The sequence below is a fragment of the Paenibacillus sp. JT22N1 genome, assembly GCF_059692155.1.
Genome location: NZ_JCAUAW010000009.1, coordinates 115,344 through 173,014, shown reverse-complemented (window position 1 = coordinate 173,014; position 57,671 = coordinate 115,344). Strand labels below are relative to the sequence as shown.

The window sequence follows — 57,671 nt, the reverse complement described above, 5'->3', positions numbered from 1 at the left end:
ACCAACTTTCCATATGTGCCTACGGTCAAGGTGGTCACGACAACTCGCCGCTTCCAATTGCTTTCGAACGATATGGATGTGAACGCGGGGCAGTATCTGGAAGGCAAGTCGATGGATGAGCTGGGCCAAGAGGTATTCGAGTTGGCGCTCCAAATTGCCTCTGGTCAGCGAAGCGTCGGCGAGAAGGCGGGCCATGCCCAAGTACAAATTTGGCGCAACTGGCAGCAGAACGATGCGAGTCAGCTGGAGACGCTGCTTCACACTCCTGTACCGACAGGAGATCCGATAGAAATTAAAGATGATGCTATAACGATGGTTAACCCGATCCAATTTTCCTTTACTCGACATCGCAATCGGCAATCTAGTGACAATATCGGCTTGATCGTGCCGACCAGTCTTTGTGCCGGACAGGTAGCGGGCATGATCACAAGGCGCCTGAACGAGCAAGGAGCAGGGCAGCCTGAGCTCTCGCGTTTTGTCACATTGGCGCACACGGAAGGCTGCGGCACCTCGGGGGGGCCAGCCGAATCGCTGTTCGCCCGCACGATGATCGGCTATATTACGCATCCGATGGTGGAGCATTGTTTGCTGCTAGAGCATGGCTGCGAGAAAACACATAACGACTACATGCGCCATCAGATGGATGTGATGGGCGTCGATGCGAGCCGTCTTGGTTATGCCAGCATCCAGCTTGATGGCGGAATTGCCAAGGTGAGCGAGAAGGTTGAGGCCTGGTTCGCCAATCGATTGGTTGCGGCCGATACTGCGGAGAAGGTGACTGTCGGCTTGGAAGGACTGCGCATCGGGATCGTAAGCGTTGGTGCTATTAACAAAAATGCCGGCGAGCAGTTGGGGGTACTGACCAAAATAATTGTCGGAGCTGGTGGCTTGGTCGTCATTCCCGAGAACAGCGGATTGCTTGCCGAGGATGCGTTCAGTCAGCATCTATTTAGCACGTCTCAAGTTCGGCCGTCAATTGCCTATGGGGAACACGTCCACCGAAACGGCTTCCACATTATGGAGACTCCAACAACGCATGGGGTAGAGACGATCACAGGACTCGCCGCCACAGGTGTGGAATTAATAATCGCGCTGATCGGTGATCGTCCGATGCAGGCGCATCCTTTCGTCCCAATGCTGCAAGTGACGTCGGATCAGGACGTGCTGCATAACCATAAGCAAGATGTCGATTTGGTACTCGAGGGCAATCCGAGCATATGGGTGAATCATATTCTTGAGCGAAGCAAAGAAATTTTGGAACATTCTTATGTACCGCGTCTCTATCAGAAAGGAAATATCGATTTTCAAATGACACGAGGATTTTTGGGTGTGTCGTTATAATGCAGACAAAATCAGAAAGCGAGGAACACTCCATGACGAACGCATTATTATCCCAACGGCCGCTTGGCAGTACTGGCCTACTCATATCACCGCTATGTATTGGAGCCGCTCCGCTCGGGGATATGCCGGAGACCTTTCAATATAGCACGTCGGAAGAACAGGCATTGGTGACGTTGCGCACCGCCTTCGAAAGCCCAATCAACTTTCTGGATACGGCTGCAGCATACGGTGAAGGCGAGAGCGAACGGCGAATCGGTAAGGCTATTCATGCTAATGGTGGTCTTCCCGCAGGTTACGTGTTGGCAACCAAAGCCGATCGCGACTTTATGACCGGAGACTTCAGCGGCGAACAGATCAAACGTTCCATCGAAGGAAGCCTCGAACGCTTAGGACTTGATCGTCTGCAATACGTTTACATCCACGATCCTGAACATACCACCTTCGAAAATGTGATGGGATCCGGCGGACCGTTAGAAGTACTGCAAAAGTTTCAAAAGCAGGGAGTCATCGATCACATCGGAATATCCGGCGGACCGATCGATATGCTCATTCGTTATGTCGAAACGGGAGCGTTCAGTGCGGTTGAAACCCATAATCGATATACGCTGCTCAATCGGGCTGCCGAACCTTTGCTTGATGTCGCGAGTCGTATGGGCGTGGCGGTTATTAACGCCGCTCCTTATGGCAGTGGCATATTGGCCAAAGGACCAGAAGCATACGCACGTTATGCCTATAGCGAAGCTCCGCCACTCGTATTGGAGAGAGCGCGTATGTTCGCCAAGGTTTGCCTGGAATACGATGTTCCGCTTGCCGCCGCAGCACTTCAATTTTCGCTTCGCGATTCGCGGATCGCTAGTACGGTCGTTGGCATGAGTAAACCGGAACGGGTAGCCCAGACGTTGGAGCTCGCGAATTACCCGATTGCCCCTGAGCTATGGCCGGCGCTTGATGCCTTTGGCTATGATACGGAAGATCCCGAAGAGAATCGATTTGCTTAGTGGGTGGGGGTAGATCATGGTCATCGAGATCGATTCGTGACCGAGCTGCCTTGGTGATTCATTAAATTGGAACAATAATCTCGTCCCTAAGAGAAAGTCTTTGGGGCGGGATTTTTTAGTTGCTATAAAAAGATGATTTATACTGGAATTAACTTGGACGCAGTCGTAACCGGACAGTCCACAAAAAACCAATAATGCAAGAGCTTTTGCTTACCCGATTATTTCCCTGCCAGTTATCATTCGAAGCTGGGGATAAGTCGCGGTGGCTGCAAAGCTTGCAGCGTGGCGCTTCATAAAAAGTGTGAAAGAATAAGCCTTTCAAAGTACAGTGCTTTATGTTAGTATCAACATGTCTGACAACCTGATATCTAATTTTGAAAGGGGTGCATTTTATGAAAATATCGTTATTCATTACCTGCTTAAGTGACGCTTTATACCCGAAAGTCGGAGAGGCGATATCTCGAATTTTGAGCGATCGCGGCATTTTGCTGCATTTCCCGACCATTCAAACTTGCTGCGGGCAGCCCGCTTACAACAGCGGCTACTGGGAGGAAGCAAGGACAACGGCAAAAACAATTCTTGCTGCTTTTGAAGATAGCGACTTCGTCATCTCGGCCTCAGGATCTTGTACGTATATGATTCATCACTATGCGGATCTTTTCAAGGATGATCCGGAAATGCGGGACAAAGCCTTGCAATTACAGAACAAAACATATGAGTTCACGCAGTTTCTCGTAGGTGTACTTGGTATCACTGATCTTGGAGCGAGGTTTCCGCATAAAGTTACGTATCATCCCTCCTGCCACGGCAGCAGGCTTCTTGGTGTGAAGGAAGAACCGCTGGCTTTGCTGCGGCAGGTAAAGGAGTTAGAGCTGGTGCCTCTTCCTTTTGCAGAGGATTGCTGTGGATTTGGAGGAACTTTTGCTGTGAAAATGTCGGATATATCCGGGGCCATGGTGAATGAAAAAGTCGATCATGTGAAGGAAACGGAAGCGGAGGTGCTTGTCGGCCTGGATATGGCCTGTCTGATGAACATTGCCGGCAATCTGCGATTCCGAAATGAACCAGTCAAGGTTATGCATCTGGCTGAACTGTTATATGAAGGGGTGAAAAGGGCATGAGTCAAAAAGAAGCTGAAGGGAAGACGGTCAAGGAGCGGGCAGATCAGGCACTGAACGACGAGTTCCTTCGCAAAGCGGTTATGTTTACGACAGAACGGCTGCGGAACGGTAAACTTAAAGCCGCGGAAGAACACGGGAACTGGGAGGAATGGCGTGAAAGAGGCAGGCAAATTCGGCTGCATACCATCGCCTACCTGGATTATTACTTACATACGTTTGTTGAAAATGCTCGAGAGAACGGTGTCCATGTTCATTTTGCCGAGACGGCCGATGATGCTGTGAAGCTATCCTTGACCATCGCCAAAGAGAAAGCGGCCCGGACCGTCGTTAAGTCCAAATCCATGGTTACAGAGGAGCTGCATTTGAATCAGGCGCTTGCCTCTATTGGCGTTGAGGCCATTGAAACGGATTTAGGCGAATATATTATTCAATTGGCCGACGAAACGCCCTCCCATATCATCATTCCAGCGATTCACAAAAACCGGTATCAGATTGCTGACTTATTATCCAAGGAAGCAGGGGAGACCTTACCGCCCGATACGACGATATTGGCAGGATTTGTCCGCAGAAAGCTGCGGGAAAAATTTCTGGAGGCGGATATTGGCATCACGGGCTGCAACTTTGCTATTGCGGAAAGCGGGTCTATTGTTCTGTTTGAAAATGAAGGCAACGCACGAATGGTTTCCACCGTGCCCAAGACACAAATTACACTCATGGGCATGGAGCGGATTATACCAAGTTGGATGGATTTGGAGGTAATGGCGACACTGTTGCCGCGTTCGGCTACCGGCCAAAAGCTGACCGTCTACATGTCCGGAATTACAGGTCCGCGGCGTGGGTCTGATGCAGATGGTCCGGAGGAGATGCATATTATTATCGTCGACAACGGGCGTTCTTTGCAGCTTGGCGATCCGGAATTTCAGGAGCTGCTCAATTGCATCCGCTGCGGGGCCTGCCTGAATGCATGCCCCGTTTATCGTCATATTGGCGGTCACGCCTATGGGGGCACCTACAGCGGACCGATTGGGGCGGTGTTAACCCCTGCGCTCCAGAAGAACACAGCGGATTGGGACGACATTGCCAACGCTTCCAGCCTATGCGGCGCTTGTTACGAAGCTTGTCCTGTGAAAATACCGCTCCACGATATGCTTGTCTCACTACGTCGTCGCAAAGTGGAGCAGGGGCATGGCGACAAACTTGAACAAGCCGGGATGAGGGGCTTTGCAGCCATCATGGGAAGCGGGAAGAGATTTAATACCGTATTGAAACTGGCACGTATCGGCCAGAAGCTGGTCGTTCGCGATCAAGGTATTCGACTGCGCGTAGGGCCATTAAAAGGATGGAATACGTATCGAGTTGCGCCTAGTTTGCCTAAGGCTTCTTTCCGAGACAGCTGGGGTACGCTTGAACATCAAATACGTCAAGAATTTAAAGGAATAGACCCGGCTTTGCACAGTCGTATGCAAGATGCGTTGACGAAGAGAAAAAACCAAGGAGGACATCAAGGATGAGTGAGCGCAGTCAAGCATGGCTGGCACAATTGGACTCTCAGTCAGTTAAGGAACAAGAGCGGTTTATGAACGGCATTGCCAGTAAGCTGGGGCGAGCAAGAGTCGTAGAGAAGCCCGTGCATCCCTATCGGGGAGCACCAGATTTTTGGCATAAATTCGAATGGACGTTGGAAGAAAGAATTGAGCAGTTTACGACTAATTTTCAAGCGGCAGGAGGCTATGTTGTTAGGCTTGCTTCGATGGAGAAAGCGAAATTAGCGATAATTGATATCGTGCAATCATTAGGCGTTAACCGGATTATCCATCAGGATCAGCCTGAGCTGCATGCCCTTCATCTTAGCGATGTGTTATCGGAAGCGCAGATTTCCGCGTGGAATACGGACAGTCGGGAAAGCTGGAAAGCCGCAGCTGCCGCGGCCGACCTTGGCATCGTTCTTGCAGATGCAGCAGCGGCTTACACCGGATCGCTAACTGTGTTATCATCAAAGGAAAAGGGAAGATCGGTTAGTCTGCTTCCTACATCTTTGATCGTGATTCTTCCTGTGGAACGGCTGAAGACCCGACTAGGGGAGATTCTGATTCAATTCGATCAATCGGCAAGGAAGGATCTTCCCGCTGGCATTCACTTTATTTCAGGTCCTAGCCGCTCGGCGGATATTGAGAACGATTTAACCATAGGCGTTCATGGCCCTGGTATCGTGCATGTGCTAATCATCGGGTAAAAGAGGTTATAGCATGGAAGTCAATAAGCTGCTCAAACGCAATCATTATGACGAAATGGCTGATCAAATCAAGCAAATGATTCTGCAGGGACAACTCCAAACAGGCGATAAACTCCCGTCTACGAAAGAACTGTCCGAGCGATTTGGAGTTGGACGTTCCACGGCGCGTGAAGCACTCAGCGCGTTAAAAGCCATGGGACTTATCGAAATCCGGCAGGGAGGCGGCTGCAGAGTGATCAGCCAAGTGCCTACCGAGGTCTTATTGCCGGAGATGGCTTCCTTGCGGATGAATCGAACGACGCTGCTTGAATTAATGGAAGTCAGACAATCCCTAGAGGTGTCGATTGCCGCGATTGCCGCCAAGAATAGAACAGAGCAGGATTTGCATCAGCTTCATCTCGTTCTGAACGAAATGGTAAGCGCTGTAGGTAATGATATTGAAGGCGAGAGAACGGATGTATCCTTCCATGTGATGCTGGTTCAAGCCACTCATAATGCCATTATGGAACGAACCTGTCAATCCATCATGAAGCCGATGGAATCGATGATCCGGGATATTCGCCGAGCTGAATTGTACGCCAATCAGGATGTGGCCATTCAGCTTTTGAAAGAACATACACGGATTTACGAGGCTATTCGCAGGGGGGATCAAGAGCAGGCATCTCAAGCGATGAGATCGCATTTGGAGCATGTGGAAAGCATCTTGGTCAAATATATTTGACACTTAGTACTGTGAGGGATAGGGTTTTGGTGCAACTATTGAAACTAAAAAAAGATAGCCGTCTTATTGTTGGTTAACTATGCTGTCAAACCAAACAATTTTTTGATTAATTCAACTGCAGAGAGGACAGACGAATGATTGCATTCGACCTGTCCTTTCCTTATCATGTGCATGACTTCGATTCCCGCGATAGTTTTTTCGGCAGTTTTGAAAGACTTGAATCCCAACATTGGTTTTATGATTTTCTTTATGAATCGATGATCTTGTTCAATAATATTGTTGAGATATTTCTGTTGCCGAAGTAATGTTTCTTGTTTCATAACTTTCTCGTCCTTCAATTGCTGGACTGCGGCAGGGTACGCTGGGTTTTTATCGACAGTGATCACGCGTGGCGATTGATTGTGTGGTGAAGTCAACATCTTTTTGAAAAATCGTTTGGCCGCAGGAGCATCTCGATTTTCAGATAACATGAAATCAATCGTATTTCCGTTTGAATCCACCGCTCTGTAAAGATTTCCATTGTCCATTGACTTTAATGTAGGTCTCATCCGTCCGAAAGGAATCATTAGTCGGCTTTAAATAGGGACGAATTCGCTTACCTAGTTCCGGCCCAAACTGATGAACCCATCGCATGATCGTTGTATGAGCGATATGTAAGCCCCGTTCTTCCATCATTTCTACTAAATCACGATAACTTAGACTATACTTCAAATACCATCTTACCGTTAGCAAGATAACCTCCGATTCATACTGCTTCCACTTAAATAAATCTAATCCCGTTTCCAAAGTAAATGTCCCACTCTCATGGCTTAATTTCAATGATATTATCATGAATTAGAGCTTTGCACCACAATCCTTTTTTTTAGCAAACGATCAGTCTGGATCAATGGTGCGGAGATTCCGGTTGACGGCGGATATTTTATTGGCTCTATATAAAAAGTAGAGCTTTTCTTATTTTTTACAGTAGCCATTTACGCAGGCTTGACTTCATAATAGAGTGGGAACGTATGTAAACACTAAAAATAATTCAAATGTATGAACATTTTATCAATGAGATCATTTTTTATATTCTATAATGAATTGCACCTTGTTGATATAGAGCTTCCTAGAAGAGGGTGGACCTAGATGAATATTATTCGTTTGTACAAATCAAGAAAATATTTGCTTAAGCTGCTGCTTTCTATCACGGTTCTCATGGTTGTGTTTTTATCCGTCAGCACGACGCTTCTGTATTACAATTCCGATAAAACGATGCTTCAAATGCAGCAACAAGCGGATTTAAAGGTGCTGTCGCAAATAAAATATAATATCGACTATATGCACGAAACAGTAAAAAATATTGCGGTCTCCACGTATTTCGACCCTGATGTCGTCTATTTATCGAATATCGATGTGATGGACAAGGGCGAGCTTGCGCAAAAATTAAACAGGCTGGAGAAAACGGTAACGAACTCATCCTTTTTGCAAAATATAACGATCTACAACGCCAAAACAGGCTGCTATTATTCAACCTTGAGCAGTTTGAATTGCCAGGATGACGGTATGAATGGTGTCATAGACCAGTATATCCATTCACAGAAACATATACCCATTCTCACCTTTGTTCCTCTGTCTTATGATAAAACGACATTTCCAGCACTATCTATGTTTATTTATGACAGCATGTCAGGGAGTAAACTGATCGTCACGATCAAGCCGTCCTGGCTGTTTGATAACTTAACGAATATGAATAAGACGTCAGATGAATTGCACGGCTCTATTTTTGTTACAGATCAATCAGGCATCCCGCTCATGGCACAGCAGCAGGGCAATGTTATTGCTACTGATGCGATAGCATCCATTATCCGTCAGAAAGTGAGCTCCGGCGTATCACAGGACTATCTCGTGTATGGATCAGGCGGGAATAAGTCGATTCTGAGCTTTATGTCATCCAGCAAAAGCGACTGGGTCATTGCAAGCGTTCAGCCCTATGAGGTTGTGTGGAGCAAGTTAAGCAAAATGCGGGCGATTTCCTTAGTGATCATCATTGGATTTTTAATCCTTTCCATTGCGGGCTCGCTGCTGATTGCCTATCGCCTGTATCGTCCGATTGAACATTTGTTAAATCAAGTGACGGGAATCCGCCGTAAAGGGTCGGACGACAGGTCCGATTTGGATGAATTGAAATTCATTTCCACCGCTTACCAAGATGCTATGCATCAATTAGTCAAGCATGAATCGGAAGAGCATACGAACAGGAGTGCACATAAGACTTTCGCTTTGAGGAGACTTATATCCGATGCGAGCCTGCCTACCCCAGAAGAAATTGAACAAGTCGATTGGGATATTGATTTTAACCAAGGTGTACGTGTATGTGTGCTGTTGATCGATGATTTTGTTGAATTTGAATCGAAAACGAGCGATGCCGAGAAGAGACTGTACAAGTTTGCGATCGCCAATATCACCAAGGAGCTTGTGTCTAAAAGCGTTAGCTGTGAAGTTGTCTCTATGCGCAATGATCACTTTGTCTTACTCGTTGGTGAGTCGCTAGAGCCTCATGGCGATCATGTAAACTCATTGACGCATGCTTTCCAAGAGCTACAGCAAACCCTTCTTCAGTACTACCGTTTCTCGATGACCGTTTCGATTGGAGAAAAGGTTGACCGATACCAACAAGTTTCGCAGCAATACGGCCTTGCTATGGAAAATGCGTCCTATCGGATTATTTTTGGTAAAGGGAGCATCATCACACTGGATCTCGTGAGGAATAATAATGAAAATATTACGTTCCAGTTTCCGGCTGATGCGGAGAAGAAAATAACGGAAGCCATTAAGTCGGGGCAAGAGAAGGATTTTCAGGATCACTTGGTTCAATTGTTTGGGCAAATGAAAGTGATGCATTACAACAATATCACGTATTCCATACTTCATTTGCTTGCGCTCGTGGAAAATATCGTGCGTGAAATGAACAGCCGAACCGTTAGACAAGTCAGCTTGGACTTTAAGCGGCAGGTTCAGCACGTGATGAAGCAAGAAACGTTAGCACCTATTTATCACTTGTTCTTGGAGATTTTCCAAGACATTCAGAAGCAACGCACGCAGGATGTCAAAGAACAGTCCAATCAGATCTTAACGGATACCATTAAAGAAATGATTGAAGAGCAGTATAAGGATTTGAATCTGAGCCTGCAAAGCATAGCGGCTGCAATGAAGCTTTCTTCAGCCCATGTGAGCAAGCAATTTAGACTGCACGAATCGATGTCCATCAGTGAGTACATTAATGATGTTCGCTTGCGGAAGGCACTGCTGTTGCTTGAAACAAAAGATTACAGCATCAACCGCATCATGGAAATGGTCGGTTATAACAATGAAAGCTACTTTTTTAAGCTATTCAAAAAGAAATTCGGGATCACGCCGAAAGAATATCGCTTTAAAACAGTCGTTCAAGAGTAAGCTTTCGCGGGTACGAAAGTGCCGGAAAGCTTTTTCTTTTTTCAGTAGATAAGAAAGTATAAGTTTTATACTTTTGCTTCGCATCTACCTTGACAAACGCGCTCGTCCCAGTGGGACGACGGAGTCGTTTATCCTTGGTTGAGTTGAAAATACAGTGTTTTCGGGAATGTACGGGTGAAAAGTAGAGTGTTTTTCATTTATTACAGTAGTTATTTGTACCGTTTTCCCTCAATAATAAGGACATACAACGATGGTTAAAGACCGCAGGGAGGGAAGCAAATGCTGCAACGGGAGTGGAAGCACTTCAAACGTAATCAGGAATTGTTCGTCATGTCATTGCCAGCAATCCTGTATAAATTGATTTTCAATTATTTGCCCATGTTAGGTCTCGTTATTGCATTTAAACAATATCGATATGATTTGGGGATTTGGGGGAGCGAATGGATCGGGTTTAAAAACTTTGAATTCTTTTTTAAATCCGATAACGCTTTTACAGTAACACGCAACACGATTCTTTATAACATGAGTTTTATCTTACTAACATTAGTGTTTGCACTAACATTTGCTATTTTGTTGAATGAAATTCCCCGAAAATGGATTAAGCTGCATCAGACGACCTTGTTTCTTCCTTATTTCTTATCTTGGGTCGTTGTCGGATATATCGTCTTCGGGTTTCTGGATCACAAAAACGGATTTATGAACGTCATGCTGCAATCACTTGGTGATCAACCAATTAAATGGTATGAACAAGCAAAGTACTGGCCGTTTATTATCATTCTGACACAAATATGGAAAGGTGTAGGCTTTTCAACACTGATCTACTATGCTGGTATTCTTTCCATCGACTCAAGTTACTATGAAGCTGCCAAAATTGACGGCGCTTCCAAATGGCAAATGATTCGCAAGATTACTATACCGCTCTTGACACCGCTTATCGTGATTTTGCTAATCGTAGCTATCGGCAATATATTCCGTGCTGACTTCGGATTGTTCTACTTTATTCCGAACGACACAAGCTTCTTATATAATGCAACTGATGTTATCGATACGTTTGTATACCGATCGCTGCGAGTTGTCGGAGATGTCGGAATGTCTACCGCAATCGGGCTCTACCAGTCTGTTGTTGGTTTCATTCTGGTGCTGTTGTCCAACTGGATTATCAAAAAAATTAACTCAGACAATGCGCTTTGGTAAGGAGGTAAGTATGCATGCAAACGGAAAGCAATAAAGTGAGCTGGGCAGGCAATTTCATTAATGTGTTATTCTGTATATTGTCTTTGGCGCTTATAGTGCCGCTTGTTCTGGTTATATCCATTTCGTTTACGGATGAAAAATCGCTGCTAACACACGGCTATCATTTATTTCCGAAGATTTTCAGCACGAAAGCTTATGAAATTATCCTTAATGCTCCTGATGCACTGATTCGTGCATATGGGGTTACCGTTTTCGTAACAATCGCAGGGACAATTGTTGGTTTGCTCTTCACAACTTTGACAGCTTATACGATGTCGCGACGCGATTATCGCTACCGCAAAATCATGACGCTTTATGTTTTCTTTACAACGTTATTCGGTGGCGGACTAGTTCCGTTCTACATTCTGATATCGCAGTATTTGCACTTGAAGGATACCATTTGGGCGCTGATCGTTCCGTACTTGCTTAGCCCGTTCTTTGTTCTCGTCATGAAAGGTTTCTTGGATAAGCTTCCACTTGAAATATTCGAGTCTGCGAAAATCGACGGTGCAAATGAGTGGCGCATTTTTTTCACAATGGTGCTTCCATTATCCATACCAGCACTTGTCACGATTGGCCTGTTCATTTCATTCCAATATTGGAACGATTGGTGGCTAGGCTTATTGTTTATCGATAATCAAAAGCTGATACCGCTTCAATTGCTGCTTTACCGCGTGATGAGCACCATTGAATTTCTATCGAATAACATCTCGACAGTTAATGTCGACTTTAATATCGCTGACTTCCCTGCTTTATCGGCAAGAATGGCCATGGCTGTTCTGGCAGCAGGTCCGATGATGTTTATTTTCCCGATGTTCCAAAGGTTTTTCATAAGCGGGCTCACAGTGGGCTCCATCAAAGGATAGTCATTCGTTATCAAACTGCAGCACCTCAAAAAGCTGCTGCAGTTGATATAAGCAACATACAAAATCAAGTTATCGCAGGGGGTAATTGTATGAAAAAGGAAATGTTTAAGATATTAACTGGCGCAGTGAGTATTGCTGTTCTATTGTCAGCATGCGGTAGCAAAGGATCCGAGAACGCTTCTACTGCAAGTCCAGCAGCTAGTGCGGCTGCAACTACCAAGGTAGAGCAACTAGCGCCAGTAGAATTGATTTGGAATTATCCATTAAGCGCGGTGCCGCAAGATATGGCAAGTGTACAGGAAGCTATCAACAAAATCACGAAGGCGAAAATCAACGCAACCGTTAAATTGCAACCGCAAACTTTCGCTGACTACGTTCAAAAAATGAACACAACTACTGCTTCTGGTGAGAACTACGACATCGCTTGGGTATCTAACTGGAACTGGGACTATGTAACGAACCAATCTAAAGGTGCTTTCATTCCACTTGACGATTTGATGACGAAATATGCGCCAACATTGGGAAAATCCATGCCGCAATTCGTATGGGATGCTACAAAAATCGGCGGCAAAGTTTACGGTATTCCAAACTATCAAACCGTAACGAACAAGCAAGGCTTCTTAATCCAAAAGAAATATGCGGATAAATACAATCTAGACGTTAACTCCATCAAAAAGATTGAAGATCTCGAGCCATTTTTGGCAAAAGTAAAAGCAGGCGAGTCCAAAGACGTCGTTCCATTCTTAATGGATCGTAACGGAAGATTTGGTAACATGTTTCGTGGTTACGGATTAGAATCAATTGCTAGCGTTATTGGTGTTGATCTGAAAAATCCAGACAAAGTTATCAATCTGTATGATACGCCTCAATACGCTCAATATTTAGATTTGGCGAAAAACTGGCACGATAAAGGCTATATCAACGATAATGCGGCTACATTGAAAAACAAAGCTGACATTGAGAAAACAGGTAACGCTGTTGTTCAAGTCCACAACGTATTGAAGCCAGGTGTTGAAACTCAGTTTAAGACTGCAAACGGCGGAAATGATGTAATCGCGATTCCTACAACTGAAGTATGGGCAGGAACTGGTTCCATTATTACAACTATGCAAGCGATCAGTAAAACGTCTAAAAACCCTGAGCGCGCGATGATGTTCATTAATTTGCTGAACACGGACAAAGAGCTGTTTAACACAATCAGCTTCGGCGTTGAAGGTAAGCACTATACGAAAAATGCAGATAACACAATCAAAATTAACAAAGAAGCTGGTTACGTTCCAAACGCAAGTTGGGTATTCGGTAACACGTTCAACGGTTTGTTAGTTGAAGGTACAGATCCAAACGTAGTAGCTAATACGCAAAAAGAAAATGAAACAGCTAAACCATCACCGCTTATGGGCTTCAAGTTTGTGAATACAGCAGTTACAGCGGAAATTGCTAACATTGCGACTGTAATTGACCAATACAGACCAGGTCTTGAAACAGGTACTGTGGCTGCAAGCGAGAAGCTGAAAGAATTCCAAGACAAGTTGAAAGCAGCTGGTGTTGACAAAGTTATCGCTGAAGCACAGAAGCAACTTGATGAGTGGAAGAAAACGAAGTAATTGAAGGCTTCATCAGAGTGAAAATCATGTTTACAGCGATAAAAGTGACGAGCTTTCTGCTGTAAGCATGATTTTTTAACGAAGGTAGTAAAGGTGGGGAATTATGTTAGAAACGTTAACACTTCGACAATTAAAGCTAGCTTTGGAACAAACGAAGCCCAGAACTTTTGGGCTTTTTTCTGAAGGAGCGACGCCCGAGCGATGGACGCAAATTCGGAACGATCGACGCTTTGCGGAGTTTTGGGAGAAGCTTGAAGAGCAGGCTGCTGGGTTATCCGAGCATCCGATATGTCCGCCGCCTTTTTCCGACTTTCTATTATTCGGCGAAACGGGTGACCGGGCTACGTATCAAACGAAACGAACCGAGCTTTTTTCGGGGCTGCATGTATTCGGTCTGCTGGCCATGACAGATGAACGGCCGGAATGGAAGAAAGGACTCGAAAATGCGATATGGGCCATATGCAATGAGTATACGTGGGTACTTCCAGCACATGTCGGTTTGTATGTGAATGAATATCCGAACGGCATTTGGGATCAACCGAACGCGCCTCGCGAAACGGTGGATTTGGATGCGGCTGTAGCTGGTTTTGCGCTGGCCGAAATCCTGCACCTGGCAGGACCGCGTCTGCACCCGTGGGTTGTAGAGCGAGCGAAAGCGGAAATTGAACGTCGTATTTTTCAGGTGTATTTTCATGATCCGACTCCGCAGAATTGGGAGTTGAAGACGAATAACTGGCCAGCCGTTTGCGCATCCAGCATCGGCGCCATGGCTATTTATTTGATTGAAGACAGCGAAAAGCTCGCAGGGATGCTCTGGCGTGTGATAAACGTGCTGCGCCAGTATTTGTCGGGCTTTGACGAGCAAGGAGCTACGCCTGAAGGACCGGTTTACTGGCAATTCGGCTTCTCGCACCTCATTTATTTTGCTGAATTGCTCAAAGAGCGCACCGGCGGGCAAATCACGCTGCTTGATGAGCAAAAAATCGGGAAGATTGCACAATTCCCGCAATTCTGCTTGCTGACAAGCGGAAAAGTTGTTAACTTCTCGGATGCCCCGGATGAAGCCCGTTTTCATACTGGGTTGATGCAGCGGCTGTGTGAATATTTCCCTTCCTTACAACTACCGCCAGACGAATATCGGATGAACGTCATTCCGGTTTCATGGCTGGAAGCGACGCGCTTAATGCTTTGGTCACCGAATCAGCAGGATACTGAAGCGGGGCCTTCTTCGGAGCCGCAAGAACGCGTTCAGGAGCGGATTTTCACGGGAAATCAATGGGTCATCTCGAAGGTGCGCCAGCCGGATGGACGTATCGCTGCTTTTGCGGCAAAGGGAGGATACAACGAAGAACCGCATAACCATAACGACTTGGGGCATTTTATCCTGCATGTTGACGGAGTAACTGTGCTTGCGGACGTGGGAATCGGCGTGTACACGAAGCAGTATTTTCAGCCTGAGCATCGATATGAAACGATTCATGCTGGCTCTCATGGACATTCTCTGCCCATTGTTAATGGCTATCGACAAGGCTTCGGCAGGCAGTACCGATCACAATTACTGCAGCATGAGGTGACGGATGACGAGGTGCGCTTCGAACTCGACTTAACCGAAGCCTACACGTGTCCAACCTTGCAGTCGCTTACGCGCGAGTTTCTGTGGCGGCGCCCGAGCCATGAGACCTCACAGCTGATCATAACGGATAAAGCGGCGTTCCGTGAAACGCCATCGGCTTTTCAGGAAGTGTTTATTTGCGGTGTTGAGCCGCAGCAGATCGAGATGGGCAGGATCGCGATCGGTACGGTGGAGATGCATTTTAGCCCGAGCGACTGGTTAGTTGAGGTTGAAGCGGTAACGGCGGTTTCTCATTATGGGGTAGAAAGTAAGTACTATCGTCTGATGTGTAATCGCAATAGCGTCAGCGCAAGTATGGAAAGTCAATTCCGATTTGAGATCAAGACTCAAGGGCTATAGTTACTCCGGCGGTTCAGGTTTGCCCGTAAGGCTGCAGATGCAGCCTGCGGGCAGCCTATCGCATACAACATCTAGAAAATACATAAGTTTTGGTGCATGAATCATGTCAGTAAACTCTGATTCTATTTTTCAAGCTAATGATAACGCTTACGCAACTAATAGGAGGTAATGAGAATGCTTAAGACAAGTTCAACTAAGACTTACAAATGGATGGCCCTGGTATTAGTAATGCTAATGATTTGCACACCAGTTCTATCGATACCGTCCAAAACGTTTGCAGCAACTGCAACAAGCTACTACGTTGATGGTACAAATGGTAATGATGCCAACGACGGTTTGACAATTGGAGCCGCTTTCAAGACCATCCAGGCTGCTGCAACTGTTGCTCAATCAGGAGATACTGTATATGTACGTGCAGGTGTGTACAGAGAAAAGGTTACTCCAGCTAATTCCGGTGTTACGATTAAAAACTACAATAGTGAAAGCGTAACTGTATCAGGTGCTGACTTGATTACAGGTTGGACATTGGATACTACATTGGCTACCGGAAAAAATATCTATGTAGCAGATATGAACTGGGATATTTACAACGGCGACGGAAATATTGTTTTCGCTGATGGCGTCCTGATGAAGGAAGCAACATTTCCGAATATTGCAGTTGCAGATCTTTTGGACAGAACTAAATATAATACTGTGAAAACATTCACTTTTGGGGCAACGTCTTCTATAGTTGACGTACCAGGATTAGGCACTAATTTTCCTGCTAATACATTAAATAGCGGTATGCTTTGGGTTCGAACAGGGAATGGTTATGGCAGTTACACAGCAGCCATTACAGGAAATCCTACTACCTCAACCATCAATATTAATTGGCCGGTCCTATCTACAGGTTACAATCCTGACAATACTTCATATTATTATATTACAAGAAATAAGGCTGTATTGGATGTTGAAACAGAATGGTACAAGGATGTAGCGAATGGAAAATTATATTTCATTGCTCCTGGTAACGTAGATCCAAGTGCGATTATGGTTGAAGCTAAAAAGAGAGACTATGCATTTGATTTAACAGGAAAGACCCATATAACCATTGATGGAATTAAGCTAAGAGCTGCAAATCTTAACTTTGTTAATTCCAGCTATAATATGGTGAAAAATACTTTGGTTGATGCTCCTGACTATAACTTACCTGCTGGAATGGCTAACCTTAATGGTTTAACATTAGGTTTGAATTTGAATGGCGATCACAATACGATACGGGACAGCGAAATTAGAAATATGTACGGTCCCGGTATTCTAGTTGATGGACATGATAATAGTATCATTAACAATTACATTCATAATGTCGATTTCCTACATAGTTATGCAGATGCTGTAAAACTAAATGGATATAACCATCTTGTCAGCCATAATACCCTTACGATGTCAGGGCGTGGGCTTGTAGGCGGCTCTTTTTCCAGATCAGTTATTGAGTATAACGATATAAGCCAAGGTATGAAGCTATCTAAAGATGGTGGCGCATTCTATGTTGTGAATGTGGATATGGAAAACACGGAAATACACCATAACGTAGTTCATGACATCATAGGTGCTGGGGGGTCCCACGGTATTTATCCGGATAACTCGGTGCATAACGCTATTTTTTATAACAACATTACTTATAATACAAGTGCTAGAGGAATGCTGATAAATGTTCCTAATGAATACCAGTTATTTTATAACAATTCAGTCCAAGGTAATGTAGGCCAGTTCTGCAATAACTTTGATGTCTGTGATTCAATAGGTTCGAAGTTTATTAACAACATAGTAAGTGATCCAGTTAATATTGATATGTATAAAGACAGAAATATCATTAGTGCTGGTACTACACATTGGACGGCTCCTTATAGTGTAACTAATCCAGCTCCAACACTTCCTTCAGCGTATACCTTGAAGAGCACTTCTACAGGCTTAGATCAAGGTGCAGTAATTTCAGGAATAACTGATGGTTATGTTGGAAATAAACCTGATATAGGTGCAGTAGAAACTGGAGCAGCTCCATGGAAAGTGGGGCATGACTTTGCTAATCCTCCAAATCCTACTTTTTATCTAAATCCAAATATTCCATATAAAAACCAGATGAAAAATGCGGGCTTTGAAAGAGGAAATTTTGAAGAATGGACAATTACTGCAGGAACTCCGTCACTTTTTAAGCAGGCCGCTTGGGATTATAAAGCGTCAAGCATGGTTAGATTTCAGAATAATGCTGTTCAGCTTAAAGCTGGAGACACCATACAACAGACGGTAAACGGTCTTAATCCTAATACAACCTATACATTAAATGCTTGGGGAATCATACAGGGAACGGTATTTCAAGCAGAAGACTATAATGCTAGTGCAGGAACATTCAGCCAAACCCCTTTCAGAGGAGAAAACTGTCTATGTGGTAACACTGCAGGCGCATGGGTTAAATATAACAGTATCGACTTTGGAACAGGTTTATACAACAGCATCAACTTCGGTGCAGTAAGCAGAGTGACCGGCGGTAAGATCGATGTTAAACTTGATAATCCAACAAATCCGTCGATTGCCACCTATACTATAAATTCAACTAATGACGTAATCAACAATGGCGCTTGGAATTACAATAAAACAGATACTCCTATAACAACATCAGTTACAGGGGTACACGATGTTTACTTGGTATTCTCAAATGCAAACGAAATCTACCTGGATAACTTCAGGTTGTCCAATACTACGGCTAATGTGGATCAAGCGATATTAGGTGTTAAAGATTATGGAGGTACTGAGACTACTACAACGATAACGGATAAGACGTTCAACAGCACAACAAAGGCGAAGAGCATTGAGTTTACTACAGGACCTAATAATACAAGCGCTACCATATATGCAAGCAAGCCAAACGGTAATTACTATGCCTTTGTAGATGGTTTCGGGGTTGCTGAGAAAGTTCCGGTTCCGGCTCCATTCACTGGGTCATATAATGGAACTGTAGCTAATTTCACTTGGCCAGTTGTTTCTAATGCCGTAAGCTACGATGTGTACCGTTCAGACTTCAAAGATGGTCCTTATACGACGACTGTGTGCAGTGAGGTAACAACACTTTCTTGCAGTGATTCAACAGTTGTTGAGCTTGGAAAGACCTATTATTATATCATGAAGTCCCGCTCAGCTACTGGTGCATTGAGCGCAAATTCTGTAGAAGTCACAATATATGTACCTTATAAGCTTTCGACAGATCCTTACCAATCTATGCAACCGTTTGATAGTTTTGAGAATGGATTGAGCAATTGGGTGTCAATGCCAGGTAAAGGTACGCCATCGCTCAGCTCAGCCCAAGTTCATTCCGGTACAAGCAGTTACATGATTAATGAAGACATGGATGCCATTTATCAAACCTTTGACACCTCATATAACAAGGTAGTCTCCATGTGGTTCTATGACACCGCTTCAGCAACTAACATGCAGAACGTAGCTTTTGTCGACGATAGTGTTACCGCACGGGGTATCGGGGTCAACACGCCGACTTCAGCAACGAAATACGTATACCGTACCGGCGGTACTCATGTGGCTACAGGCGTGGCTAGAACAACCGGATGGCATGAATTCAAGTGGGACTATACATCTGGAACCAAAGTGGATATGTACATCGACAATGTCAAGATTGCTTCTTTAACAGGGGCTGCGAACTTTAATCATATAGTAATCGGCGATCAGTGGTCAGGGAATACGGTTACGGCCTATTACGATGATATTTCCATTGTGGATCTTCCGGCAGCACCGACTCAGAGTAATATCGAAGCTGGAAACGGAAAGCTAACCTTGAATTGGAGCAGCACTTCCGGAGCGACCGGTTATAAAGTCAAATATGGAACAGCGAGCGGCGTATACACGTCAACGGTTGATGTAGGCAATGTTTCCAGCACTACTATTGAGGGACTTCAAAATGGAACCACCTATTATTTCGCAATCAGCGCCTACAACTCAGCGGGCCAAAGTCGTAATTCCAATGAAGGAATTGGAACGCCAGATGGCACTGCACCGTCAACTCAAGCTGTTTTGGATGGATCGAAAGGCTCTGGCAATTGGTTTACATCCGATGTGACGGTAACGCTTCAATCTCAAGACGATAATGCCGGCGTTGCGTCTTCGGAATATTCATTGACCGTATTGCAAAGCGTTTACGGCTTGCAATCAACTAATGGATTCGTGCCGTATACCTCTCCGCTCTTGCTTAGTGATGGCATGTATGAGCTGCAATATCGCTCGACAGATCGCGCTGGAAATGTTGAAGCATCTAAGTCGATTACAGTGAATGTAGATAAAACAGCACCAACAACGGTACTTACTGTGAATGGCAGCCCTTTAGTGGATGGAGCAGCTTTCTTAGACAGCCAATTGTTAAACCTGCTCGTTCAATCGGAAGATCAGTTGTCTGGATTAGCTATGCAAACTATTCTCATAGATGGAGTATTGGCAACATCGGCACAGAATAGTTTGAACTGGGCAGGTCAACTAGGAATCCATTTTATTCAAGTCGTTGCGACGGATCTGGCTGGAAATGTGACGATATCCGAGATTAACGTAAAAGTTGCGACCAACGAAAGTTCGATGCAGGAACTGATGGAAAGATATGTGGCTACAGGGGAAGTAAACGGTTCGTTGGAAGCACAAATCACAAACAAATTCAGTCAGTCTCTTGACCACTACAGCAAAGGACATACGGATCAAGCGATTAAGCATATGCAAGATGTTCTGAAGGTTCTTGAGAGAGTAAAGCCTGACGAGATTTCAGCTTATGTAAAGCAAGTCTTGACTGCAGATGCGAATGCCATTATCGCAGCTTGGTCCAGATAACGCAGCTGCAAACGCGGTCAGTGGCTAACTCGGGGGAGATGATGTAGATAGCCCGTGCAGAGAAGACCAAGAGCATGACCCCGCGACTGGAGGATAGCATTTCATTTTGCACAATAAAATGTGGGGCTTTCACTAAAAAGTCGAAATATGCAAACCGGATACGAGTCCTACGACTCCTATCCGGTTTTTGCTTTCCTAGAAAAATCACAGTGTTTTCCGCATTGTATGTATTGAAAGTAGAGTTTTTTTCATTTTTTACAGTAGTAGCAGGGCTTCATAAAGCTGATAATGAAAGCATCTTATTATCTAATCTTTTGAGGAGGGGAGACAGTATGGATCAGAGACCGCTTCGGGTCTTTTGCATCGGTTTGCAAAATCACTGGCTTTCACATTGGGGTTCTCGCCCAGATGTTCAGGTGGTAGGAGTAAGCAACAGATATCAGGAAGCGAATGAGCATTGTGCCCATCTTCCTCAATTCGAGGATATTCCGAGTGCGCTCCGAATGCTGAACCCTGATCTGGTCACGATGGTGACTCCGCCTCATGCCAAAACTTGTTTAGAGACGATCCGAACAGTACTGGATGGCGAGCTCGATATATATCTTGAGAAATTCAGGCCTCAGTCCTGGGAAGACGGGGCGAAGCTTGTTTCGCTCTCCCGGACGACGGCAAGCAGATCGCAATCGGAGAATCGTACAGATTCGACAAATTTGTTCAAAAAGCCAAGCAGGTCATTCTCAGCGGTAGGCTGGGCGAGCTCGGACAGATCGTTTGGCGATGCCAACGGCCGAATATCCGTGCAGCTTGGATGAACGAATACGAGCATGTCATGCTCGAAGATTTAACCTATCATCATCTCGGTGTAATCCATTACATGATCGGTGCCGAGCGCTTCAATCAGGTGTTTGCTACCTCTGTGCTTCCTTCGTGGTCAATCGAGAAATCGCCTTCGGTTGTATCTCTCCTTGCACAGAGTAACGAAGGCTTGCAGCTAAATTATTACGCTTCCTGGGCTGCGCATGGCGCGGCAACATCCTGGCTTGGCGATTTTCAAATCGACGGCTCAGGGGGGAGTTTACAGCTGCGGAACGACAGTCTAGTCTTCATCCATCGTGATGGAGCAGAGGAGATGATTGTACCTGATGAGTCCAATGACTTTGAATTACGCGCTGGGATCGTCAATGAATTTATGGCTGCATGTACGCAGAGACGAAAAACTGAATTGGAGATTTCAACGTTCCAGCCGGTCATTCGAATGATTAAAGCTTCTTTAGAATCTGTGCGAACAGGGAAACCAGTCGAGATATAGTTCTGTATTTTATTTGAAGGGACGAAGATATCAGTGGAATATACGATTCTAGGAAAAACAGGATTTCGAGTTTCGAAAATCGGATTAGGCGGCGCTCCGCTCGGCGGAGATTTTGGCGAAACGCCACAGGGCTTGTAACCAACGCTTTCCTTCATACTGGCGACGAGAAATATTGCACTTGGGTGCTCGAATATTTAGCCGCTTGGCAGGAAAGAACACGCCAAAATGGCGGCATCATTCCAGATAATGTAGGCTTGTCTGGTGAAATCGGCGAGTTTAACGATGGCAAATGGTGGGGCGGCTATTACGGCTGGCGCTGGCCGCACGGGTTTATGACGATCATTGAGCCATTAACCAATGCGTGCATGAACGCTGCGCTTATCACTGGCGATATGACGATGCTTGAACTTGCGCGTCAACAGCTCGATGCGAACTGGGCGCTGCGCAAGGAGGAAGACGGCGAGCTGCGCGTTCCGTATAAGCACTTTGACGCTGGCTGGACGGATTATCGCAAAGCTGCGCCACAGTACCCTGTCTATTTATGGACAATGTCGATGGCGGATGAAGATTTGGAACGAATTGACCGTATTCCGAAAGACCATGACTGGAATCAGGTCATCATTCCGAAGCTTTCCGGCACAGACAAGAAAACGAAAAGAAATACGAAGCATTACATCGGCAATACACAGCCATGGTTCCAATATATTCGCGGACTCAATCCGGATTATCCGCAGACGATTCTCGATGCGAACGTTGAATTGGTCGCGCAGCAGTTGACCAAAATGCGTTCCGAGGCGGGTGATCCGTATAACTGGGCAAATCAATACAATGAAGATGATTTCTCAAGCATTCACGTCTGGCAAGAAATGTGCCCGATTTACATGGAAAGTCTCGTTCAGTTGACCTTGGGCGGCCCTATGCATATTTCGCATGGAGGCTTGCAGCATGCTCGGGTTCGATACTATGATGCGGAAGCCAAACGTCCGGGTCTGCCAGAATCTGTCGCTGCGCTGGTGAAGGAGCTGACCGCACAATCCGTCACGCTTGAATTAGTGAACACAAGTCAGTTTGATGACCGATCAGTCATCATGCAGGCAGGTACTTTCGGTGAGCACAAATTTAAAGAAGTCAGCTTTGTAAACGGTGCAGAAGCTGGCATGGATACGACGGCTGTCAACCATAAATGGCTGCGTGTCGATCTTCCTGCAGGCACGGGTGTAACTTTGCAACTGAGTATGAAACGTTACGCCAATACGCCATCCTATGACATGCCTTGGGCGGATCGTGAAAAAGACGTTCTGCTTGAAGGAAGAAAGCAATAATCTTGACTCGCGAAAGGAGTCTGCACGTGAATAGACAGCTTTACTATTCCCAGCTGAAAGCTGGAACAGAGGAAGCTTTTTGCGCTGCAATCCGACAAGATGAGGGAGACCTGCGAAACCAATTGCAATCGGAGCAGGTTCTCTCCGTCTCCTTGTTCATGAGCGGCCGCTATGTGTGTCTATATATGGAGACCGTCCATGACGGCTGCGACTGGGACTGGCCTGCTGCCTATGCCGAATGGCTAGAGGCTTGGCCAGGCGAGCAAGGGAGCCGTTTGTCAGTTCAAATGATGGACATTTTTCACGACGGCGAGCCGACAGACCCGGAATCGTGGAGAGGCAACCGCCAAGTCGACGACCGAATCGGATGTATCGCAAGGCTAAAGCCGGAAATGGCGGCAAGTTATATCTATTATCATTATCAGCTGCAGGAGGAACGGCCTGAGAGCTTCAACAAGACCTACATCATCGGCTCTCACGGCACGTTCTTATTCTCCTATCGCGAGCATCCTGCTTCAGTTGGAGAAACAAAGCGCGTCGGCAAGTTATCGAGTCATAACACGCCTGCAAACTGGCAGGAAGTCATGGAGCCGCATTTTGACATGTGGACTGATGTACCAGAAAATGAAAAGATCTGGCGAAGCATGCAGCAACTGCTGTAGTTAGCTTCACGGGTTTTGGTGCAACTATTGAAACTAAAAAAAGATAGCCGTCTTATTGTTGGTTGACTATGCTGTCAAACCAAACAATTTTTTGATTAATTTAACTGCAGAGAGGACAGACGAATGATTGCATTCGACCTGTCCTTTCCTTATCATGTGCATGACTTCGATTCCCTCGATAGTTTTTTCGGCAGTTTTGAAAGACTTGAATCCCAACATTGGTTTTATGATTTTCTTTATGAATCGATGATCTTGTTCAATAATATTGTTGAGATATTTCTGTTGTCGAAGTAACGTTTATTGATTCATAACTTTCTCGTCCTTCAATTGCTGGACTGCGGCAGGGTACGCTGGGTTTTTATCGACAGAGATCACGCGTGGCGATTGATTGTGTGGTGAAGTCAACATCTTCTTGAAAAATCGTTTGGCCGAATTCGCTTATCTAGTCTGGCCCAAACTGATGAACCCATCGCATGATCGTTGTATGAGCAATATGTAAGCCCCGTTCTTCCATCATTTCTACTAAATCACGATAACTTAGACTATACTTCAAATACCATCTTACCGTTAGCAAGATAACCTCCGATTCATACTGCTTCCACTTAAATAAATCTAATCCCGTTTCCAAAGTAAATGTCCCATGAACAGACCGCTCGGTAGGCTTGCCGAACGGTCTGTCTTCATTTTGCATGCCTATTTGGAATATTAACTTAGGGATGTTTCGATTTTGATGACTCTGTTCAGGTTTTAATGGGTATCCATGATAACGGGAATCGGAAAATAATAAAGGTGGTTAACATTTTAAACAGGGGGGCAAGCGAATGGCCAGAATTGTTATTGTTGACGATGAACCTATCATTGGGATTGGCCTCAAAACGTTAATTTGGGAATATAAACGGTTTAGTGAGATCGATACGTTTACAGATGGTGTGTCGGCGTTGTCGAACATCATGGCTAACCCTCCTGACGTTGTGTTGACGGATATTCGGATGCCTCGCATGGACGGACTGGAGCTCTGCCGAAATATTCAGCAGCTAAAGCTCTTCACCAAAGTCGTTGTGCTATCGGGATACGGGGATTTTGCGTATGCGCAAAAATGTATGTCTTATGGCGTACAGGAATATTTGCTGAAGCCTATTACAGAAATTGAGCTTTTTCCGGTGCTGGATAAAGTGCTCGCCATGCGGGAAGCGGCGCTTATTTCCTTCACCCTTTTTGAACAGTGGATCGATCAATTGGAGGAAGCGGTTTGGATGTTGGACAAGGTTCGGGCCAATGAACTGCTTGAGGAGGGAAAAAGGGAGTTGTTCCCCGTTGAAACGGACACTCAGCAGTACCAGCGGGTATACGACGCTGTCAGGCTGCTTCTCAAGAAACTGAATGCCAGAGGGGCGTACAGGATTGAGGTGAAGCCGCTTTTCGAGGAGAACACGGTCATCACGATTACGTACGAATGGTTTCAGGCCGAAATCGGCATATGGATACAGCGACTGAGTGAGTATCGCAAACATGAAAGAATCAATGTTTTGGAGGCGGCAATTCAGTACATCGATGAGCATCTCTTCGAGGAGGAGCTTTCACTGGACATGGTTGCTGGGAAGTTAGGCGTAACACCGACCTATTTCAGCCATTATTTTAAGAAAAATACGAACGAGACCTTCGTGCAATACCGGATGCGCAAACGAATTGATAAAGCCAAACAACTGCTTGCCGTTCCGCACTACAAAATCATCGACATTGGAGCCGAGGTCGGCTACGATAGTTACCCCCACTTTTCCAGAGTATTTAAAAAGGCAACGGGCTATTCCCCTACCGAATATCGCGGGCTGCTCGGGATCAAGTAATGAAAAACAGCCTGGTACGCAAGGTTTACGTTTACTTTGTCATTATTATCGCGCTGACTTTGGTGACGGTGGGGGTTACCGGTTATTGGCGGTCGTCCAACGAATTGGAGAATCAGTATGAAGGGCTGCTGACTCAAATCGTTGATAATGTGTTGCATGAAACCGATTTGTTTTTGAAAAGTTACGAGAGGGCAACAGTCTCTATTCTGATTTCTCCTGTCGTGAAAGAGGCTCTTGATCTTCCAAGCAATTCAACTCCTGGCTTTTATACATCCGAAATTGCCATGAAGGGGGTATTTCAACCTGTTCTCATCAACAACCCGGAGATATCCATGACGTACATTATCGGTTATAACGGGTTCCAGGCAACGGATTTCAATATCCACATTGTTCCTTTTAATTACAAAGGATTTGAAGAATATGTCGAACAGATGAAGGAAGACGATGATATAAACGGGAAGCTGACGATTCAGGATTCCGGATTTCTAGATGGTCATCTCACACTTATTCGCAAATTAGCGGACCGAACCTCATCGAAATCATTTAAAGGCATTATGGGCTTCGAACTAAAGATAGGGGAGCTGAACACGCTCTGGAAGGGCATAAAACTCGGACAATCCGGGTATTTTTTTATCGTCAACGATCGCGGTAAAATCTTATACCATCCGGATCCGAGCCGGATCGGCAAACAGCTTGACGGTATGCATTTCAATACGGTTGAAGCCAATAAAGACCAAATATTTGAATTGCCCGGAGAACCGGGGCGGGTTTTCTTTAGTCGAAAGTCTGACTACTCCGGATGGACGCTGGTGGCCAGCATGTCGGTTGCTGAACAGAGCAAGCCGATTTCAGACTTGCGGCAAACAACGCTGCTCGTAGGTATCTTTACATTGATCTTGGCCTTATTTCTCGCTTATCGTTTCGGTCAATCTATCGTTCGTCCAGTTCGACTCCTGGAAAACGGGATGCGTCAGACGGCCAAAGGTCACTGGACCCGAGTACCTCTGACCGGAAGCCGTGATGAGATGGATCAGCTTATTACCAGCTACAATACGATGGTTACCCGGCTGGAAGAACTTGTCGATCGGGTTTACGAGACCGAGCTGCGCAATCAGGACAATTTAATGAAACGGCAGCTGGCTGAATTTCAATCGCTGCAATTACAGATTAATCCGCACTTCTTGTACAACACGCTGGAAATTATTATTTGTTACGCCGTTATTCAGAAATCAAGCGAAATCAAAGACATCGTTCGTTCTCTGTCGTATATGCTGCGCTATTCCATACGCACCGATTTGGAGAAAATTACGGTAGCCAACGAGCTTAAACACATTCTGTATTTTATGTCTATTATGAAATACCGCAATCAGCGGGAATTTGAAATTGATGTTCGCATCAGTACGGATTATTTGTTGGACAGCATGGTTCGCTTGACGCTGCAGCCCTTGGTCGAAAATGTGTTTAAGCACGCGTTTCCTTATGGGATCGAGGATACTCACACGATTATTATTGACGCATGGAAGGATGAAGCGGATTTTTATGTCATCGTTGAAGATAATGGCTGCGGTATTGAAGCGGAATCCCTTCTGCAGTTAAATACACGACTCCTGAACAGCCGGGAGGATAGGCTGCTGGATACACAACCCACATTCGAAGGCAGCATCGGGCTGCTCAATGTGCATAATCGGATTCAGATGGTGTTCGGAGAGCAGTATGGACTTTCGATACAAAGCGACCTGGGTATAGGCACGAAGGTTACGATTCGTATGCCGTCGTCCAGCGCAAAAAAAGTCATGCCGGTGTAAAACAGCACAATGCTCGGCTGTCCCTATTTTTTGTATGCTACATATAGGAAAGACATCAAACATACCGAGTCATGGACATCGAGAGAGGGAGGGATTTATGGAAGTTTCGGCTAGCAAGAGCAATATGTTGTCTGCAACTGTCGGTAAAAAGGAAAGTTACTTGTCTAGACTGAAGAAGAACGCATCTAGCCATTGGCAGCTCTACCTATTTATGCTGCTGCCGATTATTTATTTGCTCATATTCAAGTACGTGCCGATGTACGGGGCTTTGATTGCGTTCAAAAATTATCTTCCTACCAAAGGGGTATGGGGCAGCGAATGGGTAGGTCTGAAGCATTTCGATCGTTTTTTCCATTCGTATGAGTTTGTGAGGATTATGAAAAATACGATCCTGCTCAGTATCTATAGTTTACTTGCAGGGTTTCCGTTCCCAATCATTCTTGCGCTTTCCTTGAATTACGTAAACGCTCGTTTCTTTAAGAAAACCGTGCAAATGATCACTTACGCACCGCATTTTATTTCCGTAGTCGTTATGGTAGGCATCATTCTGCAAATGATGGACCCGCGGGTTGGCCTGATTCAAACGATTATGAAATATTTCGGATTGCCGACAATCAATTTCATGGGCATACCCGAATGGTTTTCACACGTTTTTGTCTGGTCCGGTATTTGGCAAAACGTTGGTTTTTCCTGCATCATCTACTTGGCAGCGCTTGCAGCAGTTGATCCTTCGCTGCACGAGGCAGCTGTTGTGGATGGAGCCAATAAAGTGCAGCGAATGTGGCACGTTGACTTGCCGGGTATTATGCCGGTTGCTGTTATCTTGCTGATCATGAACACCGGCCATGTGCTGGACATAGGCTTCGAAAAGGTATTGCTGATGCAGAATCCGCTGAATATGAGTTCATCTGAGGTGATCGATACTTTTGTGTATAAAGTCGGTTTGGCATCAACAGCCATCAACTATTCCTACTCGTCTGCCATTGGATTATTTAAATCAGTCATTAATCTGGTCCTGCTGGTTCTCGTCAATCGGATAGCCAGAAAGTTGGGGCAAACCAGTCTGTGGTAATAAGGGGGCACGTCTATGACGGGAAGCATTAAAGAAAGTGCGGATGACAGGCTTTTTACAATTCTGAATTACATCATCCTATTCATTTTTACGATTACGATTCTTTATCCTCTGGTTTATATTGTTAGCGCTTCCTTCAGCTCATCCACAGCGGTTATTTCCGGTAGAGTCTGGTTGTATCCGGTAGAGCCGACGCTGGCGGGTTATGAAGCCGTATTTAAGCATCGTTTAATTATGTCGAGCTTTTTGAATTCGGTCTTTTATACCGTAGTGGGAACGACGATCAATGTGCTCTTTACACTCATTGCGGCTTATCCGCTTTCGAGAAAAGATTTTATGCCACGTAATAGCATTATGGCTTTGTTTGTATTCACAATGATGTTTTCTGGCGGATTGATTCCGTCTTATCTAGTTGTAAAAGAGCTTGGTATGATCGACACAAGGTGGTCTTTGATTATTCCGGGAGCGCTTGCCGTTATGAATATGATCATTGCCCGCACGTATTTTCAAACGACCATTCCGGATGAATTGCTTGAAGCCGCTCAAATGGATGGATGCAGTGATTTTACGTTTGTGCGGAAAATCGTACTTCCTTTGTCAGGTCCAATCATAGCTGTCATCTCCTTGTTTTACGCAGTCGGACATTGGAACCAATATTTTAACGCGCTGCTTTATTTAAAACATCAGGAGTTGTACCCGATTCAATTGGTATTAAGGGATATTTTGGTGCAAAACGAGGTCGATGCGTCGATGATAACCGACGTTGCCGATCAAGCAGCAAGGGATGGCCTGCGGGAGCTTTTGAAGTTTTCCCTTATCGTCGTGTCTACGCTGCCCGTGCTCATCATCTATCCATTCATACAAAGGCATTTTGTCAAAGGCATGATGATTGGATCATTAAAAGGCTAAAGGGAGGTTTTTACATGAAAAAAGCTCTAACAGCTTTAGTAGCGATTACGACGTCTCTAGCGCTTCTAAGCGCATGTGCGGACAGCGGACAAAAGGGAGCAGACCCAAAGACGGAAGCAGGCAGTGACGATCAAGTAACGGCAGCAGGTGTATTCCCGATCACGAAAGAAAAGACGACGCTAAGGGTCATGGTCAAAGGCTCCAGCATTGTCGAAAACTTTGCAACGAACGAGTTCACCAAGTGGCTGGAGGAGAAAACGAACATTCACATCGATTGGGAAGTCGCTCCGGAAAAAACATTTGCAGAGAAGCTTAACGTTTCACTCGCAAGCGGCGATTATCCGGACGTGTTGCTTAATATGAGCGTATCGCCGGTTCAGCAGTCGATTTACGGTAAAGATGGCGTGTTCATTCCGCTGAACCCGTATATTGATAAATATGGCGTGGAAATGAAAAAGATGTTCGAGCAGGTTTCCTATGTCAAAGATTTGATTACTATGCCGGACGGCAAAATTTATTCGGTCCCTCAGGTTAATGATTGCTACCACTGCTCGCTCGGTCAAAAGATGTGGATTAATCAAACATGGCTAGACAAGCTCGGATTAAAAATGCCGGAAACGACGGACGAGTTTTATCAAGTGCTCAAAGCTTTTAAAGAAAAAGATCCTAACGGAAACGGGAAGGCAGATGAGATCCCGCTTGTCGGCGCTACCAATGGCCCATCCTCGACATTGGACCTTTTTCTGACCAGCGCTTTTATCGAAAAGGATTTCAACCTGCGCTTTGTTAAGGATGGAAAGGTTCAAGTTGCCTTTAATCAACCGGAGTGGAAGGAAGCTTTGAAGTATATTCATAAACTTTTTGCTGAAGGTTTAGTATCTCCGCAAACGTTTACACAGGACAGAAACCAGCTGAAACAAATGGGCATGAACCCGGAGATCCCGATCGCGGGAGCTATTGCCTCGCAAAACCAAACGGTATTTGTCGATGCCGATAACCCGAGATTCAAAGACTATGTATCTGTACCGCCACTCAAAGGACCGTCTGGCATACGCTCAACTGCGTATAATCCATATGCGGTATCTGCAGGTCAATACGTCGTTACCAATAAGGCGAAAAATCCCGCTGCCGCATTCCGTATGGCTGACTTGCTGCTTTCAGAAGAAGCGACACTGCGCAGCACGCAGGGCCGTCCTGATCAGGAGTGGGTGCGTCCGGCGCAAGGAGAGCTAGGCGTTAATGGGAAGCAAGCAAAATGGAAACCAATTGCCACGTTTGGCAAGCTGCAAAATATACATTGGGCACAGGCGGGGCCGTCGCTGCGAACAAACGACTTGCGATTAAGCGTGGTAGCGGATCCGAAAAATTCGCTTGAACTTATTTTGTATAATGAAACTAAAAAATACGAGCCTTATGGAATCAACCCGAGCAAAATTGTGCCGCCATTGTTCTTCACCAACGAACAAGCGGAGGAGCTTTCTACGCTTGAGAAAACGCTTACGGACTATAGAACTGAATTTTTTGCGAAAACGGTTACAGGCTCGCTGGACATTGACAAGGAGTGGAACAACTATTTGAGCACTTTGGACAAAATGAACATTAAACGCTACCTGGAAATTTATCAACAAGCCTATACCCAGTATAAATCGAAAAAGTAGCCACATCCGGAAGCAATCCTGTCTCGTGAGAGTGAGGTAGAAGATGAAAGAGAAGAACATAAAGAAGCTTTCAGCCGAAAGACCTAATGTCGTATTTATTATAGCGGACGATCATCGTGGTGAAGCCATTCGAGCGTTCGGCGATGAAACAGTGCAGACGCCGGTATTAGATTCGTTGGTTGCCAGCGGGACATCTTGTCGTAACACGCATATATTCGGTGGCCTATCCGGAGCGGTTTGCGCGCCGAGCAGAGCGTGCGTCCATACGGGCATCCCGATCTTCCGGGCGATGATCGGCAAAGACATGATGAATCGGGAGCATTCGAGCGTTATTCGTCCGGATGTTCGGCTAATGCCGCAAACGATGAAGGGTGCCGGATACCTGACGCATGCGATCGGCAAATGGCATAACGACAAGGCAAGCTTCGCCCGAAGTTTCGAGGGAGGGGATAAGCTGGCTTTTCGCGGAATGAGCGAGCATACGAAGGTTCCTGTGCACGACTATGACTTGACCGGGGCTTATCCGAAGGAACAGGAATATATAGAGCACACGTTCTCAACCGAGTTGTTTACAGATGCCGCCGTCAACTTTATTGAGGATTACCAGGAGGAGCGGCCGTTCTTCCTGTATGTAGCTTATACCGCACCGCATGATCCCCGAACGGCGCCAGAGCCGTATGCAAGCATGTACGTCAAATCCGGTATTCCGCTGCCCCCTAACTTTGTGCGGGAGCATCCATTCGATACCGGCGATATGACGGTTAGGGACGAGAAGCTTGCAAGATGGCCGAGGGACGAGGACGAAATTCGTCAGCATATGGCCGATTACTATGCGATGATAAGCCATTTGGACGCGCAAATCGGTAGAGTCATCGAAGCGTTGAAGGCTAAGGGCATCTATGAGGATACGCTTATCGTGTATACCGCTGATCATGGCTTGGCGGTCGGGCAACACGGACTGATGGGCAAACAGAACCTTTACGAGCACAGCGTACGCATACCGCTTATATTCCGGGGGCCAGGCGTGCCGGAGGGCAAGCAGGAGTTTGCGTTGGCAAGCAATATCGATATTTTTCCTACGGTTGCCGGGTTATGCGACGTCGGCCTGCCGGAGGAAACAGAAGGCATAAGCCTGTGTCCCATCTTGGCAGGGGAAATTGATGGCGTTCGCGGTATCGTGGGCTCGGTTTATCGAGACGTCCAGCGGATGGTAACAGACGGAAGATGGAAGCTGATCCGTTATTATCGGTCGCCAGAAACGAACACAGGAACGGAACGAATCCAGTTGTTCGATCTACTTAGCGATCCTTGGGAAACGCAAGATTTGTCGGCTGAGCCGGCAAATGCCGGGGTCATCGAAAGGCTTGCCTCCGAATTGGCTTCATGGATGCAAGCTAGCGGCGACATTTTGAAGGATAAGCCGGTGCTTCCTGTAACATCCTTGTCTTGAGCCAAGAGCCTTATCTCATAAAGAGTCGCGGAAATCGCGGCTTTTTGTTTTATGGGTTAAATAACGATAAAGGGTGAATTGAAGCATGCAAACGATTGAACTAAATAAAGAGTGGTTTCGGGGGGCCGTTTCAATAGAAACGACTGATACTGGACTCCGGCCATGGCGATTGCCACATGATCAGCTCAGCTTATTTGCCTCGAAATTGGTGGAGAAGGCAGGGGAAACAGCGGGTGTTAGAGTTGCATTTATGAGTGATTCCACTTCAGTGGAGCTGCATGTCGCTAGAACGGATAAAGATAGACGGTTTGACCTCGTTATCGAAGATGAATTAGTCGATACCAAGACGCTCCTTGCAGGAGAAGAAATTTGTTTATTTACAAACTTGCCAGGCAGCATGAAGAGGGTTGACATTTATTTGTCACAAGAAGCTGCGGTCATTGTGAAAGCACTAAAAGTCGATGATAGGGCATCGGCGGCTCCCTTGCCAAACAATCAACCTCGGTGGGTTGCCTACGGCAGCTCGATTACGCAATGCAGCTCAGCTGAAAGTCCGGCTCTGACTTGGCCGGCAATCGTAGCACGCAGCAAAGGTTGGGACCTGACCTGCATGGGATTTGCGGGGCAATGTCATTTGGAACCAATGGTTGCTCGCGTCATCCGTGACCTTCCCGCTGACGTTATTTCCATGTGCCTCGGCATTAATGTGATGGGAGGCAATAGTTTAAATATCCGGACGTTTCGTTCTGCCATTATCGGCATGGTATCGATCATTCGGGAAAAGCATCACAACACGCCCTTATTTTTATTTTCTCCTATTTATTGCCCTCACAGGGAGACTGACGAAAATTTAGTAGGGATGAACTTGGTTACAATAAGGAAAGAAATCCAGGAAGCGGTGAATATTTTAACTTCTTACGGGGATTCCAATCTTACTTATGTAGACGGTCTGGATATTCTTGGAGAAGCCTATGTTGGCATGCTGCCAGACCACCTGCATCCGAACACGGAAGGAAATAAAATGATGGCAATTCATATACTGGATAAATGGATAGGAGCAAAAAAGAATGGTTAGAAAAATGTCTGTTCCACCGATGCAGTTAGTCGATTATGATGGCGAGGGTACGCAGTTGTGCGCCGTTGTGGAGGAAATTGGTTCTATCACGTTAAAAAGGGCGTTAATTCCCGAGCCTGCTGATGGGGAAGTAAGGGTAAAGGTGAAATGGGTAGGCATATGCGGCAGTGATGTGGAAGTATTTCGCGGGGCTCGCGAGCCAGAGTTTGTCTCGTATCCGACACGGCTTGGCCATGAGGTGGCCGGTGTTATTGATAAAGTAGGACCCAATGTAATCGGTCTTAAAGTGGGGGATCCTGTAGCACTTCGCTATATTTGGGGTGCTTTTGCTGAATAAGTTTGCTGTACGCCTTTTTCAGTAAAAGTTCTTCCACAGGCGCTTCCTCTCATTGAAGGTTCGCTGATTGAAGTACTCCCTGACATTATTCATGCAGCAGAGCTTGGCGATATTTCCCCTCATAAAAATGTGCTGATCACTGGACAAGGCGTCAGCGGCTTGGTGATGACGCAGGTAGTTAGCTTGTATAGTCCGCGGAACCTTGTGGTAACGGATTTGTTCGATGAAAAGCTGGAGCTGGCCCGCAAGTATGGGGTAACCCATACCTATAAGATGCCGTCGCCAGATGCGAATACGATGGATATTCTGGGCAAAGATTTCCCAGATGGCTTCGATGTGGTCATTCCCTGCTTGCTGGAAGGTGACGGGATGGGCGGTTGAATGAAGTTGTTTAGTATTTATAAGACCGGAACTCCCGAATATGGGGTTCCGGTTTATTTTATTTTCTTTGAGTTACTCAATGAAAAATTTTTAAAATGGACAGTCTTGCGGAAATTACGATTAAGAAATCCGAAATGAACTTTTGGATGCACAATAAAACCAATTTTGAAATACAGAGGGAAATATTTTTAGTTTCGAAAATTCAGGTGTTGAACATTGGAATCCGCAGGGCCTGCAGTTGACAGTCCCGGCTAAAGGAGAGATACTGGGTATCGTTGTCGAACACCGGATTTGATTAGCACCCAATCTCCTTCCTGCAATGTGACCGATTCATGGTTTTGTTCAAGCTTTCCCTCCCCTTCCAAACAACATAGCAATTCAAACAAATGGTGATGGTGACGCGGTTAACGCCACCCCGGGGCTTCAAGCCAAAATGGCAGCCAATGTATTGGTTACATTGGAAAACCGGTACAAATCCACCAAAACTGTTCCTTTCTAGATATATAGCTTTACCTTATAATACATCAAGTTCAAGGAGGAAAATTATTGAAATTACAGGTTGCAGGGAAAGCATCGAAATGGGTTGTCTATCAGAAAATGATCATCGTCTTCGTCCTATTTTTTCTCCCTCTTATTTCCATGAACATTTGGTTGAATTACAAAGGAATGTCGATCACGAGACAAACCATTCTGAATTCCACTTTGGCAGGCGCGGACTTTTATTCCAAACAGCTGGATAACGAACTGTATTTAATTCGAAATTTACAGATCCAGCTGCTAAACGACGACAATCTGCAGAAGCTGAGTTTCCGGGGCAGGACACTGGAGAATTATGAAGAGGTCGAGCTCATTAATCAGGTCATGGAGAGACTTATGACTCTTACCGAATCCAGCGCATATGTGGTGAACGCCGGCGTTTATGTCGAGGCCATCGGAAAAACGATTTCCACGATGAATGGCCCTACCGTTACACCCAATCAGGAAATGGAATTGATTAAGTCCCTCATCCCGATTACGCCAAAGCCTTCGTTTTATCGGTCCGGGGAAAGGATCTTTTTCATTGAAGTTGAAAATAACGGCGGTATCTGGTCCTATATCGAAATTTCCATACCTAAGCTGCTAAACGCTTTAAGAGAAATTACAAAGCTGTATCCGGAGTCCAATGTCTTTCTTGCAAATCAAGAATCTGGTATTGTCTTGACGACTGCGAAGGAAGTCAAGGATTCAGCCGAGATATTGAACTTGACAGGCGGGCCAAGCGTTAAAGACCCGAATAGGTCGGTGATAAGAAAGCTCCATGGTATAAGTTACTTTATCATCCGGGATGAGGTCAGTTCCATGCACTTGTCCTTAATGATGTACGTAAACCAGAATGAAATTACGCGTCCTTTAGTCCATTTCAGTTCATGGTTCTATTCCCTGTTCTTTATGGCTGTTATCGTATTGGTGCTGTACTCAATTTCCGTTCATTTGATGATCCACAGACCGTTATCCAAGCTGGTTAAAGCCTTTCATATGCTTGAAGCCGATAACCTCAATATCATGATTGAGTCCAAATCAAACGATGAGTTTCATTATGTCTTCAACGGATTCAATAACATGGCCCATAAACTGAAGAAATCGATCGAAGAAAACTATGAGCAAAAGATTGCGTTGCAGCACTCCCAGTTCAAGCAGCTCCAATCTCAAATTAATCCGCATTTTCTTTATAATTGCTTTTTCAATATTCATGTGATGTGCCAAGTGGGGGACACGGACGGAGCCGCTACGCTTTCCCAGAAACTAGGGAGCTACTACCAGTACATCACAAGAAGCGGATCGGATGAGGTTCCATTTTATAAAGAATACCGCCATGCACTCGATTATTGTGACATTCAATGTATTCGTTTCTCAAACCGGATTGCTTACGAATATCAAGAAATATCGAATATCCCGCAGTTTATCCCCGTGCCGTGGCTCATTATTCAGCCCATTGTCGAAAATGTATTCGAACACGCCTTTGAAGACGGTACAGAGGAAGGGATCGTTTATATTAGTACGGATTATCACGAAGGAAGATTGCGAGTAACGGTTGAGGATAACGGAAACATGCTAACCGACGAACATGTGGAACAATTGCGAAAAAAACTCGCAATGGAATCTAAACATATTGAAAAAACGGGATTAATTAACGTGAATAACCGGCTTCAGCTAAAGTATGCATCGGGCAGCGGACTCTTTGTCTCGCGCAGTCCGTATGGAGGATTAAAGGTTGATTTAGTTATAATCTTTGGATAAGGAGGCTTGACCATGTACCGACTGTTAATTGTAGACGACGAGCCCGGCATCGTAAATGGCCTGGTTCAGCTTTTTCAGGAGAATACTCAATTCGAACTGGATGTATGCAAAGCCTATTCCGCCAAAGAAGCTGTCGAGATCGCAAAGAAAAAGAAGCTGGATATTCTACTCAGCGATATACGTATGCCCCAAAAGAGCGGACTTCAGCTCATTGATGAAATTACCTTCTATTGGCCGTTATGCCGCATCATATTTCTGAGCGGATACAGTGATTTTGATTACATTCATGAAGCTCTGCGCAAAAACGTGGACGATTATATCCTGAAAACAGAAGGAGTTGGCCCCATTTTCGAAGCCGTGAAGCAGGCTTCCAAAAAACTCGATGAAGAGCACCGCCGTAGAATTCAAGAAGAGAAGGCTAGGATGCATTTTCAAATCGCCGAGCCTTTTTTGAAAGACGAGCTAATGAGAAGGGTTCTGGAAGGCGAGCCTATGCGTTCACTGAGAAACGAGCCTCGTTATGAAGATGTGGACTTTTGCATTTCGATTGATCAGCCAGCATTTTTACTGATTGGAAGCATCGACCGCTTGGAGGATGTGACTTCCAGGGGGCTTCTTGAATCTGTTCAAAGGACATTTGACAATTACCTGCCTGCGACAATTGCAAGAGAGCAGGCTATTTTAGGTAATGATCTACTTGTCTGGCTTCTGCAGCCTGAAGACGTGCTGCTAAGTCGTTTTCAGGCAGCTGAAACGGCGATTGAATCGCAATGGAATGCTGTCAAAGTCTATATGAAAGGCATATTGGAACAAGTACAAAATGATTGTGAACTAAGGTTGGGTGTATTCGTATCATTCGGCATATCCGGTAATCCTGTAGGCATATGGGACAGGATCCGGGATCAATATGAATCCTTACGGTCCATGCTGAAAAACAGGGTATCAGCAGGCCAAAATATGGTCATGATCGACCTCGAAGGATCCAGTATGGATGAGGAATCTTTATATGAGCGCAGCGGGATGAGACAGGAAGACGTAAAATCGTTGGTCATTGATCAGATTCATACGTATATACATGAGCATTTATCCGGAGATATCTCGCTGACCTCCATTGCGGAGAAAGTGCATTTTAACCCGTCGTACTTATCTCGCTTTTATAAACAAATGACAGGGAGTAATTTGCTTGAATATATCCATACAATGAGGCTGGAGGAGGCGATTCGCCTCATGGAACATACAAACCTGAAGTTAAATGAAATTGCTGTGCGAGTCGGGTTTGATTCGCATTCCTATTTCACGACATTCTTCAAGAGAAAGAAGGGCATCTCCCCTCAAGAGTATCGGAATAACAAATGAGTAAAGAAATTGAAAGGGAATGTAAAAAACTCAAAATTGAAAGCTCGTTCACCTGGTATCATAATTAACTTAGAAATAGATTCATCACAGTTAATAGAAAAAGGGAGGAACGTGTTCAATATGAAACGGATTGCAACATGGAAGATGATTTTGATTGCGACGATGACGCTTTCGGTATTATCAGCATGCTCAAATCAAGGAAAAGAGACAGCTAATTCAACGCCTCAGACCTCTAACAATGGGGGGGGTAAGGGTAGTAACACGCCGAATGACCCATTAGGCAAGTATCCTAAGACGGTAACGGTATCGGAAGTGTTTGGCTACAATCCTCCTGAAGATCCACGGATACCCAAAGGAATTACTCCGGAACAAAATGCTTATCTTAAAGATCTTAAAGACATGCTCAATATTGAAGTCAAGTATAAATGGACAGTTCCAACAAATCAATACGACCAGAAGTTATCACTAGCCATAGCTTCAAATGACTTGCCGGATATTATGGAACTGGATCAGACGAATTATGAGAAGTTGAAAAAAATGGGGAAACTCGCCGATCTGACCGAGGTCTATAACAAATACGCCTCCCCAGCACTCAAGAAATACATGGAGTCCGACGGCGGCTTTGCAATGAAGGCATTCAGTGAGGATGGAAAATTATACGGACTTCCAGGATTTGAGGATCCTTTTCTATCCACACAACTGCTTTGGATTCGAAAGGATTGGCTCGACAACCTGCATTTGCAAGCGCCTCAAACGATGGATGAATTGGAAAAGGTAGCAAGGGCTTTTGTGCAAAATGACCCTGATCAAAATGGTAAAAACGACACCTATGGAATCACAACACAAAAAAAACTGTTCTACTGGGGATTTGACCTCCGGGGTTTCTTTAACGGATTGGGTGCTTATCCGTCAGTTGGCGACGGTCAGACCGCTTGGATTAAGGATGGTAGCGGAAAATTGATCCCAGGGCTTATCCAGCCTGAGATGAAGACAGCACTTGGCAAGCTGCAGTCTTGGTACAAGGAAGGCATCTTGAATAAAGAATTTGCGTTGATGGATGAGAATAAGGCAGTAGAAGATATTACAGCAGGAAAAGTAGGGATTTCCTATGGGGAATGGTGGTATCCGAACTGGCCCTTGAACTTGAACGTTGACAAGGATAAAAATGCGAACTGGATCGCACTGCAAATTCCAGGTTTGAATGGCCCCGGGAAGTCACTCGTTCCTAAGCTTCGTTTAAGCAAACTCAGCGCAGTAAACAAAGATATGGAAAACCCGGAAGCTGCCATTAAGATGATCAACTTCTACATTGAAATGGGCAATAAGAAATATATGGATCAGAATAAAGCTGAGAACGGTTATGTATACAACTGGTTCTATCCCCGGATTTACAATCCGGCTCAAATTGAAACGATTTATACCGAAGTCAATAAAGCGCTGGGAGCGAAACAAAATGAAATTACACTGGATGATGATAATTACAAAAACGTAGCAGATGTCTTCAAGGCTTCAAAGAATTATCTTGCGGGAAATACTTCGGAAGCGACCAAAGGCGTAAACTGGGGACAATATTTTAGCCGAGTGTCTAAAGATGGTGGCTGGGGAATTACGCATCAGATCAAACAGAGTAAAGCTTATGTAAACAATGAGTTCTACGCACTTCCTACTAAAACCCAAACGGAAAAGGGATCACAGCTTGATAAATTGATGTCGGAGAGCTTCACCAAGATTATTATGGGCGGGTCTCTTGATGGGTTCGACAAATTTGTTTCCAGCTGGAAATCCCTTGGCGGTGACCAAATCGTCGATGAGGTCAATGAATGGAACAGCAAGCAATCTGTAAAATAATTTGTTGATTAGACGGGAGGGTATGGTTCCGAGCAATTGGCAAATCCCTCCCTTTTTAATCGAAAGGAGGTCCGTCATTGAGGACTCTGAAAAAAGAATATCCGCTTCATTTGATGCTGATGCCCGGCATGATCGTCACACTGATCTATGCCTATGGCCCCATGGCCGGCCTTGTGATGGCTTTTCAGCAGTTTGAGCCGATGTCCGGCTTTTTTCACTCCAGGTTCATCGGATTAGATAATTTTAGGTATATTTTCGAGTTGCCCGATTTCAAGGGGGTGCTATGGAATACCATTCTTATCTCGGTTTTTAAAATGATGCTGTTCTTGCTTGTTCCATTGATTCTGGCATTGCTTCTTAACGAGGTAACCAAAAGATGGTTCTCGCGCATCATTCAATCTGCTATTTTTTTGCCGTTCTTTCTCTCATGGGCCGTACTTGGCGGCGTCATTATTGAATTATTCTCTCTGAATGGCCCGATAAACGGGCTGCTCACCGCCTTGGATATAAAGCCTATTATGTTCATGCTAAACAACCAGTGGTTCCGAGGGATAATAATCGCCTCTGATGTCTGGAAAGGGATGGGCTACAATATGATTGTTATGCTTGCGGCTATCACCGGGATCAATGCGACCCTATATGAGGCAGCTGAAGCAGATGGGGCCGGAAGATGGAAACAAATGCTGCATATCACACTTCCAGGGATGGCGCCGATTCTGATTTTACTGGGCGTATTAAGCCTTGGAGGAATTCTCAATGCGGGCTTTGAGCAAATCCTGATTTTATATAACCCGACGGTCTACGCGGGTGCGGATATAATCGACACGTTCGTTTACCGGCTCGGGATGTTTGATCAACAATTCGGACCTGCAGCCGCAGTCGGAATGTTCAAGTCCGTGATTTCACTTGTACTGGTGTCTCTGACTTACTTTGTGGCCTATAAATATAACAATTACAGGATTTTTTAACTCGAGGTGGAAAGATGCGTAACCGTACAATCGGAAGAGTGCTTTTTGTACTATTCAATTCGTTGCTTCTATTTATAATCGCCTTGCTGGGTATTCTTCCATTCATTCATTTGCTCTCGATCTCGCTTAGTTCGAATACATCTGCAATTGCAGGTGAGGTGAAGCTGTGGCCGGTCGGTTTTAATCTGGATGCGTACAGCTATCTGGCTCAAAAGGTTGAGTTTTTTCGTTCGCTATGGGTGTCCATTGAGAGGGTAATTTTGGGTACAGCGATCAATTTGTTTCTTATATTTATTACGGCTTATCCGTTATCAAAACCTTCTGAAGCATTTAGGCTCCGAACCAAATATGTTTGGTTCTTTGCGATTACGATGTTCTTTGGTGGCGGGTTAATCCCAACCTATATCATCGTATTAAGCACCGGCTTGATAAATTCCATTTGGGCTCTGATTTTGCCTGGAGCACTCAGTGTTTGGAACATGGTCTTGATGCTGAATTTTTTCAGAACGATTCCGAAGGAACTGGATGAGGCAGCAACGATTGACGGAGCAGGACATTGGAAAATATTATTTCAAATTTACTTACCAGTCTCACTGCCGTCGATCGCAACTATTGGATTGTTTACGATTGTTGGACACTGGAATTCATGGTTCGATGGAATTCTGTACTTGAATTCTCCGAATAAATACCCTTTACAGACCTATCTGTCCACACTCATCATGTCGAGTAGTTCTCAGATGGCATCGCTCTCGGTTGAACAGATTAAGGCGATGGGGAATATGAGCGAGAAAACACTTAGGGCAGCCCAAATTTTCATGGGGGCGCTGCCAATCATGCTTGTGTATCCCTTTTCGCAAAAGTATTTTATCAAAGGAATGACGGTAGGAAGCGTAAAAGAATAATTTTAATGGAGAAGATATAGGATGAGCAAAATTAAGGTTGCATTAATCGGAGCAGGTCAACGCGGAGTCAACTATCTGGAATACGCTTTGCAGCATCCACATGAAGTTGAAGTTGTTGCGGTTGCGGAACCTGTTCGAGAGCGGAGAGAGAGCTTTAAAGCCAGACACGGTGTTGCCGATTCGAAGTGCTTTGAGAGTTGGGATGATTTATTCGCTGTTCCCAAGCTGGCTGATGCCGTCTTGATCTGCACGCAGGATAAACAGCACTTTGAGCCGGCCATGAAGGCTTTGAAGGCGGGGTATCATGTGCTTTTAGAGAAGCCGATATCGCCGGACCCTGAAGAATGCATTCTGATGGGGGAAATGGCTTCCCAGTCTGGTTTGGTGTTTTCAATCTGCCATGTACTTCGATATACTCCGTTTTTCACGGCGCTGAAAGAATTGCTTGATGAGGATACAATTGGCCAACTAATGTCGATCCAACATAATGAGAATGTGGGCTACTGGCACCAAGCGCACAGCTATGTGCGTGGGAATTGGCGCCGCAAGGACGAGTCCAGTCCGATGATTCTGGCAAAGTCTTGCCACGATCTTGACATTCTGTTCTGGCTAGCAAACTCGGATTGCGTCAGAGTATCCTCCTTCGGTTCACTTAGTCATTTTACGGTTAGTCAAGCACCGAAAGGAACCCCTGCCCGCTGTTTGGACGGTTGCCGGGTTTCGGATGAGTGTCTCTATTATGCACCGAAGCAATATTTGACAGACGATACCGATTGGCCGACTTCCGCTATCAGCGATGATAATAGCTTTAGTTCTCGCTACAAGGCCTTACTTGAGGGGCCTTACGGCAGATGTGTTTACCATTGCGATAATGACGTTGTAGACCATCAGGTCGTTAATTTGGAATTTGCCAATGAGGTTACAGCGTCATTCACGATGAGCGCATTCACGAGAGATGTCAGCCGAACGATCAAATTAATGGGAACCCACGGGGAGATCCGAGGTGCCATGGAGAAGAATGAAATTGAGATTCTCCATTTTGGGAGCGGGAAAGTCGAACGGATCAATTTTGAGAATGTAAGCGGTCATGTTGGTCATGGAGGGGGGGATGCGAGGTTGATCCAAGATTTTCTTAAGATGGTTCGTACAAATGGCAGGATTCAAGGGTTAACCTCGGCAAACCGCTCTGTTCAAAGCCATCTTATGGCATTCGCAGCTGAGGAATCCCGTATCGAGAGAAACACCGTTCATTTACAGGAATTTATGAAGCGTTTCGGTACGCGACAAGACAAAAGAGGGGATGAGATATGACAAATTCGCTCAACAGATTTGAGACTCGTGTTCTGAGTTCATTAGCCAAAGTGTTCTCTGATGAAGAATTAGTGGAAGCAGCGTATGGGAAAGGATCCATGCTGCTGAACGAAACCTATTCCTTTCAAGTAGCGTACCGCTCGGAGCGGCTTCAGAAAGGGATTAACGTTAAGATTGAATCAGCAATAGAGAAATATATTGCGGTCCGAAGCGTCGGAGTCGTACCTTCGGAATTGCCGGCTTATCATGATCATGATGAGAACGTACTGCGCACCTCGCCCGGGTTATATCCTGATCCGCTGTTTCCGTTAGGAACAGAAGGGATAACCGCGCTTCCCGGACAATGGAGATCGATTTGGATAACCGTGGAGCCGGAAGGAAATGTGGAGCCAGGTCTAAATAGCATCTGCATTTGTTTGGAATCGGAGGAGGGGATGATGCTAGGGAGGGAGACCTTTGAATTGGAAATCATAAAAGCCTCTCTCCCCAAGCAGCGGCTGATTCATACGGAATGGTTGCATGCAGACTGTCTTGCGACGCATTACGAGACGGAAATTTTCTCGGAGAAGCATTGGGCATTGATGGATTGTTATGTGAAAACGGCGGTTAAGCATGGCATCAACATGATATTAACGCCTTTGTTCACACCGCCGCTTGATACCGATGTCGGTGGAGAAAGACCAACGGTTCAACTTCTGGATATTGAAGTTACCGCGCCGCATTCGTATCATTTCGGCTTCGATCGTTTGAAGAGATGGGTTGAAATGTGCCAAAGTCGTGGTGTCGAATACTTTGAGTTTTCTCATCTCTTCACGCAATGGGGAGCCAAACATGCGCCGAAAATAATGGCAATGGAGCAAGGGGAGTGGAAACAGATTTTCGGTTGGGAAACAGATGCATCGGGAGAAGCGTACAGATTGTTTCTCACGCAAATGCTGCCGTCCTTGACGAAATGGATCCATGAAAATGGCATCGTGGAAAAAAGCTTCTTTCACATTTCAGATGAGCCCACGATCGATCATCTTGAATCTTATGGGAACGCAAGCCGAATGGTTCGAGAACATCTTGACGACTTTCCAATCATTGACGCCTTGTCTGATTACGATTTTTATGAGAAAGGCCTGGTGAAAAATCCGGTTCCGGCAAATGATCATATGGAGTCATTTCTTGAGAACGGGGTGTCTCCTTTATGGACTTATTATTGCTGCGTACAGTATAAAGCGGTTTCAAACCGTTTCTTTAATATGCCGTCCGCGCGCAATAGGATCTTGGGTATTCAGCTTTATAAGTACAATGTTTCCGGTTTTTTGCATTGGGGCTACAATTTTTGGTATTCGCAGTTTTCACGCCGGGCCGTCGATCCGTATCGCGTAACGGATGCAGATCATGCCTTTGCATCTGGAGATGCCTACTTGGTATATCCTGGTGAACAAGGCCCTATCGAATCGATTCGTCTTGAAGTACTGCAAGAAGCGTTACAAGATTTACGGGCGCTGCAGCTTCTGGAGGAGATTCATGGCAGGAAGTACGTGCTGGATGCCCTGGAGGACGGGCTTGAGCGGCCGATTTCATTCCATTGCTATCCGGTCGTGGCCACATGGCTGTTATCGAAGCGGGAATGGATCAACAGGAAAATAAAAGAGCATTTACAGTAGAAACAATCATGACGTCTACGACGCCACCCCCAAGAATGAAAATAATATGCTCCTCCGAGCATTTTTATTTTCGTATAAATAAGTAAGCGTTAACAATGCCATTTTATTCGGGAGGGAATCATGCTGAAGAAGTTGTTTATGAAGAAATGGTTCGTTCTATTTGTAATGCTATGCATGATTGCAACTATGCGCATTCCGTCACCGGCCAGCGCAGCAGGAACGACATACTATGTGGATTCCGAAAATGGCAATGATGCTAATTCCGGTACCGACACATCGGCTGCGTGGAAATCGCTCACCAAAATCAATGCGACTGTTTTTAATCCGGGTGACACTATCTTGTTTAAAACCGGAGGAATATGGAACGGACAGCTATCTCCAAAGGGATCCGGAGTAAACGACAGTCCAATTGTGATCGATAGATATGGTACCGGCAGCAAGCCTGTTATTAACGGTGGCGGGTTGAATAACACAGGGACGATCTATCTGGTCAATCAGGAGTATTGGGAGATTAACAATCTGGAAATAACGAATGATGACAACCTGAGCTCCAACGATACGGCAGACGTCAGAATGGGCATCTATTATAAGATTGATACCAATATATCGGGAAGCAACCATGTGTTTCATCACATCTATATTCGAAATTGTTATATCCATGATGTAGATGGGAACGAGAACGGGTCTGCCGCCGGGGCAGGGATCTCCGGAGAAATTGTCGGGCCAAGCACAGCTTCATCTGCTAGATTCGATGACATCCGGATTGAAAATAACACCTTGACGAAAGTAGACCGGACGGCAATCCAGCCGAATAAGTTGAATATTTTCTCTTGTCCTGGTACAGATACTTGCTTCCGAGACGGAGTCCGTAACAATAACCAATGGGGCACGGGTTTCCATGTAGCTAATAATACCATGAACGATATAGGCGGAGACGGGATACTTATGCGGGAGACGAAGGATGCGATCGTCGAACATAACGTGTTGTCTAGCTTTGGAACAAGAGCGTTAACGACCACGGCTGTTGCCGGAATTTGGTTATGGAACGCCAATCATACGATATTCCAGTTCAATGAAGTATACGGAGGGCCTGCTTCGAACCAAGACGGCTGCGCATTTGACTTCGATTATTACGGCATCGATACTGTATACCAGTACAACTATAGTCATGACAATCCGATGGGCACTGTTTTGCTTATGGGAGCGAATGAAAATGATATATTCCGTTACAACATCAGCCAAAACGACGGCTTGGCTTTCCGCCATTTTGCTTATAATGAGACGACGTCGGCGTATCTCTACAACAATATCTTTTATTATGATGGCGCTAATCATAAGATTAACGGAGACAGCAAAGATGAAACAAAATTAGGCTATCATTTCTATAACAATATTTTTTATAACATGAGCACGACAACACCGACGAAATGGGGAAATGGCAACTGGGATCAGCTGACGTTCAGCCATAACATTTTTTACGAAGCCAGCGGACAACATACACAGCAGGAGCCTTTCGATCCATATGGGATGACGGGTGATCCGAAGTTTGTGAATCCCGGTTCGGGAAGTATTGGTCTTGATACGCTGCAAGGGTACCAGCTGCAAACGGACTCTCCTGCTATCGACGCCGGTATCGAAAGTCCGCAAGCTCAAGGAATCAAGGACTTTTATGGAAATATGATCAATGCCGTAAGTCCCGATATTGGTGTTCAGGAATTGACGGGAACTCCTTCCGCAGCGATACGCTTCTATGTACCGCAGCAGCAGATGAGCGCCGTTGTGACAAGCAGCACGACAGGCCATAGCTCTATGAGTGCGGTAGACGGTCAGGATCAAACATATTGGCAATCGGAAGACGGATCGAATCCATCCTTGACGATAGCTTTGGGAGGGACATACAACATCGATCGTGTCATCTACGTTCCTTCAGCAGATGATGCGGCCGGAGTCATTACAAATTACCAGGTGTATACTAGTACCGATGGCGTAGGCTTTACAAAAGTTGCTACCGGCACGTGGGCAAACAATACTTATCGGAAAAGAGCGGTGTTCCCGTCCGTTTCAGCTTCCTATATTAAAATTATAGCATTGCATTCATCGGGACATACTTCCGCAGCGGAAGTACAGGTCGGAATCGGTACAGGAACAAATGGAACGGGGCTTTATACGAAAATATCGCAATCATCTATGACCGCTACAGCTTCAAGTATTTATAATAGTTCGTATGCTGCAGCATTGGCGATTGATGGAAGCACTTCGACCTACTGGTATCCATCTAGTCTTCCAACAGCTGCGAGTCCTCAGTATATCATCCTGACATTGAATCAAAAGTACACCATTTCAAAATTCGACTATAAACCTTATTCAGGGGCATACGCGGTTACAGCGTATAAATTGTACGTCAGTACAGACGGGGTCAATTTCACGGCAATCCCAACCGGTTTCGGCAACCCGGGCACATGGGCAGCGGATTCAAGTATGAAGGTAGCTACCTTTGATCCGGTAGAAGCGACAGCTTTTAAGTTCGAGATGACTGCAACAGGAGGCAGCAGGCCTGCGGTTTTAGAACTAAATCTGTATTTTCCAGATAATTCGGTTCCGGTTCCGGCTCAACCGACCCATCTGACAGCTTCGCCGGTTGATTCACAAGTGAACCTGATGTGGTCGACCGTAACGGATGCGACATACTACAACGTGAAGCGCAGTTCGACCAGTGGCGGACCGTATACGACGATAGCCGCCAACGTAACTGGGGCAACTTATTCTGACACGGGCTTAGCAAATGGAACAACCTATTACTATGTAGTAACTGCAGCGAACAGCGGAGGCGAGAGTTCAAACTCTAACGCAGCAAGTGCGACTCCGGCAGCGCCATTAACTCCTGTACAAGCACCGACACCACCGACCAGCCTGAAAGCAACAGAGGGCAACGCTCAAGTAAGCTTGACATGGAGCACAGTCACCAGCGCAACGTACTATAACGTGAAGCGCAGTACGAACAGCGGTGGGCTGTATACGACGATTGCCGCCAACGTAACAGGAGCAACCTATTCGGATGCGGGCTTACTTAACGGAACAACCTATTACTATGTAGTAACTGCAGCAAACCCCGGAGGTGAGAGTGCAAACTCTAACGCAGCAAGTGCGACTCCGGCAGCGCCTTTAACTCCGGTACAAGCACCGACACCACCGACCAACCTGAAAGCAACAGAGGGCAACGCTCAAGTAAGCTTGATATGGAGCACAGTCACCAGCGCAACGTACTATAATGTGAAGCGCAGTACGAACAGCGGTGGGCCGTATACGACGATTGCATCGAATGTGACGACAACCTTGTATATGGATACCGGATTAACCAACGGTATTACTTACTATTATGTTATGACAGCTGCGAATGCAGGTGGAGAGAGCACGAATTCGACGGAAACTGGTGCAACTCCGTTTTTCAGCAGCAACAACGATAATAATAGTAGCAGCAATACTTCTACAACTACAACAGCCGGCCCGTCGGTAGTGCCGACCAAAGACGGTGTGCAAATTACCAATGTTCAGCCGGTAAGCGACAAAACCGCTGATGGGACATCGGTCGCAAAAGTAACCATCGAAGGGGCTACATTAGCACAAGCGATGGAGCTGCTCAAAGCTTCGACAGGAACGACAGATCAGCGTATTAACATCGAAGTCAAAGGCAGCGAAGCCGTTGGCAAGGTCGAGCTTCCGGCCGCATCCTTGGCGGAACTATTATCCAAAGTACCGGCAGCGGTGTTGTCCTTTAAATATAATGGGGCAACCTATGACCTTCCGTTGAAGGTAGTGGACTTATCTGGACTTGCGACAGCGTTAGGGTCCGCAACGAAAGATATAAAAGTCAGCACTAATATCGAGAAAGTCAGTAGTTCAACTTCCGTTGATATCGAAACGAAAGCCAAGCAAGCAGGTCTGAAACCTATTACCTCGGCTATAGACTTTAGCGTAACGGCTGAAGCTAACGGGAAACAGGTATCTCTGAATGATTTCGGAAAAACCTATGTGACCAGAACGATGGAAATAACAAAAGAGGTAGATGCGAAGAAAACAACCGTGGTTCTATATAACCCGGTAACAGGTACTATGAGCTTCGTGCCTGCGACCTTCTCGGCGTCGGATGGAATTACGAAAGCAAGCATAAGACGTCCGGGTAATAGTATCTACACGGTTGTAGAGTCTGCCAAAACCTTTGAGGACTTGAAAGGCCATTGGTCTCAAGCCGACGTTGAATTGTTGGCATCTAAGCTTGTTATAAATGGAATGACAGAGAGCAGCTTCGCTCCACAAAACGAAATTACTCGCGCACAATTCGCAGCGCTTCTAGTACGTGCCCTGGGGCTGTCGGAAACGAACGCAGCGCAATTTACCGACGTGAAAACAAATGATTGGTTTGCAGGAGCCATCGGTGCTGCAAGCAAAGCCGGGTTAGTGGATGGCTTTGAGAACGGCACATTCCAGCCGGATGCGAACATTACTCGTGAGCAAATGGCTGTGATGATCACACGTGCAATGAACATTGCAGGCAATAAAGCAGCTGCTGATGCGAAAGGCTTAGCCGGATTCACAGACGCAGGGTCCATCAGTGAATGGGCTAAGGAAGCTGTAACACAATCTGTGAATGCGGGAATCATCAATGGTGTGACCAATCAGACCTTTGTACCGAGCGCGAAAGCAAGCCGAGCCGAAGCGGCGGTTTTGCTGAAGCGTTTGCTCCAGTATGAACAATTCATAAATTAATATTGTAAAAAACGGAGTCCAGCGTTTGAACGCAAATGTGGCTCCGTTTTTTATATGCTGTCAAACCAAACATTTTATTGAATCGTTCCGGCAATCATGACATCTTGGGACGATCTGCCTGGTACGTGCCTAAATGGCTGGATCGCATGCTGCCAAATATCGATGTCGAAGGCGAAACGGTCATGAAAGAAGCTGAAGCGAAAAATATCCAGAAAAAAAGACTGCAATTAGAATAAAACAAGACATTCGTTGCCTAATTAAAAATGGATTCGTACGATTCCGAGCGAAAATAATGCACCCTAGCTTTGGATGGAGGATAGCGATAAAGGCGCTTCTATCCGGTGTACACCCTTAGGACGATATCCTACATGTTGGCTGATGCCACAAACATCTGCTAGTAAAAAGATGATGCTAAGCCACATTTCTGTTCCTTGAAGTCCTGTTGATTCTTGTTGAACCAGCTGAAAGCTAAAACCACGCTCGTCAACCCAGAAATCCAGTACCTTTTCCAGATGACGCATTGCCCATTCTTTAATTTCCTCTTTGCGATAATCGGTTTGTTTGAGGCATAGCCATAGTGGGTGAACAACGTCGAGTACATTACAAGCGTTCAGATGGTCAAAACGGAAAAACTGTTGATCTCGACTATGTGCTAGAACGGTGTCTATGGTCTTATCTGGGTAGGGCAATGGGATATCGAACTGGGCGTAGGTGGCACGAGTTAAACGATAGAAGCCATTAACGGGTTGAAGCCAGGTCTCTGCATCTGTCGGTAATCCCCATAAACCGGAAGTTCGACTAACATGCGTTTGCAGCCATCCGAACAGATCATCAGGCCGTTTTTTTGATTCAAAATGTTTGAGATTAAGGTATAAACCAGTTGCATAAGAATCGATCCAATCGCCGCAACTCCATGCATTATTGTCCCATGGTAGAGATCCCAGCTTTGTATATAACTGCTCCGTACTCATGTTTTCAACGACATGAATGGGATGAAGTAGACTTGCACCAAGGACCTCTAACGCATATCCTACAGCTAGCAAATGATAGCGAGAGAGGTGGTCAGAGAGTAAATGCGGTTCATACAGATTAGCATCTGGGGGTGACCAAGGGTCAGGTAGTAGTCCAGTACTTGAATCCTGAAAACTTTGCAATTTTACGATCAGTTCCTCTTTCGTCCAACCGGGTGGTAGTGCGTTAAACAAAGCTGCGATTTCAACGGCATCACAATAGGCTCTTGCAGTTCTTTTAAATCCTGGACGGTCCTGAAAAAATGTTTCCTTGGGTGTAGAAACTAAGTAATGGTGAAGCAAGGGATCAAGTTGTTCTTTCACTTTGTTGCCGAAGTTCTGCAATTTTTTCTCTATCGGTTGCTTGTCCGAATTCAATGGTGCTTCGGTGTTAAGCCTGCTGCGAATGACCTTAGCTGGATTTCCCCCGACGATACTATAATCGGGAACATCTTTTGTCACGATAGCACCGGCGGCAATGATTGAATGCGATCCAATTCGTACCCCGTCGAGAATGACCACATTAGCTCCTATCCAAACATCATCACAAATATGAATACCTTTCGAAGTACAAGGTTGCTTGAAAATAGGTTGGTGAGTGGTTTCGTAACCATGATTAAATCCATAAATGCATGCATGCGATGCAATTCTTACACCGTCACCCATTAAGACTTTTCCTGTAACAACCGCATAAGAATTAATGCTACAATCTGCTCCCATAATAAGTGAAGTATTACGAACTATGGCTCCTCCAGCTATGTAACTACGGTCTCCCATTTGGAATTCATCCGGAAAAAAGATGGCCTGTGGAGAAACGAAGCAATCTTTACCGAAGCTGCAGGAGTAAGTCTCTGCTAAACGTTGCTGTATTTGTTCTTGTTCATGAATTTCTATTTCGGTTTTTGTTATCCAAGGCATATAATCTATCTCACGATATTTAGCTTGATTCCAATCCATGTAAGTCCACTCCTATCCTTGCTTTCATTGTCAAACTCACCTTTATCTTATCACCTAATCAGAACCATAGACATGGAATTAAGTATATAAAACTTGTCAAAAACGCCTTTATAGCCTAAGCTCAATCTATCATTAATTTGATAGACAATAAGGAGCCTACATGGAAGAAAAATTAAATAATATGGCAATCCGTATTCATTGGATCAACGATAAGCAGACTCCTCCTGAATGGAGAGATATTCGGAAAAACGTTGGAGTTCATAGCTTTTATTGGATTCGTGAAGGAAAAGGGATATTCCGAACAGAAGAGAAAATTTCGATTGAATCCGGCATGCTGTTATATTTAAAACCAGGTTTAGAGATGACCATGGAAGGTGATCGAGACAATCCGTTGCGAATTACAATGGTACTGCTGTCACTTATATCCGTTACGATGATTTCTCAAGGAGCGTATGAGGTAACTGATCTTCCAGAATTAGAACTGCCATTCATGTTGAAGTGTGAGGACAGTATGGCAAAAAAATATGACAACCTATTTAAAGAGCTATCGGAGGGATGGGTTCCTGGACAGCTTGAGAGTGAGCTTTTGACCAAATCACTGCTATATAATCTTTTGCATGAATTGCATAAGCAAAATAGCCCCGAACTTATACGTAGAACTTCGGCCTTAAGTATGTATATCAAAGTGAAGGATGAGTTGGATCGGAATTATAGAGAGGGTATTCGGTTACATGAACTAGCTGATCGATACCAAATTTCAATTTCATATCTTCGCAGTCTTTTCCAAAAGCATACAGGAAAGAGTCCCAAAAGCTATTTGAAAGATGTACGCAATGAACATGCCAAGAAGCAATTACTATATACAGAGTTGACGGTGAAAGAGATTGCTGAAAACTGCGGATATGCGGATGAGTTTCATTTTAGCAAAAGCTTTAAGCATTCTAATGGCATGCCACCCAAGCAATTTAGAAATAAAAGAGGATTGGATTGAATTCATGGGATGGAGCAATCGTTGGATTGCATCATGAAAGTAGTCAACGTAGCTACCCTTTGGAAGCGTTCTATATAAATATTGACAGTCTTCGTCAAAATAACTATGATCATTTTATGTTAAACGTTTACGTAAATAAATATTTTTAAAGAAGGTAGTCTCTAATATGAATCCTCCGACAATAAAAGATGTAGCCAAGGCTGCTGATGTATCTGTCGCAACGGTTTCCCGGGTGCTTCATAATTTGGCGGGATATTCAGAAAAGACAAAACAAAAGGTTATGCAAGCGGTGGAAGAATTGGGGTACCAGCCTAATGCAATTGCCAGAGGGCTAATTAACAAAAGGACTCAGACTATTGGTGTTCTGTTTCCGAATGTGTCTAGTAGCTTTTCATCAGACATTCTTCACGGCATTGAGGAAGTTGCTCACGAGAAAGGTTTCAGTGTTATTGTGTGTAACACGGCTGAAGATGGTAAACGGACATTGAAGTATCTGCAGGTGCTTCGAGAAAAGCAGGTGGACGGGATTGTCTTCACGAGTGAAGTTCTTAAGGATGAGTATTATCAAGCGATTAAAGAAATGAGAGTTCCAGTCGTACTCGTGAATACGATGTCACAAAAGTATATGATTCCTTACGTCAAGGTCGATGATCGTCAAGCTGCCTATCAGGCAACAGACTATCTCATTCAGAAAGGTCACCGTAAAATCGCCATGATCGGAGGCACGCCTAGGGACCAAATAGCGGGTATCCCACGTATGGATGGTTACCGGCAGGCTCTGAATGATAATGGAATAGAGTATGTCGAGTCACAAGTTGCCTATGGGAATTTTTCGCTAGAAAGCGGCAGAGAAGCAATGGAAAAGCTGTTGGTAGAAGCCCCTTCATTTACGGCTTTGTTCGCAGCAAGTGATGAGATGGCCATTGGAGCGATGGGGATTGCCATGGAAAAAGGCTTGAAAATCCCGGATGATATTTCGATAATTGGGTATGATGATCTCAGTTTGGCTAGCATGGTATTTCCGCCGCTAACCACAATTCATCAGCCGCTAACCACGATGGGGCGCCTTGCATCAGAAAAGCTGATTAGTCTAATCGAAGAAGATTCGGATAAAGTGTCCAGCAGCATTGTGAGTCATCATCTTGTGGAAAGACAAACAGTTCGTCAGAAGCTTTGAGATAGGCTTCTTTTTCTGAAAGGTTAGTAAACGTTTACTCTATTATACGGAGATCAATGCCGAGGAAGCGCAGAATGACCCGGATTCTGTTCGAGGCACCAGTGACCTTTGAGCTTCCAGCTTCGGTTGCATCTACGTCGAGCGAACAGTTCATAGGCAACTATGAAGCAAAGGATGACTGGGATCTGCGCCATTTGGAGCTACGCCCTTACGAAGCCAAGTATTCAATCTTAAGTGAGAGGATGTTTTGAAAAGCCCAAACTATAAAAGTATGGGTTTTTCTTTGTTTAACCTCTTAAAAATCATGCTGCGGGGGTTTAAGATGAAAATAAAAACGAATACGCTTGGTTCCCGTTTCATTATTCTTTTTTCTGCGGTCACGCTTCCCCTCTTGCTATTTCTCTTCGCGGCAGGTCATTATGCCAAAGACGTCGTACTGACGCAGGTTGCCAATTCCTATCAGAATTTGGTCAATTCCAACCTCGATATGATCGACAGGAGCTTGGATGATATTACCAACAACATGGTGTCTATCGTTGATCATGATGAGAATTTTCAGAAGTTCGGACGGACCGGTTTATCGGATTCCGAATATTATTTTGCTCAGATGGAGCTAATTCAGAAAAGTCAGATTTATCGCTCTTATTACCATACGGTAGATATGTTCTATGTTTATTCCAGGTCCAATGATTTGTTGGTTACAACCAACATTCTCGGCACAACGGAACACCATATGGACCAGGTAAGGGAATGGATAACGGATTCCCTTCGTCGTCCTGAAGCGCTTAAGTCCTTCATGTATGAATGGTCCGTCATCCGTATTGGTGATCAATATTTCTTGCACCGGGTGGTTAGTGATGGTCTAAGCAACAATGCCTATATAGGAGCCTTGATTAATGTCAATACGTTAAAGATACCTCTGGGGAATCTCAACCTTAAGGAAGGAGGGGATGTTCTGTTCGTCGGCGAGGACGGAACCGTTCTGTCCGACCTGTCTTCACCGTTGAGTACGGAATTCCGGCTTCCGGCTGACAAATTGACAATAAATACGTCCTTTTCATTCTCAGACGGCCAAAGGAAGCTTTTCGTCATCACCAGCCGTTCCCCAAAAAGCAAAATCAACATGGCTGTTGTCCTTCCGAGTTCAGAGGTGCTGAGGGGATTGAATAATTTTCAAATCATCATCAACTTGCTGCCGCTGTTTGTGCTCGCCATTCTCCTTTTTTATTTGTTTATGCTCCGCAGAATTATATATAATCCCATTCTTCAATTGCTGGGAGCCATACGTCGGATTAGAGAAGGGCATTTGGAAGCAAAGCTGCCGAACTCGCAAATAAGTGAATTCGAAACCATCAATCATACCTTTAACAGTATGGTCGAAGAAATTAAGGATCTGAAGATCGATATATACGAAGAGCGGTTGAATGCGAAAAAGGCGGAGCTGAAACACCTGCAAACTCAGATTAATCCCCATTTTTTTCTGAATACCTTGAATATCATCTTTCAGTTGGCGGATTTGAAGCGGTATGAATTGGTGAAGAAAACGGTGCGCCATATGGTGCAATACTTCCGTTTTATGCTTAGCACGACAAAAGATACGATAACGCTCTCCCAGGAGCTGGAGCATATTCGCAATTACTTGGAAATTCAGAAGATGCGTTACCAGGAATCGTTCGCGTTTGAGATCAGGATTCCGGAGGAACTGCTTAACGCACGTATCCCATCCCTGATCATTCAACCGTTTGTGGAGAATGCGATGATTCATGGCATGAGTGTCAAAACCGCGCCTTTTGTTCTGCAAATCCAAGTGAATCGATTGGAAGACACCCAGGGTATGATGTGTATTGAAGTCCGGGATAATGGGAAGGGGATTGCTCCAGGGATGCTGGAGGAGTTAACCTCCGAGAGTTATGCTCCGACTTCGGAAGACAACCATATCGGCATATGGAATGTAAAAAGACGGGTGGCTATTCGCTACGGAGACAAAGCACAAATCACCTTCTACCATAACGAACCCAAAGGATTTGGAGTTCAGCTATACCTGCCGATAGATTACACGAAGGAGTGAGATGGATATGGCTCAGATGTTGGTTGTGGACGATGAGAAATTTGCGGTGGACGGCATTTGCCATTGCAATGACTGGCAGACTCTAGGCATAGATGTCGTACAAACGGCCAATCATGCCGATGAAGCAAGAAAAATCATGCTGGAGCACCGGATTGACATCCTGATTTGCGATATTGAAATGCCGGATGAGGATGGGCTGTCCTTGGTCCGTTGGGTGAAAGAGCATTCTCCACATACGGAATGCTTGTTTCTGACATGCCATTCCGAGTTTGCCTACGCCAAACAAGCCATTAATCTGGGGAGCTTCGATTATTTATTAAAGCCCGTCGATGGGGATGAACTGGCTCTAACGGTTACGCGTATGTTGCAAGCCATCAAAGAAAGGGAGGAGAACTCCCAGTATAACGAGATGTATCAGAAGTATCTGTCGCTTTATAAGAAGCAGCAGCCTTTGCTTGCGGAGCGGTTCTGGCAGGAACTATTGTCCCGCCGCATATTATCCTTTGGCGATTTCCTGGAGCGGGCGCTTCAGGATGCGCAAATCGAATTGGCATCCAATGATAAGGTTCTGCCCATTCTGATTAGTATCGAAGAATGGAAGAAACCGTTGGATGCTCGGGATCAGGAAATTATGGAGTATGCGGTAAAGAAAGCAGCGGGAGAGTTGTTTCTTTCCGAGTTTTCCGGCGATGTCATCGTCGACAAGAACGGGATATTATTCGTCATGGTTTACAACCCGGGATCCGTCTTGGACACCGACTTGTGGTTTCAGGCAGGTTCCCGATTCATTGAAGTGTGTCGGGAATATTTCTACTGCCAGGTCACATGCTATATCGGCCGGTTTGCATACCCTCAAGAGTTGCCCAGACTTTGTGAGGGATTGAAGAATATGGAGCGAAATAATGTAACCCTTACACAATCAGTTATCCTGTACGTTCCGCAGACCGACTCTTCCATTGCTCTGACGATCCCGGACAACATGAATGTTCTTGAGTGGTCGAATTATATGTTGACCGGGGAGCGAGAGAAAGTGATCGAACTTATTCACCGGACTGTTGAAAAACTAGAAGCAAACGCTAATATTCATCAGCAGCAGATTGAGGCTTATTATCATGACACACTGCAGATTGTCTATAATTTTCTCCACGTGAAAAGCATCAGCTCCAATCAAGTTCCCCATTTTCTTATGTGGGCATCTGCCCAAATCCGCACCTTGTCCCAATACAAGCATTGGGCCGAGAACTTGGTTTCAACCGTCATGGATGCTGTATTTGCAACCAAAGAAATGGACGGGGTGGTTCAGAAATCGATCCAATATATGAAACAAAACGTGGAAGAGGATATTTCGCGGGAGGATGTAGCTGCCTTCGTATCACTTAACCCCGCTTACTTGTCCCGTCTCTTTAAGAAGGAAACCGGACAGACCCTGATCGATTACCTCATAGAAACGAAGATGAACAGGGCGAAGCAGCTCCTTGACTCGACTAGGATGACCGTCAGCGCCATAGCGCAGCAAGTGGGTTATTGCAATTTTTCACATTTCACCAAGATGTTCAAGAAACAATTCAGCGTCAATCCACAGGAATATCGAAAGTCACAAAACGACTAGAGCGAGGTTACAAAAACGGTGGGGAGGATCGAACTGCGGCAGTATACTAAGGACATATAAAACAAACAAGTAGGTGGAGCATATGGCCGCAGTTGAAACATCGGTATTGAAGGAGACAAAAACACGCACCAGGTCGAAGAGTGCACTTGGGAAGCTGTGGAAGTTCCGGGCACTATTCATTCTTGCTTTGCCTGGTGTGTTAATGCTTTTTATAAACAACTATTTGCCCATGTTCGGTATTTTTCTGGCGTTCAAGGATTTGAATTACACGAAGGGCATCTGGGGAAGCGACTGGGTTGGCTTCAAAAACTTCGAGTTTTTGTTTGCCTCCAACGATGCATGGATCATTATTAAGCACACGCTTCTTTACAACGTAGCCTTCCTTGTGATCAATACCGCATTGGCGGTGTTTCTCGCTATCCTGCTGAATGAAGTGAAGAACCGCATTTTATCCAAAATTTTTCAAAGCACAGTGATTCTTCCTAACTTTATCTCCATGGTTATTGTCGGCTATCTGGTGTTCGGCTTCCTGAATCCAGAGCTGGGGTTTATTAACAAGTCCATATTGGAACCAAT

Annotated in this window: 41 protein-coding genes and 3 pseudogenes (2 of these 44 cut by a window edge); 40 read left to right on the top strand and 4 right to left on the bottom strand. The window is 45.2% G+C overall.

The annotated features are described in order from the left end of the window. The 6 genes from AC58UU_RS18505 to AC58UU_RS18480 all read left to right on the top strand — a co-directional run. Positions 1–1,341: the final stretch of a UxaA family hydrolase gene (locus tag AC58UU_RS18505; protein ID WP_497318079.1), read on the top strand. 1,362 nt of this gene lie to the left of the window's left edge; 1,341 of the gene's 2,703 nt are visible here — the last part of the coding sequence; its start codon lies off the left edge, out of view; the stop codon is at positions 1,339–1,341. Next, positions 1,341–2,339, top strand: coding sequence for an aldo/keto reductase (locus tag AC58UU_RS18500; RefSeq protein ID WP_497318077.1), 999 nt, complete (start codon positions 1,341–1,343; stop codon positions 2,337–2,339). The genes AC58UU_RS18505 and AC58UU_RS18500 overlap by 1 nt, the downstream gene beginning before the upstream one ends. Before the next feature lie 392 nt (positions 2,340–2,731). After that, positions 2,732–3,460 carry a (Fe-S)-binding protein gene (locus AC58UU_RS18495; protein WP_497318075.1) on the top strand — a complete coding sequence of 243 codons (729 nt, stop codon included), beginning with the start codon at positions 2,732–2,734 and terminating at the stop codon, positions 3,458–3,460. Continuing rightward, a complete protein-coding gene (locus AC58UU_RS18490) occupies positions 3,457–4,971 on the top strand; it encodes a LutB/LldF family L-lactate oxidation iron-sulfur protein (RefSeq protein ID WP_497318073.1) in 1,515 nt (504 codons plus the stop codon). Before AC58UU_RS18495 ends, AC58UU_RS18490 begins: the two co-directional genes overlap by 4 nt. After that, entirely contained in the window at positions 4,968–5,693 is a 726-nt protein-coding gene (locus AC58UU_RS18485) for a LutC/YkgG family protein (protein WP_497318071.1), read from the top strand. The genes AC58UU_RS18490 and AC58UU_RS18485 overlap by 4 nt, the downstream gene beginning before the upstream one ends. A gap of 13 nt (positions 5,694–5,706) precedes the next feature. Continuing rightward, entirely contained in the window at positions 5,707–6,414 is a 708-nt protein-coding gene (locus tag AC58UU_RS18480; protein WP_029193373.1) for a FadR/GntR family transcriptional regulator, read from the top strand. A 77-nt stretch (positions 6,415–6,491) separates the two neighbouring features. Here the strand turns inward: AC58UU_RS18480 and AC58UU_RS18475 are convergent. Next, positions 6,492–7,245, bottom strand: a protein-coding gene (locus AC58UU_RS18475; protein WP_497318069.1) for an IS6 family transposase whose coding sequence is annotated in 2 segments (ribosomal slippage) — positions 6,492–6,927 and positions 6,926–7,245 — 756 coding nt in all. Because the reading frame shifts where the segments join, the coding sequence is not laid out codon by codon here. A 294-nt stretch (positions 7,246–7,539) separates the two neighbouring features. Between AC58UU_RS18475 and AC58UU_RS18470 the strand changes: the two genes are divergently transcribed. The 10 genes and pseudogenes from AC58UU_RS18470 (at position 7,540) to AC58UU_RS18425 (ending at position 23,671) form a co-directional block, all read left to right on the top strand. Next, positions 7,540–9,846, top strand: coding sequence for a helix-turn-helix transcriptional regulator (locus AC58UU_RS18470; RefSeq protein WP_497318067.1), 2,307 nt, complete (start codon positions 7,540–7,542; stop codon positions 9,844–9,846). A 279-nt stretch (positions 9,847–10,125) separates the two neighbouring features. After that, positions 10,126–11,040 carry an ABC transporter permease gene (locus AC58UU_RS18465; protein ID WP_029193384.1) on the top strand — a complete coding sequence of 305 codons (915 nt, stop codon included), beginning with the start codon at positions 10,126–10,128 and terminating at the stop codon, positions 11,038–11,040. A 14-nt stretch (positions 11,041–11,054) separates the two neighbouring features. After that, positions 11,055–11,945, top strand: coding sequence for a carbohydrate ABC transporter permease (locus AC58UU_RS18460; RefSeq protein ID WP_497318064.1), 891 nt, complete (start codon positions 11,055–11,057; stop codon positions 11,943–11,945). Positions 11,946–12,034: 89 nt separating this feature from the next. Then, positions 12,035–13,549 (top strand): ABC transporter substrate-binding protein, encoded by a 1,515-nt coding sequence (locus tag AC58UU_RS18455; protein WP_497318062.1) that lies wholly within the window; start codon positions 12,035–12,037, stop codon positions 13,547–13,549. A gap of 103 nt (positions 13,550–13,652) precedes the next feature. Further along, positions 13,653–15,521: a heparinase II/III family protein gene (locus AC58UU_RS18450; RefSeq protein WP_497318060.1), complete on the top strand. Its 1,869-nt coding sequence runs from the start codon at positions 13,653–13,655 to the stop codon at positions 15,519–15,521. A 174-nt stretch (positions 15,522–15,695) separates the two neighbouring features. Beyond that, positions 15,696–20,378: an FIMAH domain-containing protein gene (locus AC58UU_RS18445; protein WP_497318058.1), complete on the top strand. Its 4,683-nt coding sequence runs from the start codon at positions 15,696–15,698 to the stop codon at positions 20,376–20,378. Between the two features lie 332 nt (positions 20,379–20,710). Continuing rightward, entirely contained in the window at positions 20,711–21,190 is a 480-nt protein-coding gene (locus AC58UU_RS18440; protein ID WP_497318056.1) for a Rossmann-fold NAD(P)-binding domain-containing protein, read from the top strand. Then, entirely contained in the window at positions 21,112–21,687 is a 576-nt protein-coding gene (locus AC58UU_RS18435; RefSeq protein ID WP_497318304.1) for a hypothetical protein, read from the top strand. The genes AC58UU_RS18440 and AC58UU_RS18435 overlap by 79 nt, the downstream gene beginning before the upstream one ends. 179 nt (positions 21,688–21,866) lie before the next feature. Further along, positions 21,867–23,009 (top strand): annotated as a pseudogene (locus tag AC58UU_RS18430) (DUF8034 domain-containing protein); the annotation flags it as partial. A 26-nt stretch (positions 23,010–23,035) separates the two neighbouring features. Next, positions 23,036–23,671 (top strand): hypothetical protein, encoded by a 636-nt coding sequence (locus AC58UU_RS18425; RefSeq protein ID WP_497318054.1) that lies wholly within the window; start codon positions 23,036–23,038, stop codon positions 23,669–23,671. Positions 23,672–23,737: 66 nt separating this feature from the next. Here AC58UU_RS18425 and AC58UU_RS18420 read toward each other — a convergent pair. Continuing rightward, positions 23,738–24,299, bottom strand: a pseudogene (locus tag AC58UU_RS18420) (IS6 family transposase). 193 nt (positions 24,300–24,492) lie between these two features. On the opposite strand from AC58UU_RS18420, the gene AC58UU_RS18415 reads away from it, so the two are divergent. From AC58UU_RS18415 to AC58UU_RS18375, 9 genes are all read left to right on the top strand, one after another. Continuing rightward, complete coding sequence (locus AC58UU_RS18415) at positions 24,493–25,515, top strand: response regulator (protein ID WP_497318052.1); 1,023 nt, start codon at positions 24,493–24,495, stop codon at positions 25,513–25,515. Then, entirely contained in the window at positions 25,515–27,320 is a 1,806-nt protein-coding gene (locus AC58UU_RS18410) for a cache domain-containing sensor histidine kinase (protein WP_497318051.1), read from the top strand. Before AC58UU_RS18415 ends, AC58UU_RS18410 begins: the two co-directional genes overlap by 1 nt. Before the next feature lie 97 nt (positions 27,321–27,417). Further along, positions 27,418–28,392: an ABC transporter permease gene (locus AC58UU_RS18405; protein WP_497318049.1), complete on the top strand. Its 975-nt coding sequence runs from the start codon at positions 27,418–27,420 to the stop codon at positions 28,390–28,392. Positions 28,393–28,407: 15 nt separating this feature from the next. Further along, positions 28,408–29,301: a carbohydrate ABC transporter permease gene (locus tag AC58UU_RS18400; protein WP_171647113.1), complete on the top strand. Its 894-nt coding sequence runs from the start codon at positions 28,408–28,410 to the stop codon at positions 29,299–29,301. Positions 29,302–29,315: 14 nt separating this feature from the next. Continuing rightward, the gene (locus tag AC58UU_RS18395; protein WP_497318047.1) at positions 29,316–30,959 is read left to right on the top strand and encodes an ABC transporter substrate-binding protein; all 1,644 of its coding nucleotides are present in this window, start codon (positions 29,316–29,318) and stop codon (positions 30,957–30,959) included. A 43-nt stretch (positions 30,960–31,002) separates the two neighbouring features. Next, positions 31,003–32,409, top strand: a complete 1,407-nt coding sequence (locus AC58UU_RS18390) for a sulfatase family protein (protein WP_497318045.1) — start codon at positions 31,003–31,005, stop codon at positions 32,407–32,409. Between the two features lie 85 nt (positions 32,410–32,494). Next, positions 32,495–33,484 carry an SGNH/GDSL hydrolase family protein gene (locus AC58UU_RS18385; protein WP_497318043.1) on the top strand — a complete coding sequence of 330 codons (990 nt, stop codon included), beginning with the start codon at positions 32,495–32,497 and terminating at the stop codon, positions 33,482–33,484. Further along, positions 33,477–33,821, top strand: a complete 345-nt coding sequence (locus AC58UU_RS18380) for an alcohol dehydrogenase catalytic domain-containing protein (RefSeq protein WP_497318042.1) — start codon at positions 33,477–33,479, stop codon at positions 33,819–33,821. The genes AC58UU_RS18385 and AC58UU_RS18380 overlap by 8 nt, the downstream gene beginning before the upstream one ends. A gap of 129 nt (positions 33,822–33,950) precedes the next feature. Then, positions 33,951–34,202 carry a hypothetical protein gene (locus tag AC58UU_RS18375; RefSeq protein WP_497318040.1) on the top strand — a complete coding sequence of 84 codons (252 nt, stop codon included), beginning with the start codon at positions 33,951–33,953 and terminating at the stop codon, positions 34,200–34,202. 251 nt (positions 34,203–34,453) lie between these two features. Here AC58UU_RS18375 and AC58UU_RS18370 read toward each other — a convergent pair whose 3' ends face one another. Next, positions 34,454–34,567, bottom strand: coding sequence for a hypothetical protein (locus AC58UU_RS18370; protein WP_497318302.1), 114 nt, complete (start codon positions 34,565–34,567; stop codon positions 34,454–34,456). Between the two features lie 181 nt (positions 34,568–34,748). On the opposite strand from AC58UU_RS18370, the gene AC58UU_RS18365 reads away from it, so the two are divergent. The 9 genes from AC58UU_RS18365 to AC58UU_RS18325 all read left to right on the top strand — a co-directional run bounded on the left by AC58UU_RS18365 (position 34,749) and on the right by AC58UU_RS18325 (position 49,519). Then, on the top strand, positions 34,749–36,479 hold the full coding sequence (locus AC58UU_RS18365) for a sensor histidine kinase (protein WP_497318038.1): 1,731 nt from the start codon (positions 34,749–34,751) through the stop codon (positions 36,477–36,479). A gap of 12 nt (positions 36,480–36,491) precedes the next feature. Continuing rightward, positions 36,492–37,835: a response regulator transcription factor gene (locus AC58UU_RS18360; RefSeq protein ID WP_497318036.1), complete on the top strand. Its 1,344-nt coding sequence runs from the start codon at positions 36,492–36,494 to the stop codon at positions 37,833–37,835. 120 nt (positions 37,836–37,955) lie between these two features. After that, positions 37,956–39,683, top strand: coding sequence for an extracellular solute-binding protein (locus AC58UU_RS18355; RefSeq protein WP_497318034.1), 1,728 nt, complete (start codon positions 37,956–37,958; stop codon positions 39,681–39,683). Positions 39,684–39,760: 77 nt separating this feature from the next. Next, on the top strand, positions 39,761–40,651 hold the full coding sequence (locus tag AC58UU_RS18350) for an ABC transporter permease (RefSeq protein ID WP_497318033.1): 891 nt from the start codon (positions 39,761–39,763) through the stop codon (positions 40,649–40,651). A gap of 14 nt (positions 40,652–40,665) precedes the next feature. Beyond that, positions 40,666–41,553, top strand: a complete 888-nt coding sequence (locus tag AC58UU_RS18345; RefSeq protein WP_497318031.1) for a carbohydrate ABC transporter permease — start codon at positions 40,666–40,668, stop codon at positions 41,551–41,553. A gap of 21 nt (positions 41,554–41,574) precedes the next feature. Beyond that, positions 41,575–42,864 (top strand): Gfo/Idh/MocA family protein, encoded by a 1,290-nt coding sequence (locus AC58UU_RS18340; protein WP_497318029.1) that lies wholly within the window; start codon positions 41,575–41,577, stop codon positions 42,862–42,864. Continuing rightward, positions 42,861–44,519, top strand: coding sequence for a DUF4091 domain-containing protein (locus AC58UU_RS18335; protein ID WP_497318027.1), 1,659 nt, complete (start codon positions 42,861–42,863; stop codon positions 44,517–44,519). Before AC58UU_RS18340 ends, AC58UU_RS18335 begins: the two co-directional genes overlap by 4 nt. Positions 44,520–44,639: 120 nt before the next feature. After that, complete coding sequence (locus AC58UU_RS18330) at positions 44,640–49,283, top strand: discoidin domain-containing protein (RefSeq protein ID WP_497318025.1); 4,644 nt, start codon at positions 44,640–44,642, stop codon at positions 49,281–49,283. A 35-nt stretch (positions 49,284–49,318) separates the two neighbouring features. Then, positions 49,319–49,519, top strand: coding sequence for a hypothetical protein (locus AC58UU_RS18325; RefSeq protein WP_497318023.1), 201 nt, complete (start codon positions 49,319–49,321; stop codon positions 49,517–49,519). A gap of 1,164 nt (positions 49,520–50,683) precedes the next feature. Here AC58UU_RS18325 and AC58UU_RS18320 read toward each other — a convergent pair. After that, a pseudogene (locus AC58UU_RS18320) lies at positions 50,684–50,845 on the bottom strand (DapH/DapD/GlmU-related protein); the annotation flags it as partial. Between the two features lie 565 nt (positions 50,846–51,410). Here AC58UU_RS18320 and AC58UU_RS18315 point away from each other — a divergent pair. The 6 genes from AC58UU_RS18315 to AC58UU_RS18290 form a co-directional block, all read left to right on the top strand. Continuing rightward, complete coding sequence (locus tag AC58UU_RS18315; RefSeq protein ID WP_497318021.1) at positions 51,411–52,241, top strand: helix-turn-helix domain-containing protein; 831 nt, start codon at positions 51,411–51,413, stop codon at positions 52,239–52,241. 166 nt (positions 52,242–52,407) lie between these two features. Next, a complete protein-coding gene (locus AC58UU_RS18310; protein WP_497318019.1) occupies positions 52,408–53,418 on the top strand; it encodes a LacI family DNA-binding transcriptional regulator in 1,011 nt (336 codons plus the stop codon). A 74-nt stretch (positions 53,419–53,492) separates the two neighbouring features. Next, entirely contained in the window at positions 53,493–53,669 is a 177-nt protein-coding gene (locus AC58UU_RS18305; RefSeq protein ID WP_497318017.1) for a hypothetical protein, read from the top strand. Between the two features lie 71 nt (positions 53,670–53,740). Beyond that, positions 53,741–55,486, top strand: coding sequence for a sensor histidine kinase (locus AC58UU_RS18300; RefSeq protein ID WP_497318015.1), 1,746 nt, complete (start codon positions 53,741–53,743; stop codon positions 55,484–55,486). A 7-nt stretch (positions 55,487–55,493) separates the two neighbouring features. Next, a complete protein-coding gene (locus tag AC58UU_RS18295; RefSeq protein ID WP_497318013.1) occupies positions 55,494–57,095 on the top strand; it encodes a response regulator transcription factor in 1,602 nt (533 codons plus the stop codon). 82 nt (positions 57,096–57,177) lie between these two features. Further along, positions 57,178–57,671: the 5' portion of an ABC transporter permease gene (locus AC58UU_RS18290; protein ID WP_497318011.1), read on the top strand. 475 nt of this gene lie beyond the right edge of the window; only the first 494 of its 969 coding nucleotides appear in the window; the start codon lies at positions 57,178–57,180; the stop codon falls past the right edge of the window.

Excerpts from the sequence above, each read along its gene's own strand:
- AC58UU_RS18500 (WP_497318077.1), top strand. The coding sequence starts at position 1,341 with ATGCAGACAAAATCAGAAAGCGAGGAACACTCCATGACGAACGCATTA.
- AC58UU_RS18495 (WP_497318075.1), top strand. The coding sequence starts at position 2,732 with ATGAAAATATCGTTATTCATTACCTGCTTAAGTGACGCTTTATACCCG.
- AC58UU_RS18490 (WP_497318073.1), top strand. The coding sequence starts at position 3,457 with ATGAGTCAAAAAGAAGCTGAAGGGAAGACGGTCAAGGAGCGGGCAGAT.
- AC58UU_RS18485 (WP_497318071.1), top strand. The coding sequence starts at position 4,968 with ATGAGTGAGCGCAGTCAAGCATGGCTGGCACAATTGGACTCTCAGTCA.
- AC58UU_RS18480 (WP_029193373.1), top strand. The coding sequence starts at position 5,707 with ATGGAAGTCAATAAGCTGCTCAAACGCAATCATTATGACGAAATGGCT.
- AC58UU_RS18470 (WP_497318067.1), top strand. The coding sequence starts at position 7,540 with ATGAATATTATTCGTTTGTACAAATCAAGAAAATATTTGCTTAAGCTG.
- AC58UU_RS18465 (WP_029193384.1), top strand. The coding sequence starts at position 10,126 with ATGCTGCAACGGGAGTGGAAGCACTTCAAACGTAATCAGGAATTGTTC.
- AC58UU_RS18460 (WP_497318064.1), top strand. The coding sequence starts at position 11,055 with ATGCAAACGGAAAGCAATAAAGTGAGCTGGGCAGGCAATTTCATTAAT.
- AC58UU_RS18455 (WP_497318062.1), top strand. The coding sequence starts at position 12,035 with ATGAAAAAGGAAATGTTTAAGATATTAACTGGCGCAGTGAGTATTGCT.
- AC58UU_RS18450 (WP_497318060.1), top strand. The coding sequence starts at position 13,653 with ATGTTAGAAACGTTAACACTTCGACAATTAAAGCTAGCTTTGGAACAA.
- AC58UU_RS18445 (WP_497318058.1), top strand. The coding sequence starts at position 15,696 with ATGCTTAAGACAAGTTCAACTAAGACTTACAAATGGATGGCCCTGGTA.
- AC58UU_RS18440 (WP_497318056.1), top strand. The coding sequence starts at position 20,711 with ATGGATCAGAGACCGCTTCGGGTCTTTTGCATCGGTTTGCAAAATCAC.
- AC58UU_RS18415 (WP_497318052.1), top strand. The coding sequence starts at position 24,493 with ATGGCCAGAATTGTTATTGTTGACGATGAACCTATCATTGGGATTGGC.
- AC58UU_RS18410 (WP_497318051.1), top strand. The coding sequence starts at position 25,515 with ATGAAAAACAGCCTGGTACGCAAGGTTTACGTTTACTTTGTCATTATT.
- AC58UU_RS18405 (WP_497318049.1), top strand. The coding sequence starts at position 27,418 with ATGGAAGTTTCGGCTAGCAAGAGCAATATGTTGTCTGCAACTGTCGGT.
- AC58UU_RS18400 (WP_171647113.1), top strand. The coding sequence starts at position 28,408 with ATGACGGGAAGCATTAAAGAAAGTGCGGATGACAGGCTTTTTACAATT.
- AC58UU_RS18395 (WP_497318047.1), top strand. The coding sequence starts at position 29,316 with ATGAAAAAAGCTCTAACAGCTTTAGTAGCGATTACGACGTCTCTAGCG.
- AC58UU_RS18390 (WP_497318045.1), top strand. The coding sequence starts at position 31,003 with ATGAAAGAGAAGAACATAAAGAAGCTTTCAGCCGAAAGACCTAATGTC.
- AC58UU_RS18385 (WP_497318043.1), top strand. The coding sequence starts at position 32,495 with ATGCAAACGATTGAACTAAATAAAGAGTGGTTTCGGGGGGCCGTTTCA.
- AC58UU_RS18380 (WP_497318042.1), top strand. The coding sequence starts at position 33,477 with ATGGTTAGAAAAATGTCTGTTCCACCGATGCAGTTAGTCGATTATGAT.
- AC58UU_RS18360 (WP_497318036.1), top strand. The coding sequence starts at position 36,492 with ATGTACCGACTGTTAATTGTAGACGACGAGCCCGGCATCGTAAATGGC.
- AC58UU_RS18355 (WP_497318034.1), top strand. The coding sequence starts at position 37,956 with ATGAAACGGATTGCAACATGGAAGATGATTTTGATTGCGACGATGACG.
- AC58UU_RS18345 (WP_497318031.1), top strand. The coding sequence starts at position 40,666 with ATGCGTAACCGTACAATCGGAAGAGTGCTTTTTGTACTATTCAATTCG.
- AC58UU_RS18340 (WP_497318029.1), top strand. The coding sequence starts at position 41,575 with ATGAGCAAAATTAAGGTTGCATTAATCGGAGCAGGTCAACGCGGAGTC.
- AC58UU_RS18335 (WP_497318027.1), top strand. The coding sequence starts at position 42,861 with ATGACAAATTCGCTCAACAGATTTGAGACTCGTGTTCTGAGTTCATTA.
- AC58UU_RS18330 (WP_497318025.1), top strand. The coding sequence starts at position 44,640 with ATGCTGAAGAAGTTGTTTATGAAGAAATGGTTCGTTCTATTTGTAATG.
- AC58UU_RS18325 (WP_497318023.1), top strand. The coding sequence starts at position 49,319 with ATGTGGCTCCGTTTTTTATATGCTGTCAAACCAAACATTTTATTGAAT.
- AC58UU_RS18315 (WP_497318021.1), top strand. The coding sequence starts at position 51,411 with ATGGAAGAAAAATTAAATAATATGGCAATCCGTATTCATTGGATCAAC.
- AC58UU_RS18310 (WP_497318019.1), top strand. The coding sequence starts at position 52,408 with ATGAATCCTCCGACAATAAAAGATGTAGCCAAGGCTGCTGATGTATCT.
- AC58UU_RS18305 (WP_497318017.1), top strand. The coding sequence starts at position 53,493 with ATGACCCGGATTCTGTTCGAGGCACCAGTGACCTTTGAGCTTCCAGCT.
- AC58UU_RS18300 (WP_497318015.1), top strand. The coding sequence starts at position 53,741 with ATGAAAATAAAAACGAATACGCTTGGTTCCCGTTTCATTATTCTTTTT.
- AC58UU_RS18295 (WP_497318013.1), top strand. The coding sequence starts at position 55,494 with ATGGCTCAGATGTTGGTTGTGGACGATGAGAAATTTGCGGTGGACGGC.